Raw genomic sequence first — 46,105 nt, 5'->3', positions numbered from 1 at the left:
CCCGGCGGGGTCGGTCGTGAGCGCTCGTCCCTCCGAGATCCACCGATCGCGCCCGCCGTCGATCAGACGCACGTCCTCGTGGCCGAACAGCGAGAACACCCACAGCGCATAGGCGGCCCACCAGTTGTTCTTGTCGCCGTAGATCACGACCGTGTCGTCGCGCGAGATGCCCTTGGCGCTCATGAGCTTCGCAAAGCCCTCGCCGTCGACGTAGTCGCGCACGACCGGGTCGTTGAGCTCGGTGTGCCAGTCGACCTTCACGGCGCCGGGGATGTGGCCGGTCTCGTAGAGCAGCACGTCCTCGTCGGACTCGACGATCACGAGGCCCGGGGCACCGAGGTGCTGCTCCACCCAGGCGGTCGAGACAAGACGGCCGGGTTCAGCGAAGTCGGCGAATTCGGGAGACGGATCGAGATCGACGCTCACGGGTTCCTCCTGGCGATCGGGTGATGGCGGGCACGCCCAGCTGGGCGCAATTAGGCTTGATGCCTCCCGGATCGAGCGTAGGCGCGTCTGCGCGGCTCGGCTCCGGGGATCCGCTTCACGCGTAACGATCGGAAACCTGCGTCCATGACCTCCGCCCCGGCCGGCATCGTCCATCTCACCGAGCGTCAGCCGCAGCTCAGCGGCGAGCAGATGCTCGCGAGTCTTGTGCCGCCGCCGCAGTTCGACGAGGCCACCTTCGAGTCCTACCGCTCGGACCCGGACTTCCCGTCGCAGGAGGAGGCCAAGCAGCAGCTCGTCACGTTCGCGGTCGGGGCGCCGCCGGCCAAGCGCGGCGGGTTCTTCTCGCGGCGGCCGAAGGAGCCCGAGATGAAGCCGGGTGTGTACCTCGACGGCGGCTTCGGCGTCGGCAAGACGCACCTGCTCGCGGCGATCTTCCACGCGGTCCCCGCTCGCCGGAAGTACTTCGGCTCCTTCATCGAGTACACCGCGCTGGTCGGCGCGCTCGGCTACAAGCAGACGGTCGACCTGCTGCGCGGATCCGCGCTGCTCTGCATCGACGAGTTCGAGCTGGACGACCCGGGCGACACCATGGTGATGACGCGACTGCTCGGCGAGCTGGTCGCGTCGGGCACCCGGCTGGCCGCCACCAGCAACACGCCGCCCAACGCGCTGGGAGAGGGGCGCTTCGCGGCCCAGGACTTCCTGCGCGAGATCCACGCGATGGCCGACTCGTTCGAGACGATCCGGATCGACGGCGTCGATTTCCGTCAGCGCTCGTTCGACGGTCACGCTCCCGTGCTGGATCCGGCCGAGTACGAGCGGGAGCTCGCGGGCCTCGGCACCGCCAGCGACGACACGTTCGACGGCCTCATCGCCCACCTGGCGCACGTGCACCCGTCGCGCTACATCCGTCTCATCGACGGCATCGACGCGATCGGACTGCGCGATGTGCGCCAGCTGACGGACCAGTCGGAGGCGCTGCGCTTCGTGGCGTTCGTCGACCGCGTTTACGACGCGCAGCTGCCGATCCGAGCGACCGGATTCGCCCTCGACCAGGTGTTCAGCGAGCAGATGCTCGCGGGGGGCTATCGCAAGAAGTACCTGCGCGCGATCTCGCGCCTGGTCGCATCCACCCACGCGTGATCCGGTTCGGTTGTGAGCATCCGGAAACGGGATGTTCACACACCGGCCGATGCGTAACCGAGGGGAAACATCCTCTGAACCGTCTGTGAAACGGATCGCGAGAACACTGGGGCTCACCCGACGCTCCACCTGCGTCCCAGCAGAGAGGTTCCCGCGATCATGGATCAAGGCAACACAGCATTCATGCTCATCGCAGCAGCACTCGTGCTGCTCATGACGCCTGGCCTGGCGTTCTTCTACGGCGGTCTCGTCAAGGCGAAGAGCGTCATCTCGATGATGATGCTCAGCTTCGGCGCGATGGGCCTCATCGGCGTCCTCTGGGTGCTGTACGGCTACGCCGTCGCGTTCCCGGCCGCCGAGGGCACGATCGCACCGTTCGCGATCGACTTCTCGGCGCTCGGCCTGACCAGCCTGCTCGAGGCGCCTGAGGGTGCAGCGTTCCCGCCGCTGGCCTTCGTCGCGTTCCAGGCCACGTTCGCGATCCTCACCGTCGCCCTGATCTCGGGCGCCATCGCGGATCGCGCCAAGTTCGGCGCGTGGCTCGTCTTCGCCGGTCTGTGGGCCACGATCGTCTACTTCCCGGTCGCGAGCTGGGTCTTCAACTTCGGCCTCGCCGAGGACGGATCGTTCGCCTACGGCGGCTGGATCACGCATGGTCTGCAGGATGTCTTCGGCGTCGGCGCCATCGACTTCGCCGGTGGCACGGCGGTGCACATCAACGCCGGTGCCGCCGCCCTGGCCCTCGCGCTGGTGCTCGGCAAGCGCGTCGGCTTCCAGAAGGGCGTGCACGTCCCGCACAACCCGCCGTTCGTCCTGCTCGGCGCCGGCCTGCTCTGGTTCGGCTGGTTCGGCTTCAACGCCGGCTCGGAGCTCGCCGCCGACAACACGGCAGCGCTCGCCTTCGTCAACACGATCGGCGCTCCCGCTGCGGCCCTGCTCGGCTGGCTGATCGTCGAGAAGTTCAAGGATGGCAAGGCGACCTCGGTGGGCGCCGCCTCGGGCGCCGTCGCGGGCCTCGTCGCCATCACCCCCGCCTGCGCCTCGCTCCACCCGGTCTGGGCGCTTCTGCTCGGGTTCATCGCCGGCATCGTCTGCGCCTTCGCGATCGAACTGAAGTGGAAGCTCGGCTTCGACGACTCGCTCGACGTGGTCGGCATCCACCTCGTCGGCGGTCTGATCGGAACGCTGTACCTCGGCTTCTTCGCCAACGGCACGGGCCTGTTCATGGGCGGCGGCTTCGCACAGCTGATCGTGCAGGCGATCGCCGCGGTCTCGGTGCTGGTGTACTCCTTCGTCCTGGCGCTCGTGATCGGATTCGCGGTCGAGAAGACCATCGGCTTCCGCGTGAAGAACGAGGACGAGCTCGCCGGAATCGACACCGTGCTGCACGGCGAGGTCGGCTACACCCTGGCCGACTGACGCCGTCGCGCACCGCAGACAGCTCAGAGGGCACCCCGCGCATCCCGCCCGGGGTGCCCTCTGGCGCGTTCCCCTAGGCTCGGGGGCATGGCAGGGAAGGGAATCCTCGGCGCGTTCGCGAAGCTCGTGCTCGGTGCGGTGGAGACCGCCACGCGCCGTCCTTCGGGGCAGGCGAGGCCCGGCGGCACCGGATCGAGCGGCTCGCGCGGCGGTAGGGGATCGACGCCGTCGCCTCGTCCGGCGAACCGCGATGACGATGCTTCGCGTGCCCCGGTTCCGGAGAGCATCCTGACCGTGGAGGTGCGGCCGGATGACGTCCGTGATCTGCGCCTCGAGTACGCCCCGTCGATGGACGGCGATCCCGATGCCGGCGAGATCGTCTGGACGTGGGTGCCCTACGCCGAGAACGACGGGCGGGGCAAGGACCGTCCTGTGCTGATCGTGGCGAGGCAGAGCGGGCGACGCCTCTATGCCGTCAAGCTGACCAGCAGGTCGCATGACGGCGACCGCGAGTACCTGTCGATCGGCCGCGGGGACTGGGACAGCGCGGGCCGCGAGTCGTGGGTCGACCTCGACCAGCTGTACAGCGTGCATGCCGACGGGATGCGCCGCGAGGCAGCCTCGCTGGATCTCGATCGCTTCGCCCGCGTGGCCTCCGCCCTGCAGCGCCGCTACGGGTGGACCGCGGGCCGGTGACGCGCCACGCCCGGTGTGGTCGTCCGGTTCGCCGTGCCGTGCCGAGTCGGGTAGTGTTGTATCTCGGCCCGCAAGGGTCTGAAAAGTGAACAGCTTGGGCGATTGGCGCAGTTGGTAGCGCGCTTCCTTCACACGGAAGAGGTCGTCGGTTCGAGTCCGGCATCGCCCACTGCACAGTCCAGATCGGACACGCCCGAATGGGCGTGGGGGTTTGGAAGGGTCGACGAAGTCGGCTAATGTGTAACAAGTGCCTGGAGCGATCCAGGACACGCGGATGTAGCGCAGTTGGTAGCGCATAACCTTGCCAAGGTTAGGGTCGCGAGTTCGAGTCTCGTCATCCGCTCGAGTGTTGAGCAGCCGTCAGGCTCTCGGCATGCGGGTCCCAACCCCGTGGTGGCGTGGCCGAGTGGCTAGGCACCGGCCTGCAAAGCCGTTTACACGGGTTCGAATCCCGTCGCCACCTCGCGAAAACTGAACACAGCTCGAGATGAGCGCGATTGGCGCAGCGGTAGCGCGCTTCCCTGACACGGAAGAGGTCACTGGTTCGATCCCAGTATCGCGCACGAGATGGATCCTCCGGGAGACGTCTCATGCGGATGTAGCGCAGTTGGTAGCGCATAACCTTGCCAAGGTTAGGGTCGCGAGTTCGAGTCTCGTCATCCGCTCCGAAGATCGAAGCCCGGCTCCGGCCGGGCTTCGTCGTTCACCCCCTGCTCGACATGAGCGCGATTGGCGCAGCGGTAGCGCGCTTCCCTGACACGGAAGAGGTCACTGGTTCGATCCCAGTATCGCGCACAGGATCACGAAGGCCCCGGCGGTTGCCGGGCCTTCGTCGTCTGCGCCCGCGAGCCCCGATGATGCTTGACTGGTCCCATGATCGAGCCCACCGCAGACCAGCTGTTCGACTTCGCCCGCCTGGGTGAGACCGCCGCACTTCTCGAGGCCGTCGACGCGGGGACGGATCCGGATCTCGCCGACCAGCAGGGGAGCACCCTCCTGATGCTCGCCGCGTACCACGGGCACGCCGAGCTGGTGGCCGGGCTGGCCGAGCGCGGAGCCGACGTGAACCGCCTGAGCGGGCGCGGTCAGTCGCCGCTCGCGGGTGCCGTCTTCAAGCAGCATGACGCGGTGATCAGCGCTCTTCTCGCCGCCGGCGCGGATGCCGAGGCCGGCAACCCCTCTGCACGCGCCACCGCCGAGATGTTCGGTCGCCCGCTGCCGGAGGCCTGACGCGGACGGCGACGCCCGATCCGCCGAACTAGACTGATCGGGTGACCACCGGTTTTGACCTGTACCCCGAGAAGAACGTCGTCGCCATGCGCGTCGACGGTGAGCTGAAGGACCTCGCAGCGGAGGTCACGACGGATTCGAACGGGACCCCGGTGCAGACGACGGAGCCGGTCACCATCGACAGCCAGGACGGCCTCAACATCCTGCGCCACTCCACGGCGCACGTGCTGGCGCAGGCCGTGCAGAAGCTGCGTCCCTCGGCGAAGCTCGGCATCGGTCCCTTCATCACCGACGGCTTCTATTACGACTTCGGCGTCGACGATCCCTTCACGCCGGATGACCTGAAGGCGATCAAGAAGGAGATGCAGCGCATCGTCAAGGACGCGCAGCGCTTCCGTCGCCGTGTCGTCACCGACGACGAGGCGCGCGTCGAGCTCGCGGACGAGCCGTTCAAGCTCGAGCTCATCGGCCTCAAGGGCGGCAAGAAGGAAGCCGCCGAGGGTGCCGGCGTCGAGGTCGGCGAGGGCGAGCTGACGATCTACGACAACATCGATGGCCGCACCGGTGAGACCGCGTGGAAGGACCTCTGCCGCGGCCCCCACGTGCCCTCGACGCGCATGGTCGGCAACGGCTGGGACATCGTCCGCGTCGCCGGCGCCTACTGGCGCGGCAGCGAGAAGAATCCGCAGCTGCAGCGCATCTACGGCACCGCCTGGCCGACCAAGGACGAGCTGCGCGCCTACCAGGAGCGCCTCGCCGAGGCCGCGCGCCGCGATCACCGCAAGCTCGGCCGCGAGCTCGACCTGTTCTCGTTCCCCGAGGAGATAGGATCCGGTCTCTCGGTATGGCACCCCAAGGGCGGCATCGTCCGTGGTGAGATGGAGCAGCACCACCGCAAGCGCCACATCCAGGCCGGGTACAGCTACGTCTACACGCCGCACATCACGAAGAAGGATCTCTTCGTGACCTCGAACCACCTCGTCACCTACGCCGACGGCATCTGGCCGCCGATCCGCATGGACGAGGAGCGCGACGACGAGGGCAACGTCACCAAGCAGGGTGTCGACTACTACCTGAAGCCGATGAACTGCCCGATGCACATCCTGATCTACAAGGAGCGCGCCCGCAGCTACCGAGACCTACCGCTGCGCCTCGCGGAGAACGGCACCGTCTATCGCAACGAGCTCTCGGGTGCGCTGCATGGCCTCACCCGTGTGCGCGGCTTCACGCAGGACGACGCCCACCTGTTCGTCACGCCCGACCAGCTCGAGGCCGAGACGACCAAGGTGCTCGAGTTCGTGCTGTCGCTGCTGAAGGACTTCGGCCTCACCGACTTCCGTCTCGAGCTCTCGATGCGCGACGACGAGAAGTCGAAGTGGATCGGCGAGGAGGAGGTCTGGGCGACGGCGACCGATGCGCTGCGTCGTGTGGCGCTCGCGACGGGCCTCGAGCTGATCGAGGAGCCCGGAGAGGCCGCGTTCTACGGTCCGAAGATCGACCTCAAGGTCACCGATGCGATCGGCCGCTCGTGGCAGCTCTCGACGGTGCAGCTCGACTTCAACCTGCCCGAGCGCTTCGAACTTGAGTTCACCGACCGCGACGGCTCGAAGCAGCGTCCGATCATGATCCACCGCGCGCTGTTCGGATCCATCGAGCGCTTCTTCGCGATCCTGCTCGAGCACTACGCGGGTGACTTCCCGCTGTGGCTCGCGCCCGTGCAGGTCGTCGGCGTGCCCGTGGCCGATGAGTTCGCCGACTACCTCGACGGCGTCATCGAGCAGCTGCGTCAGGCCGACGTGCGCGCCGAGCTCGATCGCTCCGACGACCGCATGCAGAAGAAGATCCGCACGCACACCACGTCGAAGGTGCCTGTCATCCTCATCGCCGGTGACCAGGATCGATCCGCGGGAACCGTGTCGTTCCGCTTCCGCGACGGCTCGCAGCGCAACGGCGTGCCCATCGCCGAGGCGATCGAGCTGCTGACCGGCGCGGTGTCGTCGAAGGCCCTGATCCAGACCTCCGAGGACCTCGCCTGATGTCCGCCGAACTCGAAGGGGCGGCGGAGTTCGCCGCCGTCCCCGACGAGTTCCAGCGACTGTGGACGCCGCACCGCATGGCGTACATCACCGCCGGCGCCGACGTGAACCGGGGGGCAGGCTGTCCCTTCTGCGCCGCGCCGGGCCGGGATGACGAGTCGGCGCTGATCGTGCATCGCGGCAAGACCGCGTTTGTGCTGCTCAACCTCTTCCCATACAACTCCGGACACCTGCTGGTGTGCCCTTACCGCCACGTCGGCATGTACGACGAGGCGACGGCGGAGGAGGCCGGGGAGATCACCGCGCTCACGCAGACCGCGATGCGCGTGCTGCGTGAGGTCTCACGCTGCGACGGCTTCAATATCGGCATGAACCAGGGCCACGTGGCCGGGGCCGGCGTCGAAGAGCACCTGCACCAGCACATCGTGCCGCGCTGGGCGAGCGATGCGAACTTCTTCCCGATCATCGCGAAGACGAAGGCGCTGCCTCAGCTGCTCGGTGATGTGCGCCGGGCGATCGCGGACGCCTGGCCCGCCTGATCACACGGGCTTGACGGGGCGGACCCGACGCACGACGAATCCGCTCGCGTCAGCGAGCCGCGGCGATCGATGCGGCGAGGTCGGTGACGAGGGTCACGGACTCCGCGTCCGTGAGGTCGTGGACCGTGAGCCGCAGGTGCGGTTCGGCGGGGGAGTCGAGATAGAACTCGTCGCCCGTGCGCACGAGCCACCCGCGTCGGCGCAGCTCGGCCGCGACGAGGGGGGCGGGCGCCTCGACGGGAACCCACACGCTGAGCCCATCGGCCACTCGCGTGGAGATGTCGTGCGCCGAGAGCAGCTCGGCGAAGGCCGCGTTGCGGGCGGCGTAGTGCGCGCCGGCGCGGCTGATGAGGTCCTGCGCGTTCGGATCCGCGAGGATCGCGTGCGCGAGGCGCTGCAGCAGGTGGCTGACCCAGGTGGTGCCCGAGCTCAGGCGAAGTGCGAGACGCTCGGCGGTGTGCGGATCCGATGCGGTGACGGCGAGGCACATGTCGGGACCGAGGAACTTCGACACCGACCGCACGAGCGCCCAGCGTCGGTGGTCCGGCCCGACGATCGAGCGGAACGGCTGCTGAGAGAGCAGCGAGAAGTGGTCGTCCTCGATGACGAGCACGTACGGATGATCGGCGAGCACGGCGCGCAGCTGGGCGGCACGGGTATCCGACAGGCCATGGCCGGTGGGGTTCTGTGCGCGGGGTGTGCAGATCACGGCGCGCACGCCCTGCGCGAGGGCCGCTCGCAGGCCGTCCACGGTCATGCCCTCGGCGTCGACGGGCACCGGAACGGCGCGGTAGCCGGCGAGCCGGACGGTGTGGATGTTGGCCAGCCAGCAGGGGTCTTCGAGAGCGATGGCGTCGTCGCGGGTCAGCGCCTGGGCGAGAAGGCGCTCGACGGCGTCGACGGCGCCGCTGGTGAGCGTGAGGCGCAGTTCGGCAGGCGCGGCATCTGCGCGCATCCACGCGAGGGCGTCGGCCTCGAGATCCGGATCGATCACGGGCTCCCCGTAGAGCACCGGACGACCTGCGAGCGCACCGAGGTAGGCAGAAGGATCCGGGATCCAGGCGGGATCCGGATTGCCCGCGCCGACATCTCGCAGCCGGCGCGACGGATCCGGATCCGCGTGACTGAAGCCCTCCTGCGCGACCGGCTCGGGATGCGCGATGCGGGTGCCCGCCCGGCCTCCCGCGACGACGAGGCCGGAGCGACTGAGGAGACCGTACGCCGCGACGGCGGTGTTGCGGTTGACGCCGAGGCGCTCGGCGAGCGCGCGCACGGGCGGAAGGGAGTCGCCGGGCTGCAGCGCGCCGCGCTCGAGCAGCGCGCGCACGCTGCCGGCGATCTCGGCGGCGGTGCGACCTTCGATGCTGCTCACGACGTCGTCCATCGTGTCGAGCCTACTGGCGCACCGTGATACTTTTTGGCATAGGTCGAACTTCGACCTATGCCAAAAGCCCGCCCAGACGGGCCAGACCTCAGGAGCATCGCGTGACCGACGCCACCACCTCGACGACCGACGCCGCCTTCGGGGGGAGCCGCATCAAGCGCGGACTCGCCGACATGATGAAGGGCGGGGTGATCATGGACGTCGTCACTCCCGAGCAGGCGCGGATCGCCGAAGACGCCGGCGCCGTCGCGGTCATGGCCCTCGAGCGTGTGCCCGCCGACATCCGCGCCGAGGGTGGCGTCTCGCGGATGAGCGACCCTGACATGATCGACGGCATCATCCAGGCCGTCTCCATCCCCGTCATGGCGAAGGCGCGCATTGGCCACTTCGTCGAGGCGCAGGTTCTGCAGGAGCTCGGCGTCGACTACATCGACGAGTCCGAGGTGCTCTCGCCCGCCGACTACGTCAACCACATCGACAAGCAGAAGTTCACCGTGCCCTTCGTCTGCGGCGCCACGAACCTCGGTGAGGCCCTGCGCCGCATCAACGAGGGGGCCGCGATGATCCGCTCGAAGGGCGAGGCGGGCACAGGTGACGTCTCGGAGGCCACGAAGCACATCCGCAAGATCACCTCGGAGATCAACCTGCTGCGCTCGATGACCCGAGACGAGCTCTACGTGGCGGCCAAGGAGCTGCAGGCGCCGTACGACCTCGTCGCGGAGATCGCCGAGACGGGCAAGCTGCCGGTGGTGCTTTTCACCGCGGGCGGCGTGGCCACACCTGCCGATGCGGCGATGATGATGCAGCTGGGGGCCGATGGTGTGTTCGTCGGCTCGGGCATCTTCAAGTCGGGCGACCCGGCCAAGCGGGCGGCCGCCATCGTGAAGGCCACCACCTTCCACGACGACGCGAAGGTCATCGCCGAGGTGTCGCGCGGGCTCGGCGAGGCGATGGTCGGCATCAACGTCTCCGACCTCCCGGCGCCGCACCGTCTCGCGGAGCGCGGCTGGTGATGAGCCCCCGCGTCGGCGTTCTCGCGCTGCAAGGTGACGTGCGCGAGCACGTGAACGCGCTCCGGGAGCTCGGTGCCGAGGCGGTGCTTGTCCGTCGCCCGGAAGAGCTCTCGTCCGTCGACGGTCTCGTGATCCCGGGCGGCGAGTCCAGCGTGATCGACAAGCTCTCTCGCGCCTTCGGGATGCAGGTTCCGATCCGTGAGGCGATCGCCGCCGGGCTTCCGGTCTATGGAACGTGCGCGGGACTGATCCTGCTCGCGGATCGGATCATCGGCGCGATCGACGGCCAGGAGACGTTCGGGGGACTTGACGTCACCGTGCGCCGCAACGCGTTCGGCGGTCAGGTGGAGTCCTTCGAGACCGACCTCGTCTCTGCGGAGCTCGAGGGCGCGCCGGTGCACGCCGCGTTCATCCGGGCACCGCTCGTCGAGGAGGTCGGCCCGCTGGCCCGGGTGCTCGCGGCGCTGCCCGACGGCCGGGTGGTCGCGGTCGCACAGGGCAATCTGATCGGCACCGCGTTCCATCCGGAGGTCACGGGGGAGCTGCGCTTCCACCGGATGCTGCTGGACCGGATCTCCGCCCGCGCCACGACGCGGGCGGCATAGACGCGCAGAGGTATGAGAAACGGCGGCTCTGATCACTCAGAGTCGCCGTTTCTCATACCTTCTGGAGGATCCGGTCAGCGAACCTGGCGCACCTCGAACTCCATCCGCGGGTGTGCGTAGTGCTGCTGCGACTCGACCAGCTGCAGCTCGCGCTCACCCGAGGCGAGAGTCTGCTCGAGCAGACCGAAGACGCTCGACGCCGTGCGCGCGAGGGCCTCGGCGGCCGAGCCCGTCGCGGTGTAGTGCGCGGTGAACAGCGCGGCGGTGACGTCGCCCGAACCGTTGGCCTTGAAGGGCAGACGGGGTGTGGCGATGAGCCAGGCGCCTTTGTCGTCCGCGGCGAGCATCTCGAGCGTGCCGTCGGCGTTGTCCGGACGCTCGACGCTCGTGACGAGCACCGTGCGCGGACCCATCTCGTGCGCGCGGTCCACCGACGCCAGCGTCGAGGGGAGGTCGCCGGGCTCGGTGTCCGTCAGGTAGCCGAGCTCGAACTGGTTGGGAGTGATGATGTCCGCCACCGGCACGACCTTGTCTCGCAGCAGCACGGGGATCTCCGGGGCGACGAAGCAGCCCGACTTGGCGTTGCCCATCACCGGATCGCACGCGTACAGCGCGTTGGGGTTCGCGGCCTTCACCCGCGCGACGGCATCGACGATGACGTCCGCGATGCCGACGCCGCCCTGATAACCGGAGAGCACTGCATCGATCTGCGGGAACGCGCCCCGCTCCTCGATGCCGGTGAGGACCTCGCGCACATCGTCGGGGGCGATGAGGGGGCCGCGCCAGGCGCCGTAGCCCGTGTGGTTCGAGAAGTTGACCGTGTACACGGGCAGCACCTCGACGCCGATGCGCTGCAGCGGGAACACCGCCGCCGAGTTGCCGACGTGTCCGTACGCGACCGCCGACTGGATCGAGAGGATCTTCATGCTCTGATCCTCCCACTCCCGGGGGCCGTGCTCCCGCAGGGATCGTCTCCTCGACGCAACCGGGCGCCGCGATGCGCCACGGGCCCTGCGGCGCGGATCGCGGTGATCCTCTTAGACTGGTTCGAGGTCCTCGACCGTGCGGAAGCGCGCAGGGACCACGGATATCGGAGCGGGAGAGTCATGTCAGGTCATTCCAAGTGGGCGACGACCAAGCACAAGAAGGCGGTCATCGACGCCCGTCGTGCCAAGTCGTGGGCGAAGCTGATCAAGAACATCGAGGTTGCGGCGCGCATCGGCGGTCCGGATGAGGCGGGCAACCCGACACTGTTCGACGCCGTTCTCAAGGCGAAGAAGACCTCGGTTCCCAAGGACAACATCGACCGCGCCATCAAGCGCGGCGCCGGCATCGGCGGCGAGGCCGTCGATTACACGACGATCATGTACGAGTGCTACGCGCCCGGCGGCGTCGCCATGCTCATCGAGTGTCTGACCGACAACAAGAACCGTGCGGCCGCCGAAGTGCGCACGGCGGTCACCCGCAACGGCGGCAACATGGCAGACCCGGGGTCGGTCTCGTTCAACTTCGAGCGCAAGGGCGTCATCGTCGTGTCGGGCGAGGGCGTCGACGAAGACGACGTGATGATGGCCGCCCTCGAGGCCGGAGCCGACGAGGTGGAGCCGCACCCGCAGGGCTTCGAGATCGTCACCCCGGCGAGCGACCTGGTCGCGGTGCGTTCCGCTCTCAAGGACGCCGGCATCGAGTACGAGTCCGCCGATGCCGAGTTCGTCGCGAATGTGAAGGTCCCCGCCGACGCCGACACCGCGCGCAAGGTATTCAAGCTGATCGATGCCCTCGAGGACAGCGATGACGTGCAGAACGTCTTCACGAACATCGACCTGACGCCCGAGGTGCGGGCCGAGCTCGAGGCCGACGACGAGTAAGTCGACTCACGCCTCGCGGCGCCCCATCCGGTCTCCGGGTGGGGCGCCGTCGCATTCCCGGTACCGTGGTCGCGTGCAGGACGAAGAGGTGCTTGCGGGCGGCAACGTGACGCCGGTGGTCCGGATCGGAGACACCGTCCGTCGTGAGAGCGGGCGATGGACGCCGGCGGTGCATGAACTGCTGCGCGCGTGTGAGGCCGCGGGCGTCGATGGCGTGCCTCGTGTGCTCGGCCTCGACTCGATCGGGCGCGAGATCCTGAGCTTCCTACCCGGGGAGGTGCTCGTCGGCACGGATGCGCTGTGGGATCGGCGGGTGATGCGCGATGCCGCCGCCCTGCTGCGGCGGATCCACGACGCGAGCGTCACCCTCGTCGACCTCGAGCTCGAGTGGCGAGCGCCGCGGAGCGAGCCCGCTGAGGTGATCTGCCACAACGACTTCGCGACGTACAACCTCGTGCTCGCCCCGGACGGATCCGTCGCTGCGATCGACTTCGACTTCGCCTCACCGGGGCCGCGGATCCGCGACCTCGCCTATCTGGCGTACCGGATCGCCCCCTGGGTGGGCGACGCCACGGGCGCGGATCCGGATCGCCACGGCTCGCCGGAAGAGCGGGTGCGCGCGTTGATCGCGGCGTACGGGGCCGAGTGGTCGGTCGACGAGGTGCGGACCGCCGCGGCCGACCGGGTGGAGGAGCTGGCCGCCTTCACGGAGGACCGTGCTGCGGCCACGGGACGCGCCGACTTCACCGCGCACGCGGCGATGTACCGGCGTGATGCCGCCCGGATGCGCCAGGCGATCGCATGAGCCGGCGGGGCTGCCGCCCGCTCGCGTGAGGTGCGCCTACGCTGGCGAAGTGAGCACTCTGCGCGTCCTCGGCATCGACCCCGGTCTGACCCGGTGCGGCGTCGGGGTGGTCGATGTCGCGCGCAACCGCACGGCGACCCTGGTGCATGTGGGCGTGGTGCGCTCGGCGGCGGACTCGCCGATCGCCGAGCGACTCGCCACGATCGCACGTGGGATCCGGGAGGTGCTCGACCTCACGCAGCCGCACGTCGTGGCGGTCGAGCGGGTGTTCGCTCAGCACAACCTGCATTCGGTCACCGGCACGGCGCAGGCCAGCGGCGTCGCGCTGATGCTCGCGGCAGAGCGTGGGATCCCGGCGGCGACCCACACGCCGAGCGAGGTCAAAGCCGCGGTCACCGGCTATGGCGCGGCCGACAAGCTGCAGGTGCAGACCATGATCCAGCGCGTGCTGCGCCTCGATGCTCTCCCTCAGCCCGCCGACGCCGCGGACGCACTCGCGTTGGCGCTGTGCCACGCCTGGGGCGGGGGAGTCTCCGCCCAGGCGCACGTGGCGGACACCTCGCTCACCCCCGCTCAGCGCGCGTGGGCCGAGGCGGAGAAGCGCTCGCGGACGAAGCGTGTCGCTCGAACATAGGTGCGAACCGCCGCGTAGGCTGTGGGCATGATCTCCTCCCTGCGCGGCACCGTGCTGCATGCCGCAGCTGACAGCGTCGTCGTCGAGGTCGGGGGAGTCGGCTTCTCCGTGGCGGTGCCCCCCGACGTCGCGCGCACCGCGCGGCCCGGCGAGACCCTCGCGCTGCACACGAATCTCATCGTCCGCGAGGACGCGCTGTCGCTGTTCGGTTTCCTCGAGCGCGAGGAACTCGAGGTGTTCATCGTGCTTCTTGGGGTCTCAGGGGTGGGACCCAAGTCGGCGCTCGGCGTGCTGTCGGGCCTGACGGTCGATCAGATCGCCGCCGCGGTCGCCGAAGAGGACGACGCGCCCTTCCGCAAGGTGTCGGGCATCGGACCCAAGACGGCCAAGCTCATCGTGCTGCAGCTGCAGGGCAAGCTCGCCCCGCCCGCCCCGGCGGTCGCCACGAAGGCGGCGCCCGATGTGGCGGCGAGTGTGGTGCAGGCGGTGGCCGGTCTCGGCTGGCCCGAGCGCGTCGCCGGCGAGGCGGTCGCACAGGCCGCGGAGGCGGCTTCCGACGCCGACCGCGCGTCGGTCCAGGCCCTGCTGCGTCTGACGCTCGCGCTGCTCGGCCCCGCGAAGCAGGCAGCGCGTGGCTGAGGACGAGATCACCACGCCGCGGCCGGTGGATGATGCCGAGCTCGCGATCGAGGGCGCCCTGCGCCCCGTGTCGCTTGCGGAGTTCGTCGGTCAGCAGAAGGTGCGCGGCCAGTTGCAGCTGCTGCTCGACGCGGCGCGCATCCAGCAGCGTCCGGCCGACCACATCCTGCTCGCGGGCCCTCCTGGTCTGGGCAAGACGACACTCGCGATGATCGTGGCGCACGAGAGCGAGCGCCCCCTGCGTATGTCGAGCGGTCCCGCGATTCAGCATGCGGGTGATCTCGCGGCGCTCCTATCGAGCCTGACGCCGGGCGAGGTGCTGTTCATCGACGAGATCCATCGGATGGCGCGCTCCGCCGAGGAGATGCTCTATCTCGCGATGGAGGACTTCCGCATCGACATCATGGTCGGCAAGGGCGCCGGGGCGACCAGTATCCCTCTCGATCTCGCGCCCTTCACGCTCGTGGGAGCCACGACGCGATCCGGCATGCTGCCGAACCCGCTGCGGGATCGCTTCGGATTCACGGCGCATCTCGAGTACTACGAGCCCGCGGAGCTCGAACGCGTTGTCGGGCGCTCGGCGTCGGTGCTCGGAGTCGCGCTGGGGGATCAGCAGAAAGCGGAGATCGCGCGTCGCTCGCGTGGCACACCCCGCATCGCCAACCGGCTGCTGCGACGGGTGCGTGACTACGCGCTCGTCCATGCGGGCGGTGCCGCCGCCGACATCGCCGAGGTGCGGGCGGCACTGGAGCTGTACGACGTCGACGGCATCGGCCTCGATCGGCTCGACCGCGCCGTGCTCGACGCTCTGGTCAAGCGCTTCCGCGGCGGCCCGGTCGGCCTGTCCACCCTCGCGGTGACGGTGGGTGAGGAGCCCGACACCGTCGAGAGCGTTGTGGAGCCCTACCTGGTGCGCATCGGATTCATGGCAAGGACGCCGCGTGGACGTGTCGCCACGCCGGAGGCGTACGCCCACCTCGGCGTGCCGCTGGCTGACGGGGCGCTCGATTTCCGATGACCTATACTCACTGAAGGTCTGGCGGTATCCGCCGAAAAACCCCGCTTCGCGCCGACGCCGGCGCGCGCCCTCGAAAGGCTCACAGCCCCATGGATCCGAATCTCCTTCTTCTCGTCGTCTTCGTCGTGCTCATCGGCTGGATGTTCTTCAACTCCCGCCGCACGCGTGCGAAGCAGAAGGAGGCCGCGGAGCTGAAGGCCCAGCAGATGGTGCCCGGCGCCCGCGTGATGACGCGCAGCGGTCTGTTCGGCACGCTCGTCGAGTTCGACAAGGACGACCTCTCGAAGCCGGCCAAGGTCGAGATCGCTCCGGGCGTCGTCATCGAGCTGCACTCGCAGGTCGTCGACATCGCGCCGGACACCGTGGTCGAGGATGACGCTGCCGAAGCGGACGACGTCGATGAGGAGCCCGTCACCGAGGTCGAGGCCGCCAAGGCCTCCGAGGAGGCTGCGGAGGCTCCCGCCGTCGCCGCCGACGGCAAGCCCGAGGCGTACGGCGTCCCCGAGTACAAGCTTCCCGAGATCGACCTCGGCGACGACAAGGGCGACGACAAGAAGGCCTGAGCCTTCCGTCCCTCCGTCTCCCGCAGCAGAAAGCTGAGCCGCCCGTGGCGACATCGACTCCTGCGCGCCGTGCCTGGCGCGTTCTGACCGGCCTGCTGGTCCTCACCGCTGTGCTGTTCGGCGTGAACGCGCTCGGCGTGCACGTCGTCAAGGGCGGCACCTGGGTTCCCGAGCTCGCGCTCGACCTTCAGGGCGGCACCCAGATCATCCTCGAGGCGCAGACCGACAACGGCGAGCCGTCAGCGGAGCAGATGACTCAGGCCGTGGCGATCATCCGGCAGCGCGTCGACGCCTCCGGCGTCGGCGAGTCGGAGATCTCGACGCAGGGCGGCAAGAACATCGTCGTCCAGATCCCCGGAAACGCCGACGAGGCCACTCGCGAGCGCATCCAGCGCAGCGCGCAGCTCGAGCTCCGAGCGGTGATCTACGCCTCGGCGCCGACCAACACGTTCGTCGGCGAGGACGGCGAGGAGACGCCGTACCCGACGCCGGAGGAGTCGCTGAACGCCGTGCCGACGGCCGAGCCCTCCAACGGCTCCGACCCGGCGTGGGTGACCGACAAGCTCTGGGCGCAGTTCAACGCCTATAACTGCGACGACGAGGCGAATGACCCCTCGTCGGCGCCGGCCGATCAGCCGCTGATCACGTGCGACGTCGACAACAGCGCGAAGTACATCCTGGGCCCCGTGGAGATGGACGGCTCCTCGGTCGACGACGCCACCAACGGCATGGACCCCCAGCGCGGCACCTGGAGCGTCAACCTCCGCTTCGACGCGGAGGGCACGAAGACGTTCGGCGAGATCTCGCAGCGGCTCTACGGCGCGCAGTCGCCGATGAACCAGTTCGCGTTCGTCCTGGACGGCAAGATCATCTCGGCCCCGTCGATGGACGCGATCATCACCGACGGTCGTCCCTCGATCTCCGGCCAGGGCATCGACCAGGAGACGTCGAAGCTGCTCGCCGATCAGCTCAAGTTCGGCGCCCTTCCCCTCAGCTTCGAGGTCGTCTCGTCCGACACCATCTCGGCCACGCTCGGCTCGCAGCAGCTGCAGAGCGGTCTGATCGCCGGTCTCATCGGCCTCGCACTGGTCGCGCTCTACGTCGTCCTCATCTCGTACCGAGCGCTCGGCTTCGTGATCATCGCGTCGCTCGTCGTGATGGGCGTGCTGACCTACATCCTGCTCTGCCTGCTGTCCTGGCGACTCGGCTACCGCCTGTCGCTGGCTGGCGTCGCGGGCCTGATCGTCACGATCGGCTTCACTGCGGATTCGTTCATCGTGTACTTCGAACGCATCCGAGATGAGCTGCGCGACGGCAAGGGCATCATCGCCGCCGTTGAGGACGGCTGGAGTCGCGCGAAGCGCACGATCTACATCTCGAAGTCGATCAACATCCTGGCCGCCGTCGTGCTGTACATCCTCGCCGACGCCACCGTGAAGGGCTTCGCGTTCACGCTGGGGCTCACGACCGTGCTGGACGTGCTGATCTTCGTGATCTTCACCCACCCCGTAATGCAGCTGCTGGTGCGCACTCCGTTCTTCGGCAACGGCCACCCGCTGTCGGGCCTCGACCCGAAGGCGCTGGGCTCGGTGTACACGGCTCGCTCGTCGTTCCGCACGCCCGTCGCTTCGGGCGGCCGCGCTCAGCGTTCGCGTGGCGAGGCCGAGCGCCGACAGACCATCGCCGAGCGGAAGGCCGCCGAGGCGGCCGCGCAGAACGCGTCGGACAAGGGCGCCTCGCGCGCCGAGGAGGAGAACGCCTGATGCGCTCCATGACCGAGTTCGGCAACGACCTCTACACGGGCAAGGCCTCCTTCCCGTTCGTCGGCCGGCGTCGCAGCTGGTTCATCGTCGCGATCGTGCTCGTGGTGCTCTCGGCGATCGCGCCGCTGCTGCGCGGCGTCGAGTTCTCGATCGAGTTCACCGGAGGCTCGCAGTTCCTGGTCTCCGCACCGGCGTCGACCGACCAGGCGCTTGCGACGCGGGCCGTCGAGGAGGCCGTGCCGGGCACGACCGCCAAGGTGACGACCATCAGCGAGCGCGACATTCGCGTTCAGACGTCGCAGCTGGATGACGCGCAGACGCACGACGTCACGCGGGCGCTGGCCGAGGCCTACGACGTCGCGGACGAGGAGATCACCGCCTCGTTCATCGGACCCACCTGGGGTCAGGACGTCACGCGCCAGTCGCTGTGGGGTCTTGCGATCTTCCTGGCGCTGACATTCCTGATCCTCGCGATCTACTTCCGCACGTGGAAGATGTCGGCCGCTGCCATCATCGGCCTGCTGGACGTGCTGGTGGTGACGGTGGGCATCTACGCCCTCTGCGGCTTCGAGATCTCGCCGGCGGCGGTGATCGGATTCCTCACGATCCTCGCCTACTCGCTCTACGACACGACCGTCGTGTTCGACAAGATCCGGGAGAACACCTCCGAGGATGCCGAGGTGACGAGTCGCACGTTCGGCGAGTCGGTCAACCTCGCGGTGAACCAGACGCTTGTGCGCTCCATCAACACGTCGATCGTGGCCGCCCTTCCGGTCGCGGCGATCCTCTTCATCGGATCCTTCGTGCTGGGCGCCGAGACGCTGTCGGACATCTCGCTGTCGATCTTCGTCGGCATCATCGTGGCGACGTATTCCACGCTGTTCGTGGCGGCACCGCTCTACTCGCTCTTCCGCGAGAACGAGCCGGCCATCCGGCTGGCGGACGAGCGTGTGCTCTCCGCGCGTGCAGCCGCCTGAACGGCTACCTGATGAGCAGTCGCGGCGCGGCGGCCGCTGACCTGGGGGTCCCGCGCCGCGGCGTAGAATCGCATTGCCCTCCTCACGGGGGCGAGATCGTGGGAGGGGTCAGGACATGGCCGATTCGGTGACGTCCCAGGCACCCAGCCTTCGCCGGCTGGTGCCTCGCATCTTCTCGCGCGCCTCCCGCCACGCCGACCTCACGCGCCTGATCAACACGGTGCGCGCCAATCACCCGCGCGGCGACATGGCCATCATCGAGAAGGCCTACGCGGTCGCCGATGAAAAGCACCGCGGTCAGAAGCGCCAGAGCGGCGAGCCGTACATCACGCACCCGCTGGCCGTGGCGCAGATCCTCGCGGATCTCGGCCTCGGCCCTCGCGCCATCGCGGCGGCGCTGCTGCACGACACGGTCGAGGACACCGGCTATCCGCTCGACGAGCTGCGTGCCGAGTTCGGCGATGAGGTAGCGCTGCTCGTGGACGGCGTCACGAAGCTCGACAAGGTCAAGTACGGCGAGAGTGCGCAGGCCGAGACGGTCCGCAAGATGATCGTCGCGATGTCGAAGGACGTCCGTGTCCTCGTCATCAAGCTCGCCGACCGCCTGCACAACGCCCGTACGTGGGGCTTCGTGCCGAGCGAGAAGGCGGCGAAGAAGGCGACCGAGACCCTCGAGATCTACGCGCCGCTCGCGCACCGCCTCGGTATCCAGGCGATCAAGTCCGAGCTCGAGGATCTGTCGTTCGCCGTGCTGCATCCGAAGATCTACAACGAGATCGACAGCCTCGTGAAGCAGCGCACGCCCCAGCGTGAGCAGTACGTGCACTCCGTCATCGACGACGTGAATCGCGACCTCCACGAACTGCGCATCCGCGGCTCGGTGGCCGGTCGCCCGAAGCAGCTGTACTCCGTGTACCAGAAGATGATCGTCCGCGGTAAGGAGTTCGACGACATCTACGATCTGATCGGCATCCGCGTGATCGTCGGCACCGTGCGCGACTGCTACGCGGTGCTCGGTTCGATCCACGCTCGCTGGCGTCCGCTGCCGGGCCGGTTCAAGGACTACATCGCCACGCCGAAGTTCAATCTCTACCGCTCGCTGCACACGACCGTGATCGGCCCCGGCGGGCGCACCGTCGAGATCCAGATCCGCACGCAGGAGATGCACCAGCAGGCGGAGTTCGGTGTCGCGGCGCACTGGAAGTACAAGGAGCGCATGGCCGGCGGGAAGCCGGTCGATGACCCGAAGTCCATCGACACCGACATGGCGTGGCTGGCGCGCATCTCCGACTGGGAGTCGGAGACGAAGGATCCGGGCGAGTTCCTCGACTCGCTGCGTTTCGAGATCGGCGCGAAGGACGTGTACGTCTTCACTCCCAAGGGGCGCGTCATCGGGCTGCCCTCGGGGGCGACCCCCGTCGACTTCGCCTACGCGGTGCACACGGAGATCGGTCACCGCACGATGGGTGCCAAGGTCAATGGTCGCCTCGTGCCCCTGGAGACGCGTCTGAACTCGGGCGATGTCGTCGAGGTCTTCACATCGAAGAACCCCGACGCGAGCCCCAGTCAGGATTGGCTGACCTTCGTCAAGAGCACGCGCGCCCGAAACAAGATCCGCGGCTGGTTCACGAAGGAGCGGCGCGAGGAGGCGATCGAGCAGGGCAAGGACGCCATTGTCCGCGCCATGCGCCGGCACCACCTTCCGATCCAGCGTCTGAAGGACAACCTGCAGGAGGTCGCCGACCTCATGCACTACGAGGACGTGTCGGCGCTGTACGCCGCGGTGGGCGAGGGACACATCTCGTCGCAGCACGTGCTCGAGAAGGTCACGGCGGTCATTCACGCCACCGAGGAGCCCACGACCGCTCAGGTGGAGCTTCCTCCGACCGTGAGCCAGCGTGCTCCGCGCAGCGGCGATGCGGGGGTGCTCGTGCGCGGCGCCGACGACATCCTCGTGAAGCTCGCGAAGTGCTGCACCCCGGTGCCGGGCGACACCATCGTCGGCTTCATCACGCGCGGCAGCGGCGTGTCCGTCCATCGCTCCGACTGCACCAATGTCGCGCAGCTCAAGAACGATCCGGAGCGCATGATCGAGGTGTCGTGGGCGCCCACGGCGAAGAGCGTCTTCCTGGTGCAGATCCAGGTCGAGGCGCTGGATCGATCCGGTCTGCTCTCCGATGTGACGCGCGTGCTCAGCGAGCATCACGTGAACATCCTCTCCGCCACGGTCTCGACCACCAAGGAGCGCCTGGCGCTCAGTCGTTTCGTGTTCGAGATGGGCGACGCCGTGCATCTCGATCGTGTGCTGAACGCCGTGCGCCGCATCGACGGGGTCTACGACGTCTATCGTGTGACCTCGTCCTGACCCGGCGCGCGCGCCGCTGACCGCAAGCCGGCGAGATAGGCCATGGCGGGCTGGCGGCCCGGGAACCGCCGGTGCGCGCGCAGCCAGCGCAGCGCATCATCGATCAGACCGGAAGTCGCCAGGCGCGCCGCCACCGTCGCGATCTCCGGATCGGAGGCCTCCCTCGCGAGCTCCACGAGCGTCCGCGCTGGCGACGCCACGCGCACACCGCCGATCACCACCGTGTCCTCATCGGCGAGCGGGGTGTCTCGGAAACGCACGTCGTGTCGGACGGGACGCGCGACTCCCGCACGGCCGCGCTGCACGTGGTGGACGGCAGGCGGAAGACCGACGGCGCCGTGCACCCACGCCGCACTCATCCCGATCGCGGCGAGTCGTTCGCCGAGGATGAGACGCATGCTCGCCGCGCGGATCTCCGACGTCTCGAGGCCGGCGGTGGAGGCATAGGCCTCGCCCACGAGCGTCAGCTCGCCGTCGAGGCGCGCGGCAGAGAGCTCGGCGGGGGAGAAGAGCTCATGCGGGAAGTGCACAAGGGGCATGACTCCAGCGTGCACGCAAAGAAGAGGGGCGCGCGGTCCGGTGTGGATAACCGGATCCGCGCGCCCCTCGGGCTCGGCGCGTCAGCCGCCGATGGCCTTCAGCCAGAGACGGCGGGCGTCGAGGGCGTCCTTCGCGGCCTGCTCAGCCTTGGTGTCGCCCTTGGCCTGCGCGTCGGCGATCTCCTTCTCGAGCTTCTCGATCGCCTCCTCGAGCTGACGGGTCGCATCATTGGCGCGAGCCTTGGTCTCGGGGTTGTTGCGCTTCCATTCGACCTCTTCACGCGAACGCAGGTCGTTCTCGATCCGACGGATCTGGTCGTCGAGACCGCGCTCCACGTCGCGCGGGAAGATGCGACCCACTTCGTCCCAGCGGCGCTGGATGCCCGACAGAAGCTGGCGCGCCTTCTTGACGTCGGCGGTGTCGGCGACGACCTTCGCCTCCTCGAGCAGCGCCTTGCGCGCCTCGATGCGCGGCGCGGACTCGGCCTGCTCAGCGGCGTCGCGCTCGGCGCGGGCGCCGTACAGAGCGTCTCCGGCGGCCTTGAAGCGCGCCCAGAGTGCATCGTCGACCTTGCGGCCCGCGCGGCCCGCGGCCTTCCACTCGTCGAGCAGCGCGCGGTACGCCGGGATGCCGTCCTCGCCCTTGGAGGCGAGGGCCTCGGCCTTCTCGAGGATGCGGGTCTTGGCGTCGCGGGCCGACTTGTGCGTCTCGTCGAGCTCGGCGAAGAACGCACGGCGGGCACGCTCGACCGTGGCGCGGGCGTCGCGGAATCGCTTCCACAGCGCCTGACCGGTCGCCTTGGGGAGACGCGGTGCTGACTGCTGGTGCGCCTGCCACTCCTCGAACGCGGCGTTGAGCTCGGTCGTCGCCTGCTTCCACTGGATCGACTTCGGGTCGCGGGCGGCCAGGGCCTCCACACGCTCAACGATCGCGGTGCGCTGAGCGACGGCCTCGTCGACTGCGGCGCGGTGTGCGGCCGCTTCCTCCGCGCTGGCCTCGGTCAGCGAGGCCATCAGCGCGTCGAGGAGATCGTTCAGACCGGCGAGGTCGCCGACGACGTCGGCGCCGGTGACCTCGTCCTTGAGCTTCTTCGCCTGGCCGCGCAGGTCGCCGGCGGAGGCACCACCGCGCAGGCGGCGCTGCGCCAGGGTGCGCACGCGGAGGGCGAGGTCGTCGAACTTGCGCTCGAAGTACGCGAGAGCCTCCTCCGGGGTGCCGTCCGGGTACTCGCCCACGACACGCCACTCATCGCCTTCGCGGACCGAGACGGAGCCGTTCTCGTCCACTCGGCCCCACTCGGAGGAGACCGGCTCGCTCGCCGACGCGGGCTCGGCCTGCGGTGCCTCCTCGGCGGCAGCGGCGTCGGCCGGCGCGGACTCTGCCGCGGCATCCTCGGATGCGACGGCGTCCCCGGGCGCGGGGGCGTCGGTCTGGGAGGCGTCGGCGACCTCGACTGCGGCGTCCTCGGATGCGGGGGCGTCGGCCTCGACGGCGTCGTCGACCTCGGGCGCGGCGGCCCCCTCCTCGGCGGCTTCGGGTTCCGTGGGCTCGACGGCGGCGTCGGCCTCGTGCGAGGGCGCAGGCGTCACCTCGGACGACGCGGCGTCATTCGTCTCGGGGGCGTCGATGCCGTCCGGGGTGGTGTCTTCAATGGGGGTGTGATCGGAGTTCGTCACGGGAGGCTCCTTGCGCGGTGACCGCGGGAGGGGACAGGACGCGCCAAGCCTAGTACGGCACGGCGGTTCTGACTCCGGTGTCAGCCCTCGGGTGTCGTCGTGGGCTCCGGGGTGGCCGTCGGCGCGGGCGAATCCGTCCCCGCCGGGCTGGGCTCCGTGGGCGTCGGGGACGGAGAGAGCGTGGTCGTGGGCTCCGGGGCGGGTGTCGGATCGGGGGCGCCGGGGCCGACCGTGTAGAAGAGCGCCTGCCCGGCGACGGCGAGCGCGATGACCGTTCCCGCGATCGTCGCCCCCAGGATTCCGTCGCGGCGGCGCCGGCGCGCCTGGGACTGGCGCTGCTGCATCCGCGCCTCATAGATGCGCGCACGTTCGCGAGCCTCGCGGGCGGCGCGGTTCTTCGCGGACGATGACTTGCCTCCTGCGGCCATGCTTCCCGATCCTCTCGATGACGGCGGGACGAGCCTACTGAGGCCGTGGAGACCGCCGGAAATCGACACGGATCCGATGTCGGATGCGCCGCCTAGGCTTGTCGGGATGAATGCGGCGAACGGATCCCTCATGGGCGGCGGGCGAGGGCTGACGCCCCTCGCCGTGCGCATGCGTCCGACGTCGCTCAGCGAAGTCGCCGGGCAGGCGCATCTTCTTCGACCCGGATCTCCGATCGTCGCTCTCGCAGACCCGCAGGCCCAGGCGCCCGGCACGGTGTCCGTGATCCTGTGGGGTCCGCCCGGCACGGGCAAGACGACGCTGGCTCAGGCGATCGCACGCTCGTCGGGGCGTCGCTTCGTCGAGCTCTCGGCGATCACCGCCGGCGTCAAGGACGTCCGGGAGGTGATGCAGGAAGCACTCAATCAGCGCGACCTGTACGGGCAGTCGACCATCCTCTTCCTCGACGAGATCCACCGGTTCACCAAGGCTCAGCAGGATGCGCTGCTGCCGGGTGTCGAGAACGGCTGGGTCATCCTGATCGCCGCGACGACGGAGAACCCTTCGTTCTCGGTCATCTCCCCCCTGCTGTCGCGCTCGCTCCTGCTGACGCTGCAGCCCCTCACCGACGATGACCTCGGCACGCTCGTCGATCGCGCCGTGAGCGACGTCCGCGGCCTGGCAGACGAGGTCGAGCTGAGCGCCGAGGCCCGGGCGGCGCTGATCCAGCTGTCGTCGGGCGATGCGCGCCGCGCGCTCACGGCCCTCGAGGCCAGTGCCGGCGTCGCGGTGTCCGAGGCGCCTGAGGGCGACGCCAAGCCGACGGTCAGCGGCGAGCACGTCGCTCAGGCCGTCGATCGTGCGCTGCTGCGATACGACCGTCAGGGCGACGAGCACTACGACGTCATCAGCGCCTTCATCAAGTCGATCAGGGGATCCGACGTGGATGCCGCGATGCACTACCTCGCCCGCATGATCGAGGCGGGGGAGGACCCGCGCTTCATCGCGCGCCGCCTCGTCATCTCCGCGTCGGAGGACATCGGACTCGCCGATCCCCAGGCGCTGCAGATCGCGGTCGCCGCCGCCGATGCCGTCGCGTTCATCGGCATGCCCGAGGGGCGGATCCCGCTCGCGGAGGCGACCGCCTACCTCGCGACGGCGGCGAAGTCGAACGCCGCGTACAACGCCATCAACGCCGCGATGGCCGACATCAAGGCCGGTCGGTTCAGCCCCGTGCCCAAGCATCTGCGCGACGCGCACTATCCGGGCGCGAAGCGCCTCGGTCACGGCAAGGGCTACGTCTACCCGCACGATCACGAGCTCGGCGTCGTGAAGCAGCAGTACCTTCCCGACGACCTGCGCGGCACCCGCTACTACGAGCCCAAGCCGCATGGTGCCGAGCGCGAGATCGGCGCTCGGCTCGACAAGCTCCGCCGCATCATCGGGGAATGACGCACCGGAGTGCCTGCGACTGGCAGGGCAGCGAGGTGCCGTCTGATAAACTTGATCGGCTCGACTTCCGGGCACATCCCCTTTCGCATGATCCCTCAGGTGGGTAGACGTACGCCTGAACCGGATGGGAGGGGACTGTACGTCCGAGCGCCGTGACAGTCACGGCCTCGTGAAAGGAAATCATGACGACCAAGTCGCAGGACCGCCGCAAGGTCCGCCTGTCGCGCGCTCTGGGCATCGCGCTGACGCCGAAGGCCGCCCGTTACCTCGAGAAGCGTCCCTACGGCCCCGGCCAGCACGGACGTACGAAGCGCAAGGCCGACAGCGACTACGCTGTCCGCCTCCGCGAGAAGCAGCGTCTGCGCGAGCAGTACGGCATCCGCGAGAAGCAGCTCCGTATCGCCTTCAACGAGGCCCGTCGCACCGACGGCCTGACGGGTGAGAACCTCGTCGAGCTGCTCGAGATGCGTCTCGACGCCCTCGTGCTGCGTTCGGGCTTCGCCCGTACGACCGCGCAGGCGCGTCAGTTCGTGGTGCACCGCCACATCCTCGTCGACGGCAAGATCGTCGACCGCCCGTCGTTCCGCGTGAAGCCGGGTCAGACCATCGAGGTCAAGGCCAAGTCGGAGGGTCTCGAGCCCTTCCAGGTCGCGGCCGCCGGCGGTCACGCCGAGGTCCTGCCGAACGTTCCGGCGTACCTCGAGGTCTCGCTCGACAAGCTCCAGGCCACGCTCGTGCGTCGCCCGAAGCGCGTCGAGGTGCCCGTCACCTGTGACGTGCAGCTCGTCGTCGAGTACTACGCCGCCCGCTGACCTTCAGCCCACGCGTTCTTCGGAGGGCGTCGGAGCTTCGGCTCCGGCGCCCTTCGTCGTCCCTGGAGGTCTTCGGTCTACGATGGAGAGACGTCGCGGATCCGCGGCGGAATCCCGGAGGACAGGTGACATGAAGAACGTGCTGTGGTTCCTGCTCGGCATCGTCTCGGGCTTCGTGGCGGCCCACTTCCTCAACAAGGATCCGCGCGGCGCCGAGGTGCTCGCCGACATCGATGCCCGCATCGACGAGTTCGTCGAGCGGATCGGCGAGGCCTACCGCCTCGAGGAGGCCCGTCGAGCCGAGGACGCCCCCTCCGCCTGACACCCCGGATCTCGAGGTCGCCGTCATCCGTGGCGGCGGCCCCCGCATGCACACGCGCCATCACGCCGGCGCGGCGAACATTCAAGGACGAACCACCCTCATGAAGACCGCGGACATCGCGAAGCGCTACCTCGACTACTTCGAGAAGAACGATCACACGATCGTGCCGTCGGCATCGCTGGTGAGCGACGACCCGTCGATCCTGTTCACGATCGCCGGCATGGTGCCGTTCATTCCCTACCTCACGGGTGTGGTGCCGGCGCCGTTCTCGCGCGCCGCGGACAACCAGAAGTGCATCCGCACGAACGACATCGAGGAGGTCGGCAAGACCGCCCGCCACGGCACGTTCTTCCAGATGCTCGGAAACTGGTCGTTCGGCGACTACTTCAAGGAAGGCGCCATCTCCTACGCCTGGGAGCTGCTGACGTCGTCCGAGGCCGATGGCGGTCTGGGCTTCGATGAGAAGGATCTCTGGGTCACGGTCTACGAGACCGACGACGAGGCGGCCGAGCTGTGGCAGAAGATCGCCGGCCTTCCGGCGAATCGCATCCAGCGTCTCGGACGCGAGGACAACTTCTGGACCACCGGCCAGCCCGGCCCCGCCGGCCCGTGCTCGGAGATCTACTTCGATCGCGGTGCCAAGTACGGACAGGACGGCGGTCCGGCCGTCGACGACAACCGGTTCCTGGAGATCTGGAACCTGGTCTTCATGCAGAACGAGATCACCAACGTGCGCTCGAAGACCGAGTTCGACATCGTGGGCGAACTGCCCGCCAAGAACATCGACACCGGCATGGGTCTCGAGCGCGTGGCGTTCCTCAAGCAGGGCGTCGAGAACATGTACGAGACCGACCAGGTGCGTCCGGTCATCGATCGAGCCTCCGAGCTCTCGGGTCGCCGTTACGGCGCGGAGCACGGCGACGACGTGCGCTTCCGGGTCATCGCCGACCACGTCCGCTCCTCGCTGATGCTCCTCTCGGATGGAGTCACTCCCTCGAACGAGGGCCGTGGGTACATCCTGCGTCGCCTGATGCGCCGCTCGGTGCGCTCGATGCGTCTGCTCGGCGTGGAGGAGGCCACCTTCCCGGCGCTGTTCGAGGCGTCGCGCGACGCGATGAAGGAGGCGTACCCGGTTGTGGAGAGCGACTGGGATCGCATCTCGTCGTACGCGTTCGCGGAGGAGGAGACGTTCCTGCGCACGCTCACCGCGGGATCGACCATCCTCGACACCGCGGTCGCGAAGACCAAGCAGGACGGTGGCTCCACCCTGGCGGGCAGCCAGGCGTTCCTGCTGCACGACACCTACGGCTTCCCGATCGACCTCACGCTCGAGATCGCCGAGGAGGCGGGCATCGGCGTCGACCGCGACGGCTTCGACTCGCTGATGCAGGAGCAGCGTCAGCGCGCGAAGGCCGACGCGAAGTCGCGCAAGCGCGCAATCGCCGACGTGAGCGTGTACCGCGAGTTCCGTGCGCTCGGCGAGACGGCCTTCACGGGCTTCACCGACCTGCAGACCGAGTCGAAGGTGCTCGGCGTGCTGGTCGACGGTGTGTCCGTTCCCCAGGCCACCGCGGGCCAGATCGCGGAGATCATCCTCGCCGAGACGGCTCTCTACGCGGAGTCGGGCGGTCAGGTCGCCGACAAGGGCACGATCGTTGGTCCGGGCTATGAGCTCGAGGTCCTCGACGTGCAGAAGCCGGTTCCGGGCCTCGTGAGCCACACCGTCGAGGTCACCCGAGGCGAGGTCGCCGTCGACCAGCCCGCCACCACGGTCGTCGACGCGGCCAACCGCCGCGCCGCGCAGCAGGCGCACTCGGCAACCCACCTCGTGCACGCCGCCCTGCGCGACACGCTCGGCAAGGGCGCCACGCAGGCCGGCTCGCTCAACCGCGCGGGATACCTGCGTTTCGACTTCTCGTGGGGGCAGGCGCTCAGCCTCGAGACGCGCACCGAGATCGAGGAGATCGCCAACAACGCGGTGCGCGACAACCTCGAGGTCACCACCCGCGTCCTGTCGCTCGATGACGCCAAGGCCGCGGGGGCGATGGCGCTGTTCGGCGAGAAGTACGGTGAGACGGTACGCATGGTCGACATCGGCGGACCCTGGTCGCGCGAGCTGTGCGGCGGCACCCACGTGCGCACCTCGGCCGAGATCGGCCTCATCAACCTGGTCGGCGAGTCGTCCGTGGGGGCGTCCAACCGGCGTGTCGAGGCCCTGGTCGGTCTGGACGCCTTCCGTGAGCTGACGGCCGAGCGGGCGCTCGTGGCCGAGCTGACGGCGTCGCTGAAGGCTCCCAAGGACCAGCTCGCCGCCCGCATCGCCGAGCTCTCGGCCAACCTCAAGGCGGCGGAGAAGAAGATCGCCGCGTTCGAGGCGCAGGCCCTCGCCGGCCGTGTGCCGGCGCTCGCGCAGAGCGCTCAGCGCGTCGGCGCGGTCAACCTCGTCGCCGAGACCGTCGGTCAGGTCGGATCGGCCGACGACGTGCGCAGCCTCGCCACATCCGTCCGCGACCGTCTGGGCTCTGAGGCCGCGGTCGTGGCGCTCACCGGCACCGCGGGCGACAAGGTGTTCGCCGTCGTCCTCACGAACGAGGCGGCGCGCGCCGCGGGTGCGAAGGCGGGGGTTCTCGTCAAGGCTGCGCTCGAGGCCCTTGGCGGTCGAGGCGGCGGCAAGGACGACATGGCACAGGGCGCCGGCTCGGACGCCTCGGCGATCCCGGCCGCGCTCGACGCCGTGCGCGCGCACCTGCAGCGCTCGTGAGCGGCTTCCGTCGCGGTGTGCGACTCGGCGTCGACGTGGGCAAGGCTCGCGTCGGCGTCGCGAGGTGCGATCCCGACGGCATGCTGGCGGTCCCCGTCGAGACGGTGCCGCGCGACGAGCGCTCGATCGCGCGGCTCGTCGAGCTGGCGGCCGAGTACGAGCCGCTCGAGTTCGTGGTCGGCCTTCCGCTGAACATGCGCGGTGAGGACACGCTCTCCACCGCCGATGCGCGCGAGTTCGCGGGCCTGCTGGCGGCCGCGCAGAGCGCGCCCGTCCGCCTGGTCGACGAGCGTCTCAGCACCGTCACGGCGCACACTGCCCTGCGTCAGTCCGGCAGAACCCAGAAGGGTTCTCGTAGCATTGTCGATCAGGTCGCCGCAGTGGTGCTGCTCCAGCACGCCATCGACAGCGAGAAACGCACCGGGGCGGCCGCCGGTATCCCTGCCGGCCTACCCGAGGAGTAAGAGCCGCGTATGACCGAGCCCTCTCGCGAGATGCCCCCGCTCACGCGCCGCCAGGCGCGCGAGCTCGCTCGCACTGGTCAGATCCCGATCGTCGGCGAGACGCCGGCGGAGCCCTCTCGAGCGGGCGAGGAGGCGAACGAGGTGCCGGAGCCGCGCGCGGCTTCCGCTTCCGCTGAGCCGAAGCCGGAGCCCGCTCCCGGCGGCGCGAAAGAGACGGGGCAGCCCGAGACGGTCGCCTTCGATGCGCTCCTCGACGTGGAGGAGCGGCGCGCCGCGGCGGCGGCAAGCGAGCCCGCACAGGACCCGACGCCCGCTCCGGCGCCGACTGCGGCGCCGACTCCGGCGCCGGCGTCGCTCGAGGATCTCTTCGCACCCGAGCGCGAGGTCGCCGTGAAGAAGAAGCGTCGCGGGCTCGGATGCCTGATCGCCTTCCTGATCTTCGCCCTGATCGCGGGGGGACTCACCGTGAGCGGCATCTGGGCCTGGAACAACTACGGCACGGTGATCGCGGAGAAGCTCGGCTGGGACGGGCCCGACGATTTCGAACCCGGTCAGGCGACGGGGGAGGTGCTCATCACGATCGAGAGCGGCGATGACGGCTCTCGCGTCTCGAACACGCTCTTCGAAGCGGGAGTGACGCTGAAGGCCGATTCGTTCTACGACCACCTCATCTCGGTCGGAGAGACGACGCCCGACTTCTTCCCGGGCGTCTATCGCCTGCAGAAGCAGATGACCTCGGCGGCGGCGTGGGAGGCGCTTCAGGATCCGGCCAACAAGCTCGAGAACACCGTCGCGCTCCAGGAGGGGTGGACGGTGAACGGCACGATCGAGGCCGCGTCGGTCGGCCTCGACATGCCCCTCGATCAGCTGCAGGCCGCCGTCGCCGATCCGTCGGTCTACGGCGTCGCCGCAGACACCCTCGAGGGCTGGCTGTTCCCGGCGCACTACACATTCGATCCGGATACGACCGCGCAGGATGTGATCCAGGCGATGGTCGATCGCACACGGGAGTCGCTCACGGCCGCGGGGGTCCCGGCCGGCGATGAGCAGCGGATCCTGACGATCGCGTCGATCATCCAGCGCGAAGGTGGATCGGCCGATTTCGGCAAGGTGGCGCGGGTGATCCTGAACCGCCTCGATCCGGACATCTCAGACACCCAGGGTCTGCTGCAGATGGACTCGACCGCGCAGTTCGGCTATCGCCAGACGCACCCGGACGCGCCGGAACAGGAGAACGCCTTCAGCACGGAGGAGCAGCTGGCCGATCCGAACCCGTGGAACACGTACGTGCACGCCGGACTGCCCGCGGGGCCGATCGCGAACCCCGGCGACGATGCGATCGCCGCCGCCATGAACCCCGAGGCGGGGGACTGGCAGTACTTCGTCACGGTCGATTTCGAGACGGGCGAGACGCTGTTCGCTGCGACCCTCGCGGAGCACGATCAGAACGTGGCGAAGCTGCACGCGTGGTGCGAGGCGCATCCGGATCACGCGGGCTGCTGAATGAGCGCGACCCGTCTCGCGGTGTGGGGTGACCCGATCGCGCACAGCCGCTCGCCGCAGCTGCATGGAGCGGCCTATGCCCTGCTCGGCCGCGACTGGACGTTCGAGCGGGTGAGGGTGCCCGAAGCCGAGTTCGATGCGGTGCTCGGAGGTCTCGACTCCACGTGGCGAGGTCTCGCGGTCACCATGCCGCTGAAGGAGTGCGCTTGGCGAGCCTCCGGTTGGCGCGACCGACGCGCCGAGCTGACCGGCGCCGTGAACACCCTGCTGCTCCCCGGCGCCGACGTCGATCGTCCGTCGGGCGCGCCCGCTGATCGTCCGATCGGCTTCAACACCGACGTCGGCGGGATCGTCGCGGCCCTCGCCGACGAGCAGATCCGCGCGCTCGGATCCGTGCGCATCCTCGGCGCGGGGGCGACCTCGGCCTCCGCACTCGTCGCCGCCGCGGAGCTGGGGGCGGAGCGCATCTCCCTCGTGGCACGTCGTCCTGAGCGCGCTCAACCGCTCGTGGAGATCGCCGAGCGGCTCGGACTCACCTCGGTCGTCGAGCCCTTCGGTGGCGGTCACGCCCCCGCGGATCTCACGATCGCCGCTCTGCCGGGAGGCGCACAGCTGCCCGAGGCGCACGTCGACGGCCTCGTCGAGAACGGGGGGCCGCTCTTCGATGTGGCGTACCACCCGTGGCCCTCGCAGCTGGCGACCCGCTGGCACGGCGCCAAGGCGATCGCGGGGTTCGGAATGCTGCTGCACCAAGCCGTGCTGCAGGTGCGGATCTTCACCACGGGGGACATCGACACCGCCCTGCCCGACGAGGCGGCAGTGCGCGGGAAGATGCGCGCCGCGGTCATGGGAGACTAGAGCAATGCTCCGCGTGCTCACAGCCGGCGAATCGCACGGCCCCGAACTGATCGCCGTCATGGAGGGTCTGCCCTCGGGCGTGCCCATCCTCGCCGAGGACATCCAGGCCGACCTCCAGCGCCGCAAGCTCGGCTACGGCCGGGGATCGCGCATGAAGTTCGAGCAGGACGAGCTCACGATCTCCGGCGGCGTCCGTCACGGGCTGTCGCTCGGCAGCCCCGTGGCCCTGCGCATCGGCAACACCGAGTGGCCCAAGTGGACCGAGGTGATGAGCGCGGCGCCGTCCGAGCTCACCGAGAAGTCGCGCGGACGCGGCGCCGCGCTGACCCGTCCCCGCCCCGGTCACGCGGACCTCGTGGGCATGCAGAAGTACGACTTCGACGAGGCGCGCCCGATCCTCGAGCGTGCGAGTGCCCGGGAGACCGCGGCGCGGGTCGCGCTCGGTGCCGTCGCGCGCTCGTTCCTCGGCGAGCTCGGCATCCGTCTCGTGAGTCACACGCTGTCGATCGGACCGGTGCGCGTGCCCGAGGGCGCACCGCTGCCCACGCCCGACGACGTCGACGCGCTCGATGCGGATCCGCTGCGCTGCTTCCACGCGGAGACCTCGGCGCTGATGGTGGCGGAGGTCGACGAGACGAAGAAGGACGGCGACACCGTCGGCGGCATCGTGGAGGTGCTCGTCTACGGCCTTCCGCCGGGGCTCGGCTCTCACGTGCACTACGACCGTCGTCTCGACGGGAAGCTCGCGCAGGCCCTGATGAGCATCCAGGCGATCAAGGGCGTCGAGGTCGGTGACGGCTTCGAGACCACCCGTCGGCGCGGCTCGGTCGCGCATGACGAGCTCTTCGCCACGGAAAACGGCATCGCGCGCGGCACAGACCGCGCGGGTGGCATCGAGGGCGGCATGTCCACCGGCACGGTCCTGCGGGTGCGTGCCGGCATGAAGCCGATCGCGACCGTGCCCCACTCGCTGCGCACGGTCGATGTCGCCACGGGCGAGACCGCCGGTGCGCACCACCAGCGTTCGGACGTCTGTGCCGTCCCCGCCGCGGGGGTCGTGGCCGAGGCGATGGTCGCCGTCACGCTCGCGGAAGCCGTGCTCGAGAAGTTCGGCGGCGACTCCGTCAAGGAGACGCGACGCAACCTCGAGTCGTACCTCGCCGCGATCGACGAGAGCCTGCGCACAACCGCGGAGCCGGTCGATCTGCATGACCTCGCCCACTGACGCGGAGGGGCCACGGGCGCTGCGGGCGGTTGTGCTCGTCGGACCCATGGGGGCGGGCAAGTCGAGCATCGGCCGCCGCCTCGCCAAGACGCTCGGCGTGACCTTCCGCGATACCGACAGCCTGATCGTGCGCGAGCACGGCCCGATCACCGAGATCTTCGCCGAGCACGGCGAGCCGCACTTCCGCGACCTCGAGCACCGCGCGGTGCTCGAGGCGATCGCCCACGGCGGTGTCGTCGCCCTGGGCGGTGGGGCACCGCTGCACCCCGGCACACGTGACGCGCTGCGCGCACACCACGTGGCGCTGCTCACGGTCGACGCAGAGGTGGTCGCGGCTCGCATCCGCAACCAGAAGCGTCCGCTGCTCAACACCGATGACGATCCGGTCGACGCGTGGATCCGGATCCGCGACGCGCGGGATCCGATCTATCGCGACGTCGCGGACGCGACGTTCGACACGTCCCACGGTCCGCTCTCCGACGTCGTGAAGGCGATCGCGGAGTGGGTGCGCACCGAAGACCCGGACTACGCCGCCGCATCGGCCGCGCCGGCGGAGCAGACGGGCGCGGAGGACACGGACGACGACCCCCAGGACGAGAAGGAGAGCGACGATGAGCGCTGAGACCACCGAGACCGTCATCCACGTCAAGGGCACGCCCGGCTACGACATCACCGTCGGCCACGGTGTGGTGTCGCGCGTCGCCGCGGCTCTGCCGTCCGCGGCGCGCAAGGTGCTTGTCGTCCACCCGCCGACCCTCGGCGCGCAGGCAGCCGAGCTGCGCGAAGCGCTGATGGCTGACGGCACCCGGGATGTGCTGCTCGCGGAAGTGCCCGACGCGGAGGCAGGCAAGCGCATCGAGGTGGCGGCGTTCTGCTGGCAGATCCTGGGCCAGGCCGATTTCACGCGCACCGATGCGATCGTCGGCTTCGGAGGCGGTGCGGTGACCGATCTCGCGGGCTTCGTCGCGGCCAGCTGGCTGCGCGGCGTCGAGATCGTGCAGGTCCCCACCACCGTGCTCGGCATGGTGGATGCGGCCGTCGGCGGCAAGACCGGGGTGAACACCGCCGAAGGCAAGAACCTCGTCGGGGCCTTCTGGGCGCCTCGCGCGGTCATCTGCGACCTGGATCTGCTGCGGACACTGCCCGAGAACGAGGCCCTCGCGGGCTTCGCGGAGGTCGTCAAGGCGGGCTTCATCAAGTACCCCGAGATCCTCGACATCGTCGAGGCCGATCCGGCCAAGGCGATCGACGTGAGCACGCCCGAGTTCCGCCGCTGCATCGAACTCGCCATTCAGATGAAGGCGGATGTCGTGGGGGAGGACTTCCGCGAAGCGGGACTCCGGGAGATCCTCAACTACGGACACACCCTGGCCCACGCGATCGAGCACGCGGAGCGCTACCGCTGGCGCCACGGGGCCGCGGTCTCGGTGGGCATGATGTACGCCGCCGAGCTGTCGCGCCTGGCGGGCCGCCTGTCGGACGAGGCCGTCGACCGGCACCGCCGCGTGCTCGAACTGCTCGGGCTGCCGACCACCTACCGCCTCGGTGCGTGGCAGACCCTGCTGGCCACCATGCAGCGCGACAAGAAGGCCCGCGGGGGGATGCTGCGCTTCATCCTCCTCGACGACATCGCAAAGCCGACGGTGCTCCAGGCCCCGGACGAGTCGCTGCTCTTCGCCGCCTATCAGGAGGTGGGCGCCGAGGAGGAGGGGCGCTTCATCCGCACCGGCCGCCCCTGAGGCGCGTCTCCAGGGAGAGCCGCAACCCGACACGCTAAGATCGGCTCTCGGCCTCAACGGCCACGTACTTGCGCGCGATCAGCGCGACTCAATCGAACGAAACGGGAACCCACCATGGCATCCACCGCAGACATCAAGAACGGCGTCGTGCTCAGCATCGACTCCCAGCTCTGGAGCGTCGTGGAGTTCCAGCACGTCAAGCCGGGCAAGGGCGGCGCGTTCGTTCGCACCAAGCTCAAGAACGTCGTGTCGGGCAAGGTCGTCGACCGCACGTTCAACGCCGGCGCGAAGGTGGACATCCAGAACGTCGACCGCCGCGACTACACCTACCTGTACAACGACGGCGAGAACTTCGTCTTCATGGACCAGAAGGACTACGACCAGATCAACGTCGCGGCCGCGACGGTCGGCGACGGCGCGAACTACCTCCTCGAGAACCAGGAGGTGACGATCGCGCTGCACGACGGCACGCCGCTGTACGTCGATCTTCCCGCCTCGGTGATCCTCGAGGTGACCTACACCGAGCCGGGCCTGCAGGGCGACCGCTCGTCGGCCGGCACGAAGCCCGCCACCCTCGAGACCGGCGCCGAGATCCAGGTCCCGCTGTTCCTCGAGCAGGGCACCCGCATCAAGGTCGACACGCGCACCGGCGAGTACCTCGGCCGCGAGAAGTGAGCGCGTGAGCGCCCGCACCAAGGCGCGCAAGCGCGCCCTCGACATCCTGTTCTCCGCGGACGTGCGCGGCGACGACCTCTCGGTCGCCCTGGCGGCCGAGGCGAAGCGCGCCTCGTCCGAGCCCGCCCGCCAGGCCTCCTGGCTCTATGCCCGTGAGATCGTGGACGGCGTCATCGACGCGGCCGAGGAGATCGACGAGCAGATCTCCACGCACAGCCGCGACTGGAAGATCGACCGCATGCCGGCCGTCGACCGGGCGCTTCTGCGCATCGCGACGTGGGAGATCCTGCACAATCCCGACGTCCCCACCGCGGTGGCGATCGACGAGGCGGTGGAGCTCGCCAAGGAGTTCTCCACCGACGACTCGGGGGCATTCGTGCACGGAGTGCTCGCGCGCATCTCGCGCTCCAGCTGAGGTCTCAGCGGAACGGGTCGGATCCTTCGGGGTCCGGCCCGTTCCGCGTCTGCGGGCCGGTATGATGGGATCACCTGCACCTTTTAACACCGTCCTGTGAGGCGGAGAAAGGAGAAGGCCGATGAGCACGCCCAGACGGACTGTGCTGCATGACGCCGACATCGCACGCGCTCTGACTCGGATCGCACACGAGATCCTCGAGTCCAACAGGGGCGCGGATGATCTGATTCTGCTCGGCATCCCCACTCGCGGCGTCAACCTCGCTCAGCGCCTGTCCACGCTCATCGAGCGTTTCGGAGGCGCGGCGGTGCCCGCGGGGTCGCTCGATGTCACGATGTACCGCGACGACCTGGCCAAGCACCCCACGCGCACGCCCAGCCCGACGGCCATTCCCGCGGGCGGGATCGACGGCAAGGTGGTCGTCCTGGTCGATGACGTGCTGTTCTCGGGTCGCAGCATCCGGGCCGCGCTCGACGCGCTGAACGACATCGGCCGCCCGGCCGCCGTGCGACTCGCCATCCTCGTCGACCGAGGCCACCGCGAACTGCCGATCCGGCCCGACTTCGTCGGCAAGAACCTCCCCTCTGCGCGGTCGGAGCGTGTCAACGTGCGCCTCTCCGAGGTCGACGGCGGTGTCGACGAGGTCACGATCGAGGGCCCGACGAACGAAGGGGACGCGGCCTGATGCGCCATCTGCTCGACACCCGCACCCTGCGCCGCGAGGACGCGATCCGCATCCTCGACGTCGCCGAGGACATGGCCGACACCCAGTCTCGCGAGGTCAAGAAGCTTCCCACGCTGCGGGGGAAGACCGTGGTCAACCTGTTCTTCGAGGACTCCACCCGCACGCGGATCTCGTTCGAGGCGGCGGCCAAGCGCCTGTCGGCGGACGTGATCAACTTCGCGGCGAAGGGCTCCAGCGTCTCCAAGGGCGAGAGCCTGCAGGACACGGCTCAGACCCTTCAGGCGATGGGCGCGGATGCCGTCGTGATCCGCCACGGCGCCTCGGGGGCGCCGCGCACGCTCGCGACCTCCGGCTGGATCGAGGCGGGCGTGGTCAACGCCGGGGACGGCACCCACGAGCACCCCACCCAGGCGCTGCTGGACGCCTTCACGATGCGCAAGCGCCGCTACGGCGCAGACAGTCGAGGGCGCGACCTCTCGGGCTTCGGCGTCACCATCGTGGGCGACATCCTCCACTCGCGCGTCGCACGCTCGAATGTCTGGCTGCTGCACACGCTCGGCGCTGACGTCACGCTGGTCGCCCCGCCGACGCTCCTGCCGCAGGACACCTCAGCATGGCCGGTGACGGTGCGCTACGACCTCGACCAGGCGATCGCCGACGAACCTGACGCGCTGATGATGCTCCGCATTCAGCTCGAGCGCATGAACGCCGCGTATTTCCCCTCTGAGCGGGAGTATTCGCGTCGCTGGGGGCTCGACGCACGTCGCCTTGCCAGCCTTCCGGAAGGTAGCATTGTGATGCACCCCGGGCCCATGAACCGGGGCCTGGAGATCTCCGCCGAAGCCGCCGACTCGCCCCGCTCGACCGTGCTCGAGCAGGTCAAGGCCGGCGTGTCCGTGCGGATGGCGGTGCTGTATCTGCTGCTGACCGGCCAGAACACTTCGACCACGGAGGAGGAGCGATGAGCGAGACGTTCCTCATCACCGGCGCTGCCATCGAGGGCGCGGACCGCGCCGATCTGATCATCGAGAACGGCGTGATCGCCGAGGTCGGCACGGGCTTGTCCCGCGCCGGCGCGACCATCATCGACGCGGACGGCCTGATCGCCCTTCCGGGCCTCGTCGACCTGCACACGCACCTGCGCGAGCCGGGGTACGAGGCCAGTGAGACGATTCTGACGGGCACCCGCGCGGCGGCGGCGGGCGGCTACACCGCGGTCTTCGCGATGCCGAACACGTCTCCCGTCGCCGATGTCGCGGGCGTCGTCGAGCAGGAGCTCGCACTCGGCGAGGCGGCGGGCTACGCCACCGTGCAGCCCATCGGCGCGGTCACGGTGGGGCAGAAGGGCGAGCGCCTGGCCGAGCTCGGCGCCATGGCCGACTCGCGCGCACGAGTCCGTGTGTTCTCCGATGACGGCTTCTGCGTCTTCGATCCGCTGATCATGCGCCGCGCGCTCGAGTACGTGAAGGCCTTCGACGGCGTCGTCGCGCAGCACGCTCAGGATCCGCGCCTCACGGAGGGCGCGCAGATGAACGAGGGCATCGTGTCCGCCGAGCTCGGCCTGGCCGGCTGGCCCGCGGTCGCCGAGGAGTCGATCATCGCGCGCGACGTGCTGCTCGCCGAGCACGTGGGCTCGCGCCTGCACGTGTGCCACCTCTCGACCGCCGGATCGGTGGACATCATCCGCTGGGCCAAGAAGCGCGGCATCGACGTGACGGCCGAGGTCACCCCGCATCACCTGCTGCTCACGGATGAGCTCGTGCGCGACTATGACCCGCGCTTCAAGGTCAACCCGCCCCTGCGCACCGCCGAGGACGTGCAGGCCGTGCGGGAGGGACTCGCCGACGGCACGATCGACATCGTCGCCACCGACCACGCGCCGCACCCCGCTGAGGCGAAGGCCTGTGAGTGGCAGGCGGCGGCCAACGGCATGGTCGGGCTCGAGAGCGCCCTCCGCGTCGTCCACCAGTCCATGGTCGAGACCGGGCTCATCGACTGGGCCGACGTGGCGCGGATCATGTCGTACACCCCGGCTCGCATCGGCCGCCTGGCCGGTCACGGCACCCGCCTCGAGGCGGGTCAGCCCGCCGAGCTGGCCCTGTACGACCCCTCGGTCGCCGGCGTCTTCACGCGGGACGACCTGCACGGGCGCAGTGAGAACTCGCCCTACCTCGGGCGCGACCTCCCTGGCCGAGTGCAGTGGACGATCCACCGTGGCTACGCGACGGTCGCCGACGGGGCGCTCGTGGAGCTGGTGCGCTGATGACACAGGAGATCGCCGCCCTGCTCTTCGCCCTGCTCGCCGTGGTGGGTCTCGCGCTGATGGCGTGGGGCTGGCGGCGGCGCGCACGGCGCGACGCGGCTGTCGTGGCCCCCGTCGGCCCGGTGCGCGGGGCGATCCGCGCATCGTTCGAGGGCCTCTACGTGGCGACCACGCGTCACTGCGAGCCGCTGGAGCGACTGAACGTCCAGCCCCTCTCGTTCCGCTCACGGGTCTCGGTGAGCGTCACCGACGAGGGCGTCGCCCTCGACCTGCCCGGAGCGCCCACCGTGTTCATCGCGTCCGAGCGCCTGCGCGGCGCCGGACGCGCGACCTGGACCATCGACCGCGTCGTCGACGGCGACGGACTCGTGCTGCTGGCATGGGCCCCCGACGACGACACGGTCTGCGACACCTACGTACGTCTGCAGGACGCGGATCCCGATGCGCTCGTCGCCGAGATCCTGCCCCTCCTGACTTCTCACGATTCCACCCAGATGGGAGCACAGCGATGACATCGCTCCTCGACCGCGATCCCGCGGTCCTCGTCCTCGAAGACGGCACGCGCTATGTCGGCAACGCCTACGGCGCCGTCGGCACCACCCTCGGAGAGGTGGTCTTCACGACCGGCATGACCGGCTACCAGGAGACCCTCACCGACCCGTCCTACGCCGGCCAGATCGTGCTGCAGACTGCGCCGCACATCGGCAACACGGGCGTCAACACCGAGGATCCGGAGTCGCGGCGCGTCTGGGTCGCCGGCTACATCGTGCGCGACCCCTCGCGCGTCGTGTCGAACTGGCGCGCGGAGGAGTCGCTCGACGACGCGCTCGAGCGCGACGGCATCGTCGGCATCTCGGGCATCGACACGCGCGCCATCACGCGGCACATCCGCTCGGCGGGCTCCATGCGCGGTGGTGTGTTCTCGGGCGAAGCCGCGGCGATCGACGCCGACGAGCAGCTGCGCATCGTGCAGGAGGCCCCGCAGATGACGGGCCAGAACCTGTCCGGAGAGGTCTCGGTGGATGTCGCCGCGGTCACTCCTGCTGAGGGCGAGAAGATCGGCAACCTCGCCGTCATCGATCTCGGCATCAAGCAGGCGACCGTCAACAACCTCGCCCGCCGCGGCTTCGAGGTGCATGTGCTTCCCCAGTCCGTGACGCTCGAGGAGATCCAGGCGATCGAGCCGGTCGCGGTCTTCTACTCGAACGGACCCGGCGATCCTGCGGCCTCGGCCGCCCACGTCGACCTGCTGCGCGGCGTGCTGTCGGAGGGTCTGCCCTTCTTCGGCATCTGCTTCGGCAACCAGCTGCTGGGTCGTGCCCTGGGCCTCGGCACCTACAAGCTGCCCTTCGGCCACCGCGGCATCAACCAGCCGGTGCGCGACAAGCTCACGGGACGGGTCGAGATCACCGCCCACAACCACGGCTTCGCAGTCGACGCGCCCGTCGAGGGCGAGTTCGACACCGACTTCGGCCGCGCCGAGGTCAGCCACGTGGGTCTCAACGACAACGTCGTGGAGGGCCTGCGCGCCCTCGACATCCCCGCCTTCTCGGTGCAGTACCACCCCGAGGCCGCCGGCGGACCGAACGACGCCAACTATCTCTTCGACCGCTTCAAGGACATGGTGGTCGACCACATCAGCAAGAAGGACTCGAATGCCTAAGCGCGACGACATCCAGTCCGTCCTCGTCATCGGATCGGGCCCGATCGTCATCGGCCAGGCCTGCGAGTTCGACTACTCCGGCACCCAGGCCTGCCGCGTGCTCCGCGAGGAGGGCGTGCGCGTCATCCTGGTGAACTCGAACCCGGCCACGATCATGACCGATCCGGATTTCGCCGATGCGACGTACATCGAGCCGATCACGCCCGAGGTGATCGAGACGATCATCGCCAAGGAGAAGCCGGATGCGATCCTGCCGACCCTGGGCGGGCAGACGGCGCTCAACGCCGCCATGGCCCTGCACGAGCGCGGCATCCTCGAGAAGTACGGCGTCGAGCTGATCGGCGCGAAGGTCGACGCCATCCGCAAGGGCGAGGACCGCCAGATCTTCAAGGAGCTGGTCATCGAGTCGGGCGCCGAGGTGGCGCGCTCGGTCATCGCGCACACGATGGACGAGGTGCTCGCCGGCGCGGAGGAGCTCGGCTACCCGCTCGTCGTCCGTCCGTCCTTCACCATGGGCGGTCTGGGCTCCGGTTTCGCGTACGACGAGCAGGACCTGCGCCGCATCGCCGGTCAGGGCCTGCGGGAGTCGACGACCACCGAGGTGCTCCTGGAGGAGTCGATCCTCGGTTGGAAGGAGTACGAGCTCGAGCTCATGCGCGACACGGCCGACAACACCGTCGTCGTGTGCTCGATCGAGAACGTTGACCCGGTGGGCGTCCACACGGGCGACTCGATCACCGTGGCGCCCTCGCTCACGCTGACCGACCGCGAGTACCAGAAGCTCCGCGATATCGGCATCGACATCATCCGCGCCGTGGGCGTCGACACCGGCGGCTGCAACATCCAGTTCGCCATCAACCCCGACAACGGCCGCATCATCGTCATCGAGATGAACCCGCGCGTCTCGCGCTCTTCGGCGCTCGCGTCGAAGGCGACGGGCTTCCCGATCGCCAAGCTGGCCGCGAAGCTCGCCCTCGGCTACCGTCTGGACGAGGTCCCCAACGACATCACCCAGGTGACGCCCGCGTCGTTCGAGCCCACGCTCGACTACGTGGTGGTGAAGGTGCCGCGCTTCGCGTTCGAGAAGTTCCCGGCCGCCGACCCGACCCTGACGACGACCATGAAGTCGGTCGGCGAGGCGATGGCGATCGGCCGCAACTACACGACCGCGCTCCAGAAGGCGCTGCGCTCGGTCGAGAAGCGCGGATCGTCCTTCCACTGGGGCGACGAGGAGCGCTCGGTGGAGCAGCTCCTGGAGGAGTCGAAGACGCCGACGGACGGCCGGATCGTGCTCGTCCAGCAGGCCCTCCGCAAGGGCGCGACGATCGAGCAGGCGTTCGATGCCACCAAGATCGACCCGTGGTTCCTCGACCAGATCGCTCTGATCAACGAGGTCGCCGATGTCGTCGCCGACGCCGATGAGCTCGACGAGCGCGTGCTGCGCCTCGCGAAGGAGCACGGCTTCTCCGACGTCCAGATCGCGCAGCTGCGTGGTGTCTCCGAGGTGGAGGTGCGCACCGTGCGCCACGGTCTCGGTCTGCGTCCCGTGTTCAAGACCGTCGACACGTGCGCCGGCGAGTTCCCGGCCGCGACGCCGTACCACTACTCGAGCTACGACTTCGAGACCGAGGTCACGCCGTCCGACCGCAAGAAGGTCGTCATCATCGGCTCCGGCCCGAACCGCATCGGCCAGGGCGTCGAGTTCGACTACTCGTGCGTGCACGCGTCGTTCGCCCTCTCGGCGGCCGGGTTCGAGACCATCATGGTCAACTGCAACCCCGAGACGGTGTCGACCGACTACGACACCTCAGACCGTCTGTACTTCGAGCCTCTGACGCTCGAAGACGTGCTCGAGGTGCTCCACGCGGAGTCGCAGTCCGGTGAGATCTACGGCGTCGTCTGCCAGCTGGGCGGTCAGACCCCGCTCGCGCTCGCAAAGGGCATCGAGCAGGCCGGCTACACGATCCTGGGCACCAGCCCCGCCGCGATCGACCTCGCCGAGGACCGCAAGCTCTTCGGCGAGATCCTCGAGCGCGGCGGCCTCGTCGCCCCGCGCAACGGCACTGCCACGAACGAGGCTGAGGCCGTCCGCATCGCCGAGGAGATCGGCTACCCGGTGCTCGTCCGCCCGAGCTTCGTGCTCGGCGGCCGCGGCATGGAGATCGTCTACGACACCGCCAGCCTGCGCGACTACTTCGTCCGTATCGCCGAGCACGCCATCATCGGCGAGGACGCGCCGCTGCTGGTCGACCGCTTCCTGGACGACGCGGTCGAGATCGACGTCGACGCGCTCTACGACGGCACCGAGCTCTACATCGGCGGCGTGATGGAGCACCTCGAGGAGGCCGGCATCCACTCCGGCGACTCGAGCTGCGCGCTGCCGCCGATGTCGCTCGGTCGGACCGAGATCGACCGCGTCCGCGAGGCCACCCTGGCCATCGCGCAGGGCGTCGGCGTGCGCGGTCTGCTGAACGTGCAGTTCGCGATCAGCGCGGGCGTGCTCTACGTCATCGAGGCGAACCCCCGTGCCAGCCGCACGGTCCCGTTCGTGTCGAAGGCCCTGGGCATCCCGCTGGCCAAGGCGGCCTCGCGCATCATGGCCGGTGAGACGATCGACGCCCTCAAGAACGAAGGCCTGCTGCCGCAGATCGACGGCTCGCGCGTGCCGCTGGACTCGCCCGTCTCCGTCAAGGAGGCCGTGCTGCCCTTCAAGCGGTTCCGCACCAAGGACGGGCACATCGTCGACTCGGTCCTCGGCCCGGAGATGCGCTCGACCGGCGAGGTCATGGGCATCGACCGCGACTTCCCGACGGCGTTCGCGAAGAGCCAGTCGGCCGCGTACGGCGGCATCCCGCAGTCGGGCACGGTGTTCATCTCCGTCGCCGACGCCGACAAGCGCGACGTCCTGCTGCCGGCGCACCGCCTCCAGCAGCTCGGCTTCTCGATCCTCGCCACCGAGGGCACGGCCGAGATCCTGCTGCGCAACGGCATCGAGGCGGAGGTCGTGGGCAAGTTCAGCCAGACCCAGGAGAGCGGCGGCGAGAACATCGTCGATCTGATCAACGCCGGTCGCGTCGACATGATCGTCAACACCCCGAGCGGCACGTCCGCCCGCGCCGACGGCTACGAGATCCGCGCGGCCGCGGTGGGCGGCGACAAGGCGCTGTTCACGACGATCGCCACGGTCGGCGCAGCCGTGTCCGCCATGGAGACGATGCGCGGCGGGTTCGACGTGAAGTCGCTCCAGGAGTACGCGATCGAGCGCGAGCAGCGGGTCGCCGTGGAGGCCGTGTGACCCACTCGTTCGGAGAGCGCGCCCGTGCCGCCATCGCGCGGCACGGGCACCTCTGCGTCGGCATCGACCCTCACGAGCCTCTTCTGGCGTCGTGGGGGCTGAGCGCCGACGCGGCTGGCGTGCGCGAGTTCGGCCTGCGTGTCGTTGAGGCAGGCGCGGGGCGGGTCGGCTTCCTGAAGCCGCAGGTGTCCTTCTTCGAGCGATTCGGGTCGGCCGGCATCGCGGCTCTCGAGGAGGTGCTCGCGTCCGCGCGCGCGGCGGGCATCCTGGTGATCGCCGACGCGAAGCGCGGCGACATCGGCTCGACGATGGACGCGTATGCGGCGGCCTGGCTGACCCCGGGCTCGCCGCTCGAAGCCGACGCGCTGACCGTGAGCCCGTACCTCGGCGTGGGCGCGCTCTCGGGCACCTTCGACATCGCGCGGGAGCACGGCAAGGGCGCATTCGTCCTGGCCGCCACCAGCAACCCGGAGGCCACCGGCCTGCAGCGCTCGACGACGTCCACGGGATCGACCGTGTCCGCCGATGTGATCTCGCAGGTGTCGGCGCGCAACGCCCAGGATGCCGCGGAAGGCGAGTGGGGGAGCCTCGGCTTCGTCATCGGCGCGACGGTCGATTGGGCGCAGGCGGGTCTGACGCCGTTCATGCCGTTCGCCCCGATCCTCGCGCCAGGCTTCGGGCACCAGGGAGCGCGTCCCGACCAGCTGGTCGCGGTCTACGGCGAGATGGCCCCGGCCGTCGTCGCCAGCGAGAGTCGCAGCGTCTTGTCCGCCGGGCCGGATGGCATCGCACCCGCGATCGCCGCAGCCGCCGCGGCGTATCCCGCCGTCCGCGAGGGGAGTTCGCATGTCTGAGGCCGTCACCCCGCCTTCACAGCGCCCGCCCGAGGTGGACCGCGCCGCGGCATCCCGCCGCGCCGTGGCCGCCCGCCGAGCGCGCGCCGCGCTCAAGCGCGATCTCGGCACGCGCGTCGTCAGCCCCCAGGAGGTGCTGCGTCGCGCTGTGGCTGACCCGGCATCGCCGGCGGGCACGATGCGTGTACCCGATTTCCTCACGTCCCTTCCCGCCATCGGCGAAGGCAAGCGCGACCGCATCCTCGCCGAGCTCGGCATCTCGCCGGTCAAACGCCTCGGCGGCCTGGGCAGCCGGCAGCGCGCCGCGCTCGAGGCGTGGCTCGACGGACGGATGCCGGAGCCGGTCGCACGCCCGGGGCGCAGCCGCCTGCTGGTGCTCGCGGGGCCGACCGCGGTCGGCAAGGGCACCGTGTCGGCGAAGATCCGTGAGGACAACCCCGACATCCTGGTGTCGGTGTCGGCGACCACGCGTCCTGCTCGACCCGGCGAGATCGACGGGGTGCATTACTACTTTGTGGACGATGCGGAGTTCGACCGCATGCTCGCGGAGGACGAGCTGCTCGAGCATGCCGTTGTGCACAACAAGTATCGTTACGGCACTCCGCGCGGACCGATCGAGAAGGCGCTGGCCGAGGGCCGCACGGTGCTGCTCGAGATCGATCTGCAGGGCGCGCGTCAGGTGCGCGCGGCCGATCCGCGTGCGTCGCTGGTGTTCCTGCTCCCGCCGAGCTGGGACGAGCTCGTCTCCCGTCTGGTGGGCCGCGGCACCGAGGACGAGGAGGAACGGGCGCGACGACTGCGCACGGCGCGCGTGGAGCTCGCGGCCCAGAGCGAGTTCGACTTCCACATCGTGAACGAGGACGTCGCCACGGCCGCGCAGCAGGTCGTAGACTTGGCACATGCTTCCGGGCGCTGATTCGTCGCGCGCGGCTTTCTGAACCGATACTTCTGACACTGTCGCGACTGACGTCGCCGATCCTGGAGGTCCTCATGACCACGGAGAACAAGGGCATCATCGACCCGCCCATCGACGAGCTGCTCGACAAGGTCGACTCGAAGTACCAGCTGGTCATCTACGGCGCCAAGCGCGCTCGCCAGATCAACGACTACTACACGGATCTCCACGAGGGGAACCTGTTCGACAACGTCGGCCCGCTGGTCGACTCGTCGGTCGAGGACAAGCCGCTGACCATCGCGCTGCACGAGATCCACCAGGACAAGCTGCGCCTGCGTCACGCCGAGTAATCGCTCGACGCACTTTGTCGGTGGTCGCCGCCATGATTGGCGGCGACCACCACTGTTTTGCCCGCACCGTTCTGACATCCTGACCAGC

Annotated in this window: 44 protein-coding genes and 6 tRNA genes; 44 read left to right on the top strand and 6 right to left on the bottom strand. The window is 69.2% G+C overall.

Annotated elements, in window-relative coordinates:
• Window positions 1–426, bottom strand: a 426-nt coding sequence (locus J5V96_RS12360; RefSeq protein ID WP_208504184.1) for a sulfurtransferase, incomplete at its 3' end; no start/stop codon positions are given.
• A 144-nt stretch (window positions 427–570) separates the two neighbouring features.
• On the opposite strand from J5V96_RS12360, the gene zapE reads away from it, so the two are divergent.
• From zapE to J5V96_RS12300, 12 genes are all read left to right on the top strand, one after another.
• The gene (gene zapE, locus J5V96_RS12355; RefSeq protein ID WP_208504183.1) at window positions 571–1,590 is read left to right on the top strand and encodes a cell division protein ZapE; all 1,020 of its coding nucleotides are present in this window, start codon (window positions 571–573) and stop codon (window positions 1,588–1,590) included.
• 159 nt (window positions 1,591–1,749) lie between these two features.
• Window positions 1,750–3,009 carry an ammonium transporter gene (locus tag J5V96_RS12350; protein WP_208504181.1) on the top strand — a complete coding sequence of 420 codons (1,260 nt, stop codon included), beginning with the start codon at window positions 1,750–1,752 and terminating at the stop codon, window positions 3,007–3,009.
• Window positions 3,010–3,096: 87 nt separating this feature from the next.
• On the top strand, window positions 3,097–3,705 hold the full coding sequence (locus tag J5V96_RS12345; protein ID WP_208504179.1) for a type II toxin-antitoxin system PemK/MazF family toxin: 609 nt from the start codon (window positions 3,097–3,099) through the stop codon (window positions 3,703–3,705).
• Between the two features lie 96 nt (window positions 3,706–3,801).
• Window positions 3,802–3,874, top strand: a tRNA-Val gene (locus tag J5V96_RS12340).
• Window positions 3,875–3,975: 101 nt separating this feature from the next.
• Window positions 3,976–4,048: transfer RNA gene (locus J5V96_RS12335), tRNA-Gly, on the top strand.
• 49 nt (window positions 4,049–4,097) lie between these two features.
• Window positions 4,098–4,168 (top strand) — tRNA-Cys (locus J5V96_RS12330).
• A 28-nt stretch (window positions 4,169–4,196) separates the two neighbouring features.
• A tRNA-Val gene (locus J5V96_RS12325) sits at window positions 4,197–4,268 on the top strand.
• 29 nt (window positions 4,269–4,297) lie between these two features.
• Window positions 4,298–4,370, top strand: a tRNA-Gly gene (locus J5V96_RS12320).
• A 58-nt stretch (window positions 4,371–4,428) separates the two neighbouring features.
• Window positions 4,429–4,500, top strand: a tRNA-Val gene (locus J5V96_RS12315).
• Window positions 4,501–4,578: 78 nt separating this feature from the next.
• Window positions 4,579–4,935 (top strand): ankyrin repeat domain-containing protein, encoded by a 357-nt coding sequence (locus J5V96_RS12310; RefSeq protein WP_208504177.1) that lies wholly within the window; start codon window positions 4,579–4,581, stop codon window positions 4,933–4,935.
• Window positions 4,936–5,021: 86 nt separating this feature from the next.
• Entirely contained in the window at window positions 5,022–6,971 is a 1,950-nt protein-coding gene (thrS, locus tag J5V96_RS12305) for a threonine--tRNA ligase (RefSeq protein WP_236014819.1), read from the top strand.
• Window positions 6,971–7,510, top strand: a complete 540-nt coding sequence (locus J5V96_RS12300) for an HIT family protein (RefSeq protein WP_208504173.1) — start codon at window positions 6,971–6,973, stop codon at window positions 7,508–7,510. Before thrS ends, J5V96_RS12300 begins: the two co-directional genes overlap by 1 nt.
• Window positions 7,511–7,559: 49 nt before the next feature.
• Here J5V96_RS12300 and J5V96_RS12295 read toward each other — a convergent pair whose 3' ends face one another.
• Window positions 7,560–8,894: an aminotransferase class I/II-fold pyridoxal phosphate-dependent enzyme gene (locus tag J5V96_RS12295; protein WP_208504171.1), complete on the bottom strand. Its 1,335-nt coding sequence runs from the start codon at window positions 8,892–8,894 to the stop codon at window positions 7,560–7,562.
• Window positions 8,895–8,995: 101 nt separating this feature from the next.
• Here J5V96_RS12295 and pdxS point away from each other — a divergent pair, with 101 nt between their 5' ends.
• Both pdxS and pdxT read left to right on the top strand, forming a co-directional pair.
• Entirely contained in the window at window positions 8,996–9,907 is a 912-nt protein-coding gene (gene pdxS / locus J5V96_RS12290) for a pyridoxal 5'-phosphate synthase lyase subunit PdxS (RefSeq protein ID WP_208504169.1), read from the top strand.
• Entirely contained in the window at window positions 9,907–10,512 is a 606-nt protein-coding gene (gene pdxT / locus J5V96_RS12285; protein WP_208504167.1) for a pyridoxal 5'-phosphate synthase glutaminase subunit PdxT, read from the top strand. The genes pdxS and pdxT overlap by 1 nt, the downstream gene beginning before the upstream one ends.
• 74 nt (window positions 10,513–10,586) lie before the next feature.
• On the opposite strand, the gene pdxY is transcribed toward pdxT, so the two are convergent.
• A complete protein-coding gene (gene pdxY, locus J5V96_RS12280) occupies window positions 10,587–11,438 on the bottom strand; it encodes a pyridoxal kinase PdxY (RefSeq protein ID WP_208504164.1) in 852 nt (283 codons plus the stop codon).
• Between the two features lie 180 nt (window positions 11,439–11,618).
• On the opposite strand from pdxY, the gene J5V96_RS12275 reads away from it, so the two are divergent.
• From J5V96_RS12275 to J5V96_RS12235, 9 genes are all read left to right on the top strand, one after another.
• Window positions 11,619–12,380 (top strand): YebC/PmpR family DNA-binding transcriptional regulator, encoded by a 762-nt coding sequence (locus J5V96_RS12275; protein ID WP_208504163.1) that lies wholly within the window; start codon window positions 11,619–11,621, stop codon window positions 12,378–12,380.
• Window positions 12,381–12,453: 73 nt separating this feature from the next.
• On the top strand, window positions 12,454–13,185 hold the full coding sequence (locus tag J5V96_RS12270) for a phosphotransferase (protein ID WP_208504161.1): 732 nt from the start codon (window positions 12,454–12,456) through the stop codon (window positions 13,183–13,185).
• A 49-nt stretch (window positions 13,186–13,234) separates the two neighbouring features.
• Window positions 13,235–13,819 (top strand): crossover junction endodeoxyribonuclease RuvC, encoded by a 585-nt coding sequence (ruvC, locus tag J5V96_RS12265; RefSeq protein ID WP_307793625.1) that lies wholly within the window; start codon window positions 13,235–13,237, stop codon window positions 13,817–13,819.
• A gap of 27 nt (window positions 13,820–13,846) precedes the next feature.
• Window positions 13,847–14,458: a Holliday junction branch migration protein RuvA gene (ruvA, locus tag J5V96_RS12260; protein WP_208504158.1), complete on the top strand. Its 612-nt coding sequence runs from the start codon at window positions 13,847–13,849 to the stop codon at window positions 14,456–14,458.
• Window positions 14,451–15,476 (top strand): Holliday junction branch migration DNA helicase RuvB, encoded by a 1,026-nt coding sequence (gene ruvB, locus J5V96_RS12255; protein ID WP_208504156.1) that lies wholly within the window; start codon window positions 14,451–14,453, stop codon window positions 15,474–15,476. The genes ruvA and ruvB overlap by 8 nt, the downstream gene beginning before the upstream one ends.
• A gap of 89 nt (window positions 15,477–15,565) precedes the next feature.
• Window positions 15,566–16,039: a preprotein translocase subunit YajC gene (locus J5V96_RS12250; protein ID WP_208504155.1), complete on the top strand. Its 474-nt coding sequence runs from the start codon at window positions 15,566–15,568 to the stop codon at window positions 16,037–16,039.
• Window positions 16,040–16,083: 44 nt separating this feature from the next.
• Window positions 16,084–17,802 carry a protein translocase subunit SecD gene (secD, locus tag J5V96_RS12245; protein ID WP_208504153.1) on the top strand — a complete coding sequence of 573 codons (1,719 nt, stop codon included), beginning with the start codon at window positions 16,084–16,086 and terminating at the stop codon, window positions 17,800–17,802.
• The gene (gene secF / locus J5V96_RS12240) at window positions 17,802–18,779 is read left to right on the top strand and encodes a protein translocase subunit SecF (protein WP_208504150.1); all 978 of its coding nucleotides are present in this window, start codon (window positions 17,802–17,804) and stop codon (window positions 18,777–18,779) included. Before secD ends, secF begins: the two co-directional genes overlap by 1 nt.
• A 115-nt stretch (window positions 18,780–18,894) precedes the next feature.
• Window positions 18,895–21,144 (top strand): RelA/SpoT family protein, encoded by a 2,250-nt coding sequence (locus tag J5V96_RS12235; protein ID WP_208504148.1) that lies wholly within the window; start codon window positions 18,895–18,897, stop codon window positions 21,142–21,144.
• Here the strand turns inward: J5V96_RS12235 and J5V96_RS12230 are convergent.
• The 3 genes from J5V96_RS12230 to J5V96_RS12220 all read right to left on the bottom strand — a co-directional run bounded on the left by J5V96_RS12230 (window position 21,123) and on the right by J5V96_RS12220 (window position 23,788).
• Window positions 21,123–21,683: a type IV toxin-antitoxin system AbiEi family antitoxin gene (locus tag J5V96_RS12230; RefSeq protein ID WP_208504146.1), complete on the bottom strand. Its 561-nt coding sequence runs from the start codon at window positions 21,681–21,683 to the stop codon at window positions 21,123–21,125. The two genes, J5V96_RS12235 and J5V96_RS12230, sit on opposite strands and share 22 nt — an antisense overlap.
• A gap of 81 nt (window positions 21,684–21,764) precedes the next feature.
• A complete protein-coding gene (locus J5V96_RS17425) occupies window positions 21,765–23,360 on the bottom strand; it encodes a DUF349 domain-containing protein (protein WP_307793623.1) in 1,596 nt (531 codons plus the stop codon).
• An 80-nt stretch (window positions 23,361–23,440) separates the two neighbouring features.
• Window positions 23,441–23,788: a dioxygenase gene (locus tag J5V96_RS12220; protein WP_208504144.1), complete on the bottom strand. Its 348-nt coding sequence runs from the start codon at window positions 23,786–23,788 to the stop codon at window positions 23,441–23,443.
• Window positions 23,789–23,894: 106 nt separating this feature from the next.
• Between J5V96_RS12220 and J5V96_RS12215 the strand changes: the two genes are divergently transcribed.
• The 21 genes from J5V96_RS12215 (at window position 23,895) to rpoZ (ending at window position 46,017) form a co-directional block, all read left to right on the top strand.
• Entirely contained in the window at window positions 23,895–25,238 is a 1,344-nt protein-coding gene (locus J5V96_RS12215; RefSeq protein ID WP_236014759.1) for a replication-associated recombination protein A, read from the top strand.
• Between the two features lie 182 nt (window positions 25,239–25,420).
• The gene (gene rpsD, locus J5V96_RS12210) at window positions 25,421–26,050 is read left to right on the top strand and encodes a 30S ribosomal protein S4 (protein WP_208504142.1); all 630 of its coding nucleotides are present in this window, start codon (window positions 25,421–25,423) and stop codon (window positions 26,048–26,050) included.
• 130 nt (window positions 26,051–26,180) lie between these two features.
• Window positions 26,181–26,372 carry a hypothetical protein gene (locus tag J5V96_RS12205; protein ID WP_208504139.1) on the top strand — a complete coding sequence of 64 codons (192 nt, stop codon included), beginning with the start codon at window positions 26,181–26,183 and terminating at the stop codon, window positions 26,370–26,372.
• A gap of 100 nt (window positions 26,373–26,472) precedes the next feature.
• Complete coding sequence (gene alaS / locus J5V96_RS12200; RefSeq protein ID WP_208504137.1) at window positions 26,473–29,133, top strand: alanine--tRNA ligase; 2,661 nt, start codon at window positions 26,473–26,475, stop codon at window positions 29,131–29,133.
• Window positions 29,130–29,597, top strand: a complete 468-nt coding sequence (ruvX, locus tag J5V96_RS12195; protein WP_208504135.1) for a Holliday junction resolvase RuvX — start codon at window positions 29,130–29,132, stop codon at window positions 29,595–29,597. The genes alaS and ruvX overlap by 4 nt, the downstream gene beginning before the upstream one ends.
• A gap of 9 nt (window positions 29,598–29,606) precedes the next feature.
• Window positions 29,607–31,100, top strand: coding sequence for an endolytic transglycosylase MltG (mltG, locus tag J5V96_RS12190; protein WP_236014758.1), 1,494 nt, complete (start codon window positions 29,607–29,609; stop codon window positions 31,098–31,100).
• On the top strand, window positions 31,101–31,958 hold the full coding sequence (locus J5V96_RS12185; protein ID WP_208504133.1) for a shikimate dehydrogenase family protein: 858 nt from the start codon (window positions 31,101–31,103) through the stop codon (window positions 31,956–31,958). It abuts the gene before it with no gap.
• Window positions 31,959–31,962: 4 nt separating this feature from the next.
• Entirely contained in the window at window positions 31,963–33,183 is a 1,221-nt protein-coding gene (gene aroC, locus J5V96_RS12180) for a chorismate synthase (RefSeq protein ID WP_208504131.1), read from the top strand.
• The gene (locus tag J5V96_RS12175; RefSeq protein ID WP_208504129.1) at window positions 33,167–33,805 is read left to right on the top strand and encodes a shikimate kinase; all 639 of its coding nucleotides are present in this window, start codon (window positions 33,167–33,169) and stop codon (window positions 33,803–33,805) included. Before aroC ends, J5V96_RS12175 begins: the two co-directional genes overlap by 17 nt.
• A complete protein-coding gene (gene aroB, locus J5V96_RS12170) occupies window positions 33,795–34,922 on the top strand; it encodes a 3-dehydroquinate synthase (RefSeq protein ID WP_208504127.1) in 1,128 nt (375 codons plus the stop codon). Before J5V96_RS12175 ends, aroB begins: the two co-directional genes overlap by 11 nt.
• 114 nt (window positions 34,923–35,036) lie before the next feature.
• Window positions 35,037–35,597, top strand: a complete 561-nt coding sequence (efp, locus tag J5V96_RS12165) for an elongation factor P (RefSeq protein ID WP_208504125.1) — start codon at window positions 35,037–35,039, stop codon at window positions 35,595–35,597.
• 4 nt (window positions 35,598–35,601) lie between these two features.
• Entirely contained in the window at window positions 35,602–36,012 is a 411-nt protein-coding gene (nusB, locus tag J5V96_RS12160) for a transcription antitermination factor NusB (protein WP_208504122.1), read from the top strand.
• A 121-nt stretch (window positions 36,013–36,133) separates the two neighbouring features.
• On the top strand, window positions 36,134–36,697 hold the full coding sequence (gene pyrR, locus J5V96_RS12155; protein WP_208504120.1) for a bifunctional pyr operon transcriptional regulator/uracil phosphoribosyltransferase PyrR: 564 nt from the start codon (window positions 36,134–36,136) through the stop codon (window positions 36,695–36,697).
• Window positions 36,697–37,662: an aspartate carbamoyltransferase catalytic subunit gene (locus tag J5V96_RS12150; protein WP_208504118.1), complete on the top strand. Its 966-nt coding sequence runs from the start codon at window positions 36,697–36,699 to the stop codon at window positions 37,660–37,662. Before pyrR ends, J5V96_RS12150 begins: the two co-directional genes overlap by 1 nt.
• Window positions 37,659–38,960: a dihydroorotase gene (locus tag J5V96_RS12145; RefSeq protein ID WP_208504116.1), complete on the top strand. Its 1,302-nt coding sequence runs from the start codon at window positions 37,659–37,661 to the stop codon at window positions 38,958–38,960. Before J5V96_RS12150 ends, J5V96_RS12145 begins: the two co-directional genes overlap by 4 nt.
• Complete coding sequence (locus J5V96_RS12140) at window positions 38,960–39,472, top strand: PH-like domain-containing protein (protein ID WP_208504114.1); 513 nt, start codon at window positions 38,960–38,962, stop codon at window positions 39,470–39,472. Before J5V96_RS12145 ends, J5V96_RS12140 begins: the two co-directional genes overlap by 1 nt.
• On the top strand, window positions 39,469–40,623 hold the full coding sequence (gene carA, locus J5V96_RS12135; protein WP_208504112.1) for a glutamine-hydrolyzing carbamoyl-phosphate synthase small subunit: 1,155 nt from the start codon (window positions 39,469–39,471) through the stop codon (window positions 40,621–40,623). The genes J5V96_RS12140 and carA overlap by 4 nt, the downstream gene beginning before the upstream one ends.
• Window positions 40,616–43,918, top strand: a complete 3,303-nt coding sequence (carB, locus tag J5V96_RS12130) for a carbamoyl-phosphate synthase large subunit (RefSeq protein ID WP_208504110.1) — start codon at window positions 40,616–40,618, stop codon at window positions 43,916–43,918. Before carA ends, carB begins: the two co-directional genes overlap by 8 nt.
• Window positions 43,915–44,772 (top strand): orotidine-5'-phosphate decarboxylase, encoded by an 858-nt coding sequence (pyrF, locus tag J5V96_RS12125; RefSeq protein WP_208504108.1) that lies wholly within the window; start codon window positions 43,915–43,917, stop codon window positions 44,770–44,772. Before carB ends, pyrF begins: the two co-directional genes overlap by 4 nt.
• Window positions 44,765–45,688 carry a guanylate kinase gene (gene gmk, locus J5V96_RS12120; RefSeq protein WP_208504107.1) on the top strand — a complete coding sequence of 308 codons (924 nt, stop codon included), beginning with the start codon at window positions 44,765–44,767 and terminating at the stop codon, window positions 45,686–45,688. The genes pyrF and gmk overlap by 8 nt, the downstream gene beginning before the upstream one ends.
• 74 nt (window positions 45,689–45,762) lie before the next feature.
• Window positions 45,763–46,017 carry a DNA-directed RNA polymerase subunit omega gene (gene rpoZ / locus J5V96_RS12115; protein ID WP_055988299.1) on the top strand — a complete coding sequence of 85 codons (255 nt, stop codon included), beginning with the start codon at window positions 45,763–45,765 and terminating at the stop codon, window positions 46,015–46,017.
• Window positions 46,018–46,105: the final 88 nt, after the last annotated feature.

Origin of the sequence: Microbacterium stercoris (assembly GCF_017592545.1) — a bacterium.
In the GTDB taxonomy this organism is placed as follows: Bacteria; Actinomycetota; Actinomycetes; order Actinomycetales; family Microbacteriaceae; genus Microbacterium; species Microbacterium stercoris.
Note: the sequence above shows the minus strand (reverse complement) of the source record. Positions and strands in the feature narration are given on the sequence as shown.

Coding starts and splice junctions, on each gene's coding strand:
- zapE (WP_208504183.1), top strand. CDS start 571: ATGACCTCCGCCCCGGCCGGCATCGTCCATCTCACCGAGCGTCAGCCG.
- J5V96_RS12350 (WP_208504181.1), top strand. CDS start 1,750: ATGGATCAAGGCAACACAGCATTCATGCTCATCGCAGCAGCACTCGTG.
- J5V96_RS12345 (WP_208504179.1), top strand. CDS start 3,097: ATGGCAGGGAAGGGAATCCTCGGCGCGTTCGCGAAGCTCGTGCTCGGT.
- J5V96_RS12310 (WP_208504177.1), top strand. CDS start 4,579: ATGATCGAGCCCACCGCAGACCAGCTGTTCGACTTCGCCCGCCTGGGT.
- thrS (WP_236014819.1), top strand. CDS start 5,022: ATGCGCGTCGACGGTGAGCTGAAGGACCTCGCAGCGGAGGTCACGACG.
- J5V96_RS12300 (WP_208504173.1), top strand. CDS start 6,971: ATGTCCGCCGAACTCGAAGGGGCGGCGGAGTTCGCCGCCGTCCCCGAC.
- J5V96_RS12295 (WP_208504171.1), bottom strand. CDS start 8,894: ATGGACGACGTCGTGAGCAGCATCGAAGGTCGCACCGCCGCCGAGATC.
- pdxT (WP_208504167.1), top strand. CDS start 9,907: ATGAGCCCCCGCGTCGGCGTTCTCGCGCTGCAAGGTGACGTGCGCGAG.
- pdxY (WP_208504164.1), bottom strand. CDS start 11,438: ATGAAGATCCTCTCGATCCAGTCGGCGGTCGCGTACGGACACGTCGGC.
- J5V96_RS12275 (WP_208504163.1), top strand. CDS start 11,619: ATGTCAGGTCATTCCAAGTGGGCGACGACCAAGCACAAGAAGGCGGTC.
- ruvA (WP_208504158.1), top strand. CDS start 13,847: ATGATCTCCTCCCTGCGCGGCACCGTGCTGCATGCCGCAGCTGACAGC.
- J5V96_RS12250 (WP_208504155.1), top strand. CDS start 15,566: ATGGATCCGAATCTCCTTCTTCTCGTCGTCTTCGTCGTGCTCATCGGC.
- secF (WP_208504150.1), top strand. CDS start 17,802: ATGCGCTCCATGACCGAGTTCGGCAACGACCTCTACACGGGCAAGGCC.
- J5V96_RS12235 (WP_208504148.1), top strand. CDS start 18,895: ATGGCCGATTCGGTGACGTCCCAGGCACCCAGCCTTCGCCGGCTGGTG.
- J5V96_RS12230 (WP_208504146.1), bottom strand. CDS start 21,683: ATGCCCCTTGTGCACTTCCCGCATGAGCTCTTCTCCCCCGCCGAGCTC.
- J5V96_RS12220 (WP_208504144.1), bottom strand. CDS start 23,788: ATGGCCGCAGGAGGCAAGTCATCGTCCGCGAAGAACCGCGCCGCCCGC.
- J5V96_RS12215 (WP_236014759.1), top strand. CDS start 23,895: ATGAATGCGGCGAACGGATCCCTCATGGGCGGCGGGCGAGGGCTGACG.
- rpsD (WP_208504142.1), top strand. CDS start 25,421: ATGACGACCAAGTCGCAGGACCGCCGCAAGGTCCGCCTGTCGCGCGCT.
- J5V96_RS12205 (WP_208504139.1), top strand. CDS start 26,181: ATGAAGAACGTGCTGTGGTTCCTGCTCGGCATCGTCTCGGGCTTCGTG.
- alaS (WP_208504137.1), top strand. CDS start 26,473: ATGAAGACCGCGGACATCGCGAAGCGCTACCTCGACTACTTCGAGAAG.
- mltG (WP_236014758.1), top strand. CDS start 29,607: ATGACCGAGCCCTCTCGCGAGATGCCCCCGCTCACGCGCCGCCAGGCG.
- J5V96_RS12185 (WP_208504133.1), top strand. CDS start 31,101: ATGAGCGCGACCCGTCTCGCGGTGTGGGGTGACCCGATCGCGCACAGC.
- aroC (WP_208504131.1), top strand. CDS start 31,963: ATGCTCCGCGTGCTCACAGCCGGCGAATCGCACGGCCCCGAACTGATC.
- J5V96_RS12175 (WP_208504129.1), top strand. CDS start 33,167: ATGACCTCGCCCACTGACGCGGAGGGGCCACGGGCGCTGCGGGCGGTT.
- aroB (WP_208504127.1), top strand. CDS start 33,795: ATGAGCGCTGAGACCACCGAGACCGTCATCCACGTCAAGGGCACGCCC.
- efp (WP_208504125.1), top strand. CDS start 35,037: ATGGCATCCACCGCAGACATCAAGAACGGCGTCGTGCTCAGCATCGAC.
- pyrR (WP_208504120.1), top strand. CDS start 36,134: ATGAGCACGCCCAGACGGACTGTGCTGCATGACGCCGACATCGCACGC.
- J5V96_RS12150 (WP_208504118.1), top strand. CDS start 36,697: ATGCGCCATCTGCTCGACACCCGCACCCTGCGCCGCGAGGACGCGATC.
- J5V96_RS12145 (WP_208504116.1), top strand. CDS start 37,659: ATGAGCGAGACGTTCCTCATCACCGGCGCTGCCATCGAGGGCGCGGAC.
- J5V96_RS12140 (WP_208504114.1), top strand. CDS start 38,960: ATGACACAGGAGATCGCCGCCCTGCTCTTCGCCCTGCTCGCCGTGGTG.
- carA (WP_208504112.1), top strand. CDS start 39,469: ATGACATCGCTCCTCGACCGCGATCCCGCGGTCCTCGTCCTCGAAGAC.
- carB (WP_208504110.1), top strand. CDS start 40,616: ATGCCTAAGCGCGACGACATCCAGTCCGTCCTCGTCATCGGATCGGGC.
- gmk (WP_208504107.1), top strand. CDS start 44,765: ATGTCTGAGGCCGTCACCCCGCCTTCACAGCGCCCGCCCGAGGTGGAC.
- rpoZ (WP_055988299.1), top strand. CDS start 45,763: ATGACCACGGAGAACAAGGGCATCATCGACCCGCCCATCGACGAGCTG.